41 protein-coding genes and 1 pseudogene are annotated in these 41,500 nt (G+C 65.2%); 12 read left to right on the top strand and 30 right to left on the bottom strand.

Going from position 1 to position 41,500, the window contains the following annotated elements:
* The coding region (locus HMPREF2924_RS36890; RefSeq protein ID WP_049262500.1) for an acyl-CoA thioesterase at positions 1–173 on the bottom strand (173 nt) is incomplete at its 3' end.
* A gap of 160 nt (positions 174–333) precedes the next feature.
* Between HMPREF2924_RS36890 and HMPREF2924_RS04400 the strand changes: the two genes are divergently transcribed.
* A complete protein-coding gene (locus HMPREF2924_RS04400; protein ID WP_003136472.1) occupies positions 334–1,089 on the top strand; it encodes a hypothetical protein in 756 nt (251 codons plus the stop codon).
* A 47-nt stretch (positions 1,090–1,136) separates the two neighbouring features.
* On the opposite strand, the gene HMPREF2924_RS04395 is transcribed toward HMPREF2924_RS04400, so the two are convergent.
* The 3 genes from HMPREF2924_RS04395 to HMPREF2924_RS04385 all read right to left on the bottom strand — a co-directional run bounded on the left by HMPREF2924_RS04395 (position 1,137) and on the right by HMPREF2924_RS04385 (position 4,753).
* Positions 1,137–1,895, bottom strand: a complete 759-nt coding sequence (locus tag HMPREF2924_RS04395) for an SDR family NAD(P)-dependent oxidoreductase (protein ID WP_003097046.1) — start codon at positions 1,893–1,895, stop codon at positions 1,137–1,139.
* 94 nt (positions 1,896–1,989) lie between these two features.
* Entirely contained in the window at positions 1,990–3,357 is a 1,368-nt protein-coding gene (locus HMPREF2924_RS04390; RefSeq protein ID WP_003136474.1) for a glutamine synthetase family protein, read from the bottom strand.
* A 1-nt stretch (position 3,358) separates the two neighbouring features.
* Entirely contained in the window at positions 3,359–4,753 is a 1,395-nt protein-coding gene (locus HMPREF2924_RS04385; protein ID WP_003109132.1) for an aspartate aminotransferase family protein, read from the bottom strand.
* A gap of 115 nt (positions 4,754–4,868) precedes the next feature.
* Here HMPREF2924_RS04385 and HMPREF2924_RS04380 point away from each other — a divergent pair.
* Positions 4,869–5,650: pseudogene (locus tag HMPREF2924_RS04380) on the top strand (SDR family NAD(P)-dependent oxidoreductase).
* A gap of 64 nt (positions 5,651–5,714) precedes the next feature.
* Positions 5,715–6,395: a GntR family transcriptional regulator gene (locus HMPREF2924_RS04375; protein WP_023094960.1), complete on the top strand. Its 681-nt coding sequence runs from the start codon at positions 5,715–5,717 to the stop codon at positions 6,393–6,395.
* A 16-nt stretch (positions 6,396–6,411) separates the two neighbouring features.
* Here the strand turns inward: HMPREF2924_RS04375 and HMPREF2924_RS04370 are convergent, their stop codons facing one another.
* From HMPREF2924_RS04370 to HMPREF2924_RS04360, 3 genes are all read right to left on the bottom strand, one after another.
* Positions 6,412–6,624: a YgdI/YgdR family lipoprotein gene (locus tag HMPREF2924_RS04370; RefSeq protein WP_003097061.1), complete on the bottom strand. Its 213-nt coding sequence runs from the start codon at positions 6,622–6,624 to the stop codon at positions 6,412–6,414.
* A gap of 217 nt (positions 6,625–6,841) precedes the next feature.
* Positions 6,842–7,243: an SMI1/KNR4 family protein gene (locus tag HMPREF2924_RS04365; RefSeq protein ID WP_070700377.1), complete on the bottom strand. Its 402-nt coding sequence runs from the start codon at positions 7,241–7,243 to the stop codon at positions 6,842–6,844.
* Between the two features lie 196 nt (positions 7,244–7,439).
* A complete protein-coding gene (locus tag HMPREF2924_RS04360) occupies positions 7,440–8,291 on the bottom strand; it encodes a Tim44 domain-containing protein (RefSeq protein WP_003097066.1) in 852 nt (283 codons plus the stop codon).
* Positions 8,292–8,654: 363 nt separating this feature from the next.
* Here HMPREF2924_RS04360 and HMPREF2924_RS04355 point away from each other — a divergent pair, with 363 nt between their 5' ends.
* Positions 8,655–10,412 (top strand): cation:proton antiporter, encoded by a 1,758-nt coding sequence (locus HMPREF2924_RS04355; RefSeq protein WP_009316041.1) that lies wholly within the window; start codon positions 8,655–8,657, stop codon positions 10,410–10,412.
* A 315-nt stretch (positions 10,413–10,727) separates the two neighbouring features.
* The gene (locus HMPREF2924_RS04350) at positions 10,728–12,035 is read left to right on the top strand and encodes an MFS transporter (protein WP_003109136.1); all 1,308 of its coding nucleotides are present in this window, start codon (positions 10,728–10,730) and stop codon (positions 12,033–12,035) included.
* Positions 12,036–12,450: 415 nt separating this feature from the next.
* Here HMPREF2924_RS04350 and tonB1 read toward each other — a convergent pair whose 3' ends face one another.
* Together tonB1 and HMPREF2924_RS04340 are read right to left on the bottom strand one after the other, a co-directional pair.
* Complete coding sequence (gene tonB1, locus HMPREF2924_RS04345) at positions 12,451–13,479, bottom strand: energy transducer TonB1 (protein ID WP_003136512.1); 1,029 nt, start codon at positions 13,477–13,479, stop codon at positions 12,451–12,453.
* Between the two features lie 92 nt (positions 13,480–13,571).
* Positions 13,572–14,540, bottom strand: a complete 969-nt coding sequence (locus HMPREF2924_RS04340) for a CobW family GTP-binding protein (protein ID WP_003122315.1) — start codon at positions 14,538–14,540, stop codon at positions 13,572–13,574.
* 102 nt (positions 14,541–14,642) lie between these two features.
* Here HMPREF2924_RS04340 and HMPREF2924_RS04335 point away from each other — a divergent pair, with 102 nt between their 5' ends.
* A complete protein-coding gene (locus HMPREF2924_RS04335) occupies positions 14,643–15,011 on the top strand; it encodes a hypothetical protein (RefSeq protein WP_003097081.1) in 369 nt (122 codons plus the stop codon).
* A gap of 152 nt (positions 15,012–15,163) precedes the next feature.
* Here HMPREF2924_RS04335 and HMPREF2924_RS04330 read toward each other — a convergent pair whose 3' ends face one another.
* From HMPREF2924_RS04330 to dksA, 3 genes are read right to left on the bottom strand one after another with little or no spacing between them, the layout of a single operon-like run.
* Complete coding sequence (locus HMPREF2924_RS04330; protein WP_003136514.1) at positions 15,164–15,805, bottom strand: DUF1826 domain-containing protein; 642 nt, start codon at positions 15,803–15,805, stop codon at positions 15,164–15,166.
* A complete protein-coding gene (gene zigA, locus HMPREF2924_RS04325; protein WP_003097084.1) occupies positions 15,802–17,004 on the bottom strand; it encodes a zinc metallochaperone GTPase ZigA in 1,203 nt (400 codons plus the stop codon). Before zigA ends, HMPREF2924_RS04330 begins: the two co-directional genes overlap by 4 nt.
* 14 nt (positions 17,005–17,018) lie before the next feature.
* Complete coding sequence (gene dksA, locus HMPREF2924_RS04320) at positions 17,019–17,423, bottom strand: RNA polymerase-binding protein DksA (RefSeq protein ID WP_003097086.1); 405 nt, start codon at positions 17,421–17,423, stop codon at positions 17,019–17,021.
* A gap of 112 nt (positions 17,424–17,535) precedes the next feature.
* On the opposite strand from dksA, the gene HMPREF2924_RS04315 reads away from it, so the two are divergent.
* Complete coding sequence (locus HMPREF2924_RS04315; RefSeq protein ID WP_003097088.1) at positions 17,536–17,952, top strand: hypothetical protein; 417 nt, start codon at positions 17,536–17,538, stop codon at positions 17,950–17,952.
* Here the strand turns inward: HMPREF2924_RS04315 and HMPREF2924_RS04310 are convergent.
* Positions 17,930–19,123 carry an N-acetylmuramoyl-L-alanine amidase gene (locus HMPREF2924_RS04310; RefSeq protein ID WP_003097089.1) on the bottom strand — a complete coding sequence of 398 codons (1,194 nt, stop codon included), beginning with the start codon at positions 19,121–19,123 and terminating at the stop codon, positions 17,930–17,932. The genes HMPREF2924_RS04315 and HMPREF2924_RS04310 overlap by 23 nt on opposite strands.
* A gap of 99 nt (positions 19,124–19,222) precedes the next feature.
* Between HMPREF2924_RS04310 and folE2 the strand changes: the two genes are divergently transcribed.
* From folE2 to HMPREF2924_RS04295, 3 genes are read left to right on the top strand one after another with little or no spacing between them, the layout of a single operon-like run.
* Positions 19,223–20,119: a GTP cyclohydrolase FolE2 gene (gene folE2 / locus HMPREF2924_RS04305; RefSeq protein WP_003136519.1), complete on the top strand. Its 897-nt coding sequence runs from the start codon at positions 19,223–19,225 to the stop codon at positions 20,117–20,119.
* Positions 20,116–20,676 (top strand): gamma carbonic anhydrase family protein, encoded by a 561-nt coding sequence (locus HMPREF2924_RS04300; protein WP_003099663.1) that lies wholly within the window; start codon positions 20,116–20,118, stop codon positions 20,674–20,676. The genes folE2 and HMPREF2924_RS04300 overlap by 4 nt, the downstream gene beginning before the upstream one ends.
* 2 nt (positions 20,677–20,678) lie before the next feature.
* Positions 20,679–22,016 carry a dihydroorotase gene (locus HMPREF2924_RS04295; protein ID WP_003097095.1) on the top strand — a complete coding sequence of 446 codons (1,338 nt, stop codon included), beginning with the start codon at positions 20,679–20,681 and terminating at the stop codon, positions 22,014–22,016.
* Positions 22,017–22,060: 44 nt separating this feature from the next.
* Here the strand turns inward: HMPREF2924_RS04295 and HMPREF2924_RS04290 are convergent, their stop codons facing one another.
* The 5 genes from HMPREF2924_RS04290 to cfaB all read right to left on the bottom strand — a co-directional run bounded on the left by HMPREF2924_RS04290 (position 22,061) and on the right by cfaB (position 28,193).
* Positions 22,061–23,305, bottom strand: coding sequence for a serine hydrolase domain-containing protein (locus HMPREF2924_RS04290; RefSeq protein WP_003136520.1), 1,245 nt, complete (start codon positions 23,303–23,305; stop codon positions 22,061–22,063).
* An 86-nt stretch (positions 23,306–23,391) separates the two neighbouring features.
* A complete protein-coding gene (locus tag HMPREF2924_RS04285; RefSeq protein ID WP_003097100.1) occupies positions 23,392–23,790 on the bottom strand; it encodes a DUF1850 domain-containing protein in 399 nt (132 codons plus the stop codon).
* Positions 23,787–25,811, bottom strand: coding sequence for a TRAP transporter permease (locus HMPREF2924_RS04280; protein WP_003097101.1), 2,025 nt, complete (start codon positions 25,809–25,811; stop codon positions 23,787–23,789). Before HMPREF2924_RS04280 ends, HMPREF2924_RS04285 begins: the two co-directional genes overlap by 4 nt.
* A gap of 74 nt (positions 25,812–25,885) precedes the next feature.
* Positions 25,886–26,845 carry a TAXI family TRAP transporter solute-binding subunit gene (locus HMPREF2924_RS04275; RefSeq protein ID WP_003097103.1) on the bottom strand — a complete coding sequence of 320 codons (960 nt, stop codon included), beginning with the start codon at positions 26,843–26,845 and terminating at the stop codon, positions 25,886–25,888.
* A gap of 163 nt (positions 26,846–27,008) precedes the next feature.
* Positions 27,009–28,193 (bottom strand): C17 cyclopropane fatty acid synthase CfaB, encoded by a 1,185-nt coding sequence (gene cfaB, locus HMPREF2924_RS04270; RefSeq protein ID WP_003109143.1) that lies wholly within the window; start codon positions 28,191–28,193, stop codon positions 27,009–27,011.
* Between the two features lie 237 nt (positions 28,194–28,430).
* Between cfaB and HMPREF2924_RS04265 the strand changes: the two genes are divergently transcribed.
* Both HMPREF2924_RS04265 and HMPREF2924_RS04260 read left to right on the top strand, forming a co-directional pair.
* On the top strand, positions 28,431–29,054 hold the full coding sequence (locus tag HMPREF2924_RS04265) for an HAD-IB family phosphatase (protein WP_003097106.1): 624 nt from the start codon (positions 28,431–28,433) through the stop codon (positions 29,052–29,054).
* 359 nt (positions 29,055–29,413) lie between these two features.
* Positions 29,414–30,619, top strand: a complete 1,206-nt coding sequence (locus tag HMPREF2924_RS04260; RefSeq protein ID WP_023094961.1) for an MFS transporter — start codon at positions 29,414–29,416, stop codon at positions 30,617–30,619.
* Between the two features lie 63 nt (positions 30,620–30,682).
* Here the strand turns inward: HMPREF2924_RS04260 and glmS are convergent, their stop codons facing one another.
* The 12 genes from glmS to HMPREF2924_RS04200 form a co-directional block, all read right to left on the bottom strand.
* Entirely contained in the window at positions 30,683–32,518 is a 1,836-nt protein-coding gene (gene glmS / locus HMPREF2924_RS04255) for a glutamine--fructose-6-phosphate transaminase (isomerizing) (RefSeq protein ID WP_003097120.1), read from the bottom strand.
* A 15-nt stretch (positions 32,519–32,533) separates the two neighbouring features.
* Entirely contained in the window at positions 32,534–33,307 is a 774-nt protein-coding gene (locus HMPREF2924_RS04250; RefSeq protein ID WP_003097123.1) for a DeoR/GlpR family DNA-binding transcription regulator, read from the bottom strand.
* 67 nt (positions 33,308–33,374) lie between these two features.
* Positions 33,375–33,884, bottom strand: a complete 510-nt coding sequence (locus tag HMPREF2924_RS04245; protein ID WP_003109146.1) for a M23 family metallopeptidase — start codon at positions 33,882–33,884, stop codon at positions 33,375–33,377.
* A 13-nt stretch (positions 33,885–33,897) separates the two neighbouring features.
* Positions 33,898–35,262, bottom strand: coding sequence for a bifunctional UDP-N-acetylglucosamine diphosphorylase/glucosamine-1-phosphate N-acetyltransferase GlmU (glmU, locus tag HMPREF2924_RS04240; RefSeq protein WP_003114651.1), 1,365 nt, complete (start codon positions 35,260–35,262; stop codon positions 33,898–33,900).
* 120 nt (positions 35,263–35,382) lie between these two features.
* A complete protein-coding gene (locus tag HMPREF2924_RS04235; RefSeq protein ID WP_003097128.1) occupies positions 35,383–35,808 on the bottom strand; it encodes a F0F1 ATP synthase subunit epsilon in 426 nt (141 codons plus the stop codon).
* Positions 35,809–35,849: 41 nt separating this feature from the next.
* Entirely contained in the window at positions 35,850–37,226 is a 1,377-nt protein-coding gene (atpD, locus tag HMPREF2924_RS04230; RefSeq protein ID WP_003097130.1) for a F0F1 ATP synthase subunit beta, read from the bottom strand.
* A 30-nt stretch (positions 37,227–37,256) separates the two neighbouring features.
* Complete coding sequence (gene atpG, locus HMPREF2924_RS04225; protein ID WP_003097132.1) at positions 37,257–38,117, bottom strand: F0F1 ATP synthase subunit gamma; 861 nt, start codon at positions 38,115–38,117, stop codon at positions 37,257–37,259.
* A 50-nt stretch (positions 38,118–38,167) separates the two neighbouring features.
* Positions 38,168–39,712 (bottom strand): F0F1 ATP synthase subunit alpha, encoded by a 1,545-nt coding sequence (gene atpA, locus HMPREF2924_RS04220; RefSeq protein ID WP_003097134.1) that lies wholly within the window; start codon positions 39,710–39,712, stop codon positions 38,168–38,170.
* An 18-nt stretch (positions 39,713–39,730) separates the two neighbouring features.
* On the bottom strand, positions 39,731–40,267 hold the full coding sequence (locus HMPREF2924_RS04215; protein ID WP_003097135.1) for a F0F1 ATP synthase subunit delta: 537 nt from the start codon (positions 40,265–40,267) through the stop codon (positions 39,731–39,733).
* A gap of 11 nt (positions 40,268–40,278) precedes the next feature.
* The gene (locus HMPREF2924_RS04210) at positions 40,279–40,749 is read right to left on the bottom strand and encodes a F0F1 ATP synthase subunit B (protein ID WP_003100235.1); all 471 of its coding nucleotides are present in this window, start codon (positions 40,747–40,749) and stop codon (positions 40,279–40,281) included.
* Positions 40,750–40,806: 57 nt separating this feature from the next.
* On the bottom strand, positions 40,807–41,064 hold the full coding sequence (gene atpE / locus HMPREF2924_RS04205) for a F0F1 ATP synthase subunit C (RefSeq protein ID WP_003097235.1): 258 nt from the start codon (positions 41,062–41,064) through the stop codon (positions 40,807–40,809).
* Positions 41,065–41,113: 49 nt separating this feature from the next.
* Positions 41,114–41,500, bottom strand: a 387-nt coding sequence (locus tag HMPREF2924_RS04200) for a F0F1 ATP synthase subunit A (protein WP_141765522.1), incomplete at its 5' end; no start/stop codon positions are given.

Genomic DNA, 41,500 nt, shown 5'->3' with positions numbered 1-41,500 from the left:
ACCTGATCCACCGACAGGGTCACCACGTAGCGACCGGCATAGCGACTGGCGCATGCATAGGCGACTTCGTCGAGATACTTCAGGAGGGTACCGCCATGGACATTGCCGGAGAAATTGGCCATGTCCGGGGTCATCAGCACGGTCATCGACAGTTGGTTGTTTCCGGGTTGCATAGCGCTTTTTCTCTCATCAGGACGGGCGGGGGACACCATAGACGCAAACGAAGACGGCAGCGGCCACAAATTTTCAATCGTCATGATCGAAATCGCGCCGGGTCGTGCAGACATCCGCGGGCTTTTCTAGACTGGCCCTTTTCCACCGGGAATCGCGCCAATGCCTGCCGCCATTCGCATCCTTCTCCTGGCCCTGGCCCTGGCCCTGGCCGTGCTTGCCGGCATCGGTGCCGCTGCCATCCAGGCCGAGGATACGCCCTGCGCCACCGCCGCGGAATGCAACACGCGCGGCACCCAGGCTTATCGACAGGGGAGTTATCCACAGGCGCTGGAAGCCTTCGCCTGGCAATTGCGCCTGGCCGAGCGCCAGGAACAGGGCGGAGCCGACTCGGAACAGGCGCTGAACAATCTCGCGCTGACCAGCCTCAAGGCCGGGCAACCGGGACACGCCCGCGCCTGGATGAACCTGGCGCTGGATCGCGGCTACAGCGGCAAGGCCACGCGCTACAACCTGGAACAGGTTGCCCTGAAAGTCGACTATCCGTCCCTCCAGGGCCTCGCCGGGCACTACCTGCGCTACGCCGGGCAGGCCGAATGGGAAAGCCTGCAGATCGAACCGGTGAAGGGCGGCTACCAGGCGAGCTTCGCCCTGATGCGCATCGGCAATCCGGAGAAACTGATGGAATATGGGCCCGCGGCGGTCGGCGAGTTGTCCGGTCGGCTGGAGGGGCAAGGCGCCCTCTACCGGCTGCGCAGCGAAGGCCTGGGCGCCGGCTGCAGCCTGCTGGTATGGCAGGAAGGCATCGACCTGCGAGTGGTGGAGAGCCTTGGCGGGGACTGCCAGGGTTACGGCGGCATGGGCATCGCCGCCGCCGGTAACTGGGTGAAGATATCCAGTCAGGCCAGGGACGACTGAAACTTTTCCACAGGCCGCTCCAGCGGAGCGACCCGTGGAAAATCCACTCAGCGGCCAGCGGACAGGCCGAAGTCCACCGCCAGGTCGGCGCCCGTGATCGCTTCGGCCTGAGGGCCGCAGAGATACCAGACCAGCTCGGCGACTTCTTCCGGGCGGATGAAACGCGCCGCCTTGCCCTGTGGATAGTCCTTCAGCAGCGCGCGCTTGTAGCCATCCGGATTGCCCATCCCATAGCGTTCGGCCTGGTAGTCGAGCATCGGCGTGGCGATATCCGCCGGCGACACGGCGTTGACCCGCACGCCCTGCTCGGCCAGTTCAAGCGCCAGGGTCTTGCTCAGCATGGTCAGCGCCGCCTTGCTCGCGCAATACGCCGCCGAACCCCGGTAGGCCTGGCGTCCGGAGTCACTGGAGATGTTGACGATGCTGCCCTGGTTTTCCTTCAGGTAGGGAATCGCCGCCTGGCACATGTAGAAGGAGGCCTTGAGGTTGACTCCCAGGACCAGGTCGAAATCCTCCTCGGTGAAGTTTTCCACAGGCCCCTCGCGCCAGACGCCCGCGGCGTTCACCAGGGCGTCGAGGCGTCCGGTGCGGGCGAGAATCTTCGACATCAGGGTATGGCAGTTATCCGCGCTGCGCAGGTCGGCGACCCCGCTGGCGTCCAACGGCACCTGCGCGTTCAGCGCGTGCAGGCCCTCCTTATCCACATCCGTGGCGGCGATCCGCCAATGACTCTGGGCGAAACGCTTGGCGATTGCCCGGCCCAAGCCGCCGGCTGCACCAGTGATAAGAACGACGGGCGTGCTCATCTGCTTTTCCTTACTCCTGTGCCGCGTGGAAAACACCGACGGCCAATCGGCCGCCCGCTTCAATGACTGACCGACAACGCCGGCAGCCGTTCATTCAGGCCTGGTTGAGATACCAGCGCCAGTCCTGCTCGCCGACCTCGCCCATGAAGGCACGGTATTCGGCCTGCTTGATCGCCAGGTAGATCTTCAGGAAATCCTCGCCGAGCGCCTCGCGCGCCCAGGCCGAGCCCTCCAGCGCGCGCAGCGCGGTCAGCCAGTCACTCGGCAACGCCTGGGTGGCTTGAGCGTAGCCGTTGCCAGTGATCGGCGCACCGGGGTCGAGTCGCTCGCGAATACCCAGGCGCACCGCCGCGAGCAACGCCGCCGCCGCCAGGTAGGGATTGGCGTCGGCGCCGCAGATGCGGTGCTCGATGTGCCGGCTGGACGGCGGGCCGCCGGGAACCCGCAGCGACACGGTGCGGTTGTTGATTCCCCAGGTCGGCGCCAGCGGCGCGTAGCTGTTCGCCTGGAAGCGGCGGAACGAGTTGGCGTTCGGACAGAACAGCGCCAAAGACTCCAGCAGGCACGCCTTCATTCCACCGATGGCCTGGCGCAGCAGCGGGGTCCCGGCCGGGTCCTCGCTGGCGAACAGATTGTTGCCAGCGGCGTCGGCCAGGCTGACGTGCAGGTGCAGGCCGCTGCCGGAAAGATCGGCGAACGGCTTGGCCATGAAGCAGGCCTGCAACCCATGGCGATTCGCCACGCCCTTGACCAGGCGCTTGTAGCGCACGCCTTCGTCGATCGCCTGGAGCGTGTCGAAGCGATGCTGCAGGGTAATTTCCACCTGCCCCGGCGCGTACTCCGAAATCGCCGTGCGCGCCGGCAGGCCCTGGGCCTCGCAGGCGGCATACAAGTCATCGAGGAATGGCTGCAACTGCTCCAGCTCGTAGACGCCATAGACCTGGGTCGCCCGCGGCCGCTGGCCATTCATCTGCAACGCCGGCAACGGCCGGCCATCGCTGTCGCGTTCGCGGTCGAGCAGGTAGAACTCCAGTTCCACCGCCATCACCGGGTGGAAACCCTCCGCCTGCAGGCTGTGGATAACCCGCTGCAACACATGTCGGGGATCGCCCGCCGCGGCCGGTAGCCCGAGCTCGGGATGCATGCTGACCTGCACCTGGCCGGTCGGTGACTGCCGCCAGGGTTGCAGGGTCAGGCTGCCGGGCAGCGGGAAGGTCCAGCAATCGGCATCGCCGACGTCCCAGACCAGGCCGGTCTCCTCGACGTCATCGCCATTGATGGTCAGGCCGAGGATGGTGCTCGGCAGCGGCCGCCCGCTTTCGTAGACAGCCAGCAGCTCGTCGCGATGCAGCAGCTTGCCGCGCGGCACGCCGTTAGCGTCGATCAGGAACAGCTCGATGCTGCGCACCTCGGGGTGTGCGGCGAGGAACTCGCGGGCTTCCCGCGGATCGGCGAAATGCATCTCAGGCCTCCCGCGCGCCGGGTATGGCGAGCAGCTCGCCGAGCGCCTCGTCGAGGCTGGAGAGCAGGCGGTCGACGTCTTCTTCGCGAGTGTCCGGGCAGCACAGGGTCATGTTGTGGAACGGCGTGATGAGGATGCCGCGGTTGATCAGATACAGGTGCAAGGCCATCTGCAGGCTGTCGTGGAACGCCGCCTCGGCGGCCGCGCCGTCGCGTGGGGATTGCGGGCAGAACTGGAACTCGCTGCGCGCACCGAGCTCGGTCACCGACCAGGCCAGGCCGTGCTTGTGGATAATCCTGCGGAAGCCCTCGGCCAGACGCGCCGCCAGGGGCAGCATGTGGGCGTAGGCGGCATCGGTCATCACTTCTTCCAGGTTGGCGCGCATACAGCGCATCGCCAGGGCGTTGGCCGACAGCGTGGTACCCATGCCGCTGTGGCCGTGGCCTTCGCTCTGCTCGCTGGCGCGTGTCCTGGCCAGTTGCATGGCGCTGGCCATCGCCGCGCTGCAACCATACACCGAGCACGGTACGCCGCCGGCGATCGGCTTGCCGAGGGTGATGAAGTCCGGCTCGAGTTTCCAGGCGCGGGTACAGCCGCCTGGTCCGGTGGAGATGGTGTGGGTCTCGTCGATGATCAGCAGCGTGCCGTGACGACGGGTCAGCTCACGCAGCTTCTGGTGGAAGCCGGGTTGCGGCAGGACCATGCCGATGTTGGTCATCGCCGGCTCGCAGAGCACGGCGGCCACGTCTTCGCTGGCCAGCGCCCGCTCCAAGGCCTGGAGGTCGTTGAACGGCACCGCGCGGCTGAACTGGGTGAGGTCGTGGGCCTGGCCGAGCAGGCCGGAGCGATGCACGGTGCGGCCGTCGCGGCAGCGAACCAGGGCGTCGTCGACCGTGCCGTGGTAGCAGCCGTCGAATACCAACACCACCTTGCGACCGGTGATCGCGCGCGCCCAGCGCAGGACGAAGCGGTTGGCGTCGGTGGCGGTGGTCGCTACCTGCCAGAACGGCAGGCCGAAGCGCTGCGCCAGCAGCTCGCCGGCGACGATGGCATCCTCCCCCGGAAGCATGGTGGTCAGGCCGTTCGCGCCCTGCTCGGCGAGTGCCCGGGCGATCGGCGCCGGAGAATGACCGAACATGCTGCCGGTGTCGCCCAGGCAGAAGTCCACGTAGACGTGGCCATCCACATCATGGAAACGCGCGCCGTGGGCACGCTCCACGAACAGCGGACAGGGTGTCGACCAATCGCTCATCCAGTGCATCGGCACGCCGTCGAACAACGCACGCCGGGCTCGCTCGGCGAGCGCGACGGACTGTGGATTTTGCGCAAGGAAACGTTGCTGCTCGCGGGCCATGAAGGTTTCCACGGCGGCTTCGGCGATGCCACTGGCGGTCATTTCGAACACCTCGTTTTTTATTTCGCACAACTTTCATTTGTGATCACAAAAAAGTCAATACAGTAGTTGAAAGCACTGATAATCTGTTTTTCCATGTCAATTTTGTGATCACAAAATGAACGATTTTCCGAAGTGGACAGGCCAGGTCGCGCTCATCAGCGGCGCCGGCAGCGAACTCGGCATCGGTTTCGCCATTGCCCGGCGGCTGGCCCGCGAAGGCGTGCGCCTGCTGATCACCGCCAGCAGCGAGCGGATTAGGCAACGAGCGGAGGAACTGAGCGCATGTGGTCACGACGTGCGCGCCGCGAGCGCCGACCTGACCGACGAAGCCCAGGTGCAGGGTCTGCTGGACTGGGCCGAAGCCCAGTGGGGACGGGTCGACATCCTGGTGAACATGCCGGCATGGCCCAGTTGAACAGCGCGGAACCCTTCAGCGCAGTGGAAGCGACCTCGCTGCGGGATTGGCAACTGTCCCTGTCGCGCAACCTGACCAGTGCTTTCCTGCTCACCCGCGGCCTGCTGCCGGGCATGCGCGAGCGCGGCTACGGGCGGATCGTCAACGTCGCCTCCACCACCGGAACCCGCGGCAGCAACCCGGGCGAAGCCGCGTATAGCGCGGCCAAGGCCGGTCTGGTCGGCTGGAGCATGGGCCTGGCGCTGGAGGTGGCGAAGAGCGGCATCACGGTGAACAGCGTCGCGCCGGGCTGGATCGCCACCGCCTCGAGCACCGCCGAAGAACGCCAGGCCGCCCTGGCCAGCCCCAGCGGACGTGCCGGCCGGCCCGCAGAGGTGGCCGCCGCGGTGGCCTTCCTCGCCTCGCCCGAAGCCAGCTTCGTCAACGGCGAACTGCTGGTGGTGGACGGCGGCAACTGCCTGATCGAAAACAAACGGAGCTGAACATGCGCAACTGCAACCTGACGCTTTCCCAGCTTCCGGCGCCACCGGCGACCCGGAGCTGACCATGGCCGAGAATCTCCAGGAACGACTCTACCAACGACTGCGGGAAGACTTGCTGGCCGGACGTTTCCAGCCCGGCGAGCGACTGAAGATCCGCGACCTGGCGAACCAGTGGGGCACCAGCCCGATGCCGGTTCGCGCCGCCCTGCAACGGCTGGTGGCGGAAGGGGCGCTGGAGGGCGAGGCACAACGCTCGCTCAGGGTGCCGCTGATGACCCGCGAGCGTTTCCTGCAGATCCTCCAGGTGCGCCTGTCCCTCGAAGGGCTGGCGGCCGAAAGCGCCAGCGGCCGGCTGGACGAGCAGGCACTGGAAGGACTCGAAGGTTGTCTGCGGCGAATGGAGGACGCCTTGCGCCGACGCGAGGTACAGGCCTACCTGGAAGCCAACAGCGAATTCCACCTGACGCTCTACCGCGCCTGCGGCAACCCGGTGCTGCTGCGTCTCATCGAGACGCTCTGGCTACAGGTCGGGCCGTTCTTCAACCGGCTGTTCACCGAGGCCGACCTCTCCCTACGCCTGAACGATTTCCACGAGGACGCCCTGGACGCGCTACGCCGCGGCGACGGCCCGGCCGCGCGCGCGGCGATCGAACAGGACCTGGCCTACTTCGGCCAGTACCTGCTGAACCTCCTGGAGCTGGAGGCCCGGCCACGAAAGCGACACCGTACCGGCGAGCACGCCTGACGGGAGATAAGCGCCGCTACTGCGGGCGAATGGTGCGCACATTGTCCTTCTTGATCAGGATGGTGTCGCCATTCAGCTGTTCGAACTCGTAGTAGTCATTGTATTTGTCGTAATCCGACTGATCCTTGACCAGGACCTCGCTGCCATCTTGCAAAGTGACCACCGCCTGGTTGGCGCAACCCGCCAGGCTGGTCAGCAGCAATGCAGCGAACAGAGCTTTGAACTTCATAGAATCTCCACACGGGGCAGCGCACTTGCCTACATCCGGAGCGACAAGTGCGGAATTGCCCTTGTGACCGTGGCAATCGAGGGAAATTCCTTAGCGCAGCGGCGCTTTGTCGGAGACGAAGCGCCGACGGCGGCGCGCAGGGCCTCCAGGCAGCCTCGCGCGACGTCGGGAAGTCAGCCGAAAAGGCACGTTGCAGAGCCTTTGCGGCGGTTCAGGTTCAACTCTCCAGCCAGACGTCGCGAGCCCAGACCCACACCGAATCCCAGCTTTCATCGGTGAGGTCGCCACCGGCCCAGAGCACCACCTCGCCGTCCTCCACCACGCAGTAGTAGCTGCCGTCGTCCTCGCAAAGCGGGATCAGCTCGCGCGGAACGCCCAGGTCCCAGGCAGTGGCCGCCACTTCGGGCAGGTAGGTGTGCGAGTGCGGATCGGTCACGGTCACCGGCTCCAGGCGGCCGTAGACCACATCGCTGACCAGCAGGAGGAATTCGCGGAATTCGGCGGGAATACCGATCAGCAGCTCTTCCTCGATTTCCACCAGCAGTTCTTCTTCCGGCAGTTCCAGGGGCACCGGAACCGGTTCGTTGAGTTCACGCAGTTTTTCGATGACGTCTTCCACGACAGGCTCTCTCGCAACGGGTGGCGCGCTTTTTATACAGTAGCCGCACCGAGCGCAAGACAAGTGTCGTGGCTGGCCTTCGGCCATGGCGCCGGACGAATGGTCGGTCAACCCGCCAACGGAAATGAAAAACCCCCGCTCCCTGGCGGGAGCGGGGGTTTCGGCGGCCCCCCGAAGGGACCGCAACCACTCGGGATCAGTTCTGCCGGATACCGGCCACCAGCCATGGCTGGTTCTCGCCCTGGGCGCGCTCCATCCGCCAGCTTTCGCTGAAGGCTTCGCCCTGGTCGAAGCGCGAGGTCTTCGACACACCGCTGAAGGTCAGGGTGGCGATGGTCTTGTCGGCCTGGTCGTCGACGCCGTCCAGTTGCACGACCAGATTGTCGATGTAGGTGGACTGGTAGGCGTCGCCGATCTCGGCGCGCTCCTGCTTCAGCCATTGCAACATCTGCGGGGTGACGAACTCGGCGATCTTGTCCATCTCGTTGGCATCCCAATGCTGCTGCAGGGACATGAAGTGTTCGCGAGCGGCACCGACGAAGCGCTCCTCGTTGAACCAGCTCGGCGCGTTGATCACCGGGCTCGGCGCAGCAGTGGCGGCAGCGCCACCGAAGATCGGCGCCTGGGCCGGCATTTCGCGCTGCATCGGCGCGTGCCCGGCCATCGCCGGCTGCCCCTGGTTCTGCTGGCGCCGGCGAGCGGCGATGAAGCGGAAGGCAATGAAGGCCACCAGGGCGATCAACAGGATATCGAGCATCTGGATGCCTTCGAAGCCGTCGCCCATGAACATGGAGGCGAGCAGGCCGCCGGCGGCGATACCGGCCAGCGGGCCGAGCCAGCGCGAAGCACCGCTGGCGGCAGCGGCGGGACGGGCGGCGTTGGGGGCGGCAGCAGTGGCGTTCGGCGCAGTGGCCGGCTGCGCCTGGCGGGTCTGGTGGCTGGGTGCCGAGCCGAGGCTCTTGCCGCCGCCAAAGCGCTTGGCATTGGCATCCAGGCTGACGGTCAGCGCCAGGCAGAAGGCGAGGGCGATGCTGAGAACACGCTGCATTGTAGTCTTTCTCTCTTGGGGGAATCGACGCGCGTCATGTTGCGGCGGTACGGGCGGCAGGACCAGCCGGATTTTGTTTCGGGCTATTGCTCCGCGGCCGCCGTTTTTTCGCCCGCCGCGTCTGGCTCGCGGGTCGGCGCCAGGGTACACCGTCGTTGACGAGGATGACAGGCGCTATCCCGGATCGGCGGACGAACGCCCGCCCGGCGGCTGGAAAGGCGCAGCGCAAAGCCTTGCAGAAAGGTCTGTTACAGTTTTTTTCAGTACCCCGATCAAGCACTTGCCAGTGCTAGTCTGCGGCTCTGCGAGGCTTCCCGGTCGCGCGTTTGCCGACCCATTCCCACTCGAGCGAGGACCGCCGCCATGCATGCCGTCGATTTCATCCAGGACCTCGCCGTGATCATGCTGGTGGCCGGCGTGGTCACCATTCTCTTCCACCGCCTGCGCCAACCGGTGGTCCTCGGCTACATCGTCGCCGGCTTCATCATCGGCCCGCACACCCCGCCCTTCGGGCTGATCCACGACGAAGACACGATCAAGACCCTGGCCGAACTCGGGGTGATCTTCCTGATGTTCTGCCTCGGCCTGGAATTCAGCCTGCGCAAGCTCTTCCAGGTCGGCGCCACGGCGTTCATCGCGGCGTTCCTGGAAATCGTCCTGATGATCTGGATCGGCTTCGAGATCGGTCGCTTCTTCGAGTGGAGCACCATGGACTCGCTGTTCCTCGGCGCGATCCTGGCGATCTCCTCCACCACCATCATCGTCAAGGCGCTCGGCGACCTGAAGATGAAGAACGAGCGCTTCGCCCAACTGATCTTCGGCGTGCTGATCGTCGAGGACATCCTCGGCATCGGCATCATCGCCCTGCTGTCGGGAATCGCCGTGAGCGGTTCGGTGGAAACCGGCGAGGTGTTCTCCACGGTCGGCAAGCTCAGCCTGTTCATGATCGTCGCGCTGGTCGTCGGCATCCTCCTGGTGCCGCGCCTGCTGGCCTACGTGGCGAAGTTCGAGAGCAACGAGATGCTGCTGGTCACCGTGCTCGGCCTGTGCTTCGGCTTCTGCCTGCTGGTGGTGAAGCTGGAGTACAGCATGGTGCTCGGCGCCTTCCTGATCGGCGCGATCATGGCCGAGTCGCGTCAGTTGGTGCAGATCGAACGGCTGATCGAGCCGGTCCGTGACATGTTCAGTGCGATCTTCTTCGTCGCCATCGGCCTGCTGATCGATCCGAAGATCCTCGTCGAGTACGCCTGGCCGATCGCCCTGATCACCGTCGCGGTGGTGCTCGGCAAGATGTTTTCCTGCGGCATGGGCGCGTTCATCGCCGGCAACGATGGACGCACCTCGCTGCGGGTCGGCATGGGCCTGTCGCAGATCGGCGAGTTCTCCTTCATCATCGCCGCCCTGGGCATGACCCTGAAAGTCACCAGCGACTTCCTCTACCCGGTGGCGGTAGCGGTCTCGGCCATCACCACCCTGCTCACCCCGTACCTGATCCGCGCCGCCGATCCGCTCTCGCAGCACCTGGCCAACGCCATGCCGCAGCGCATGGCGAGGATCTTCGGCCACTACGGCGACTGGCTGCGCAGCATCCAGCCGCAGGGCGACCGTGCGGTGCTGGCGGCGATGATCCGGCGCATCCTGCTGCAAGTCGGGGTGAACCTGGCGCTGGTGATCGCGATCTTCCTCGCCGGCGGCTATTTCGCCGATACGCTTTCCGCCTGGATGAGCCAGTGGGTCGCCTACGATGGACTGCACAAGGCATTGATCTGGGGCGGCGCGCTGCTGGTCTCGCTGGCCTTCCTGATCGCCGCGTACCGCAAGCTCAAGGCTCTGTCGATGCTGCTGGCCGAACTCGGGGTCAAGCCGGAGAAAGCCGGACGCCATACGGCGCGGGTACGCCGGGTGATCTCCGAGGTGATCCCGCTGCTGTCGCTGGCCGGCATGATGGTGCTGCTGGCTGCGCTCAGCTCGAGCATCCTGCCGCCGGGCGAGTTGCTGGTCGTAGTGGTCCTGGTCGCCGGCCTGGTGATCGCAGTGCTCTGGCGCTGGCTGATCCGCGTGCATTCGCGGATGCAGATCGCCCTGATGGAAACCCTCGACCAGGAAAAGGGCAGCCACTGAGAGCCAAGCGATCCCGGCCTGCCGTCGAATCGGCGGATAACCACGCTGCGGTTATTCGCCCTCGCCTGCACCTGATGTCGCTATCGGACCCTTTGCCCTGAAGGATCGGCGGATTTCCGCTTATCCACTCTCCCGGTCGGCGGACTCCCGCTCGGCCAAGACCACCCCGCTCCTCTTCCAACCCAGTCCCCACGCGGCTTTCCCGCGTTGGCACGCCGCCTGCTATCGAGCCATCCAATACGTCGCCCTCGCGATGTGCCGGTGTGCTGCGCCCTGATCAGCACATCCAAGACAACAACGAAAAGAGGAAACACGATGGAAAGCGCCAACGCCATTTCCGCGTCTGCCCAGCCCCGCACCACTTCGCAACGCATCAAGTCGATCTTCAGCGGTTCCGTCGGCAACCTGGTCGAGTGGTACGATTGGTACGTCTACGCCGCCTTCTCGCTGTACTTCGCCAAGGCATTCTTCCCCCAGGGCGACATGACCGCCCAACTGCTGAACACCGCAGCTATCTTCGCCGTGGGCTTCCTGATGCGCCCGATCGGCGGCTGGCTGATGGGTATCTATGCCGACCGCAAGGGCCGCAAGGCGGCGTTGCTGGCCTCGGTGCTGCTGATGTGCTTCGGCTCGCTGATCATCGCCCTGACCCCCAGCTACGAAACCATCGGCGTCGCCGCGCCGATCCTGCTGGTGGTCGCGCGCCTGCTCCAGGGCCTGTCGGTCGGCGGCGAATACGGCACCTCCGCCACCTACCTGAGCGAGATGGCGAACAAGGAACAGCGCGGGTTCTTCTCCAGCTTCCAGTACGTGACCCTGATTTCCGGCCAGCTCATCGCCCTGGCGGTGCTGATCGTCCTGCAACAGACCCTGACCGTAGAACAACTGGAAAGCTGGGGCTGGCGCGTCCCCTTCTTCATCGGCGCGCTGTGCGCAGTGGTGGCGATGTTCCTGCGTCGCGGCATGGAAGAGACCGAGTCCTTCTCGAAGAAGAAGGAAGAGCCGAAGGAAAGCCTGCTGCGCACCCTGCTGCGCCACCCGAAGGAAGTGCTGACCGTGGTCGGCCTGACCATGGGCGGCACCCTGGCCTTCTACACCTACACCACCTACATGCAGAAGTACCTGGTGAACACGGTAGGCATGAGCAAGACCGATTCGACCATGATCTCGGCTGCCACCCTGTTCCTCTTCATGCTGCTGCAGCCCATCGTCGGCGCCCTCTCCGACAAGATCGGCCGGCGGCCGATCCTGATCGCCTTCGGCGTACTCGGCACCATCTTCACCTACCCGATCCTCAGCACCCTGCACAGCGTCGACAGCTGGTGGGGCGCGTTCTTCCTGATCATGGCGGCGCTGGTGATCGTCAGCGGCTACACCTCGATCAACGCGGTAGTGAAGGCCGAACTGTTCCCCACCGAGATCCGCGCCCTGGGCGTCGGCCTGCCGTATGCCCTGACCGTGTCGATCTTCGGCGGCACCGCCGAATACGTTGCCTTGTGGTTCAAGAGCGTCGGCCTGGAGAGCGGCTTCTACTGGTACGTCACCGCCTGCATCGCCTGCTCGCTGCTGGTCTATGTGTTCATGAAGGACACCCAGAAGCACTCGAAGATCACGACCGATTGATTGAGCCTCGTGCTCATGGCCCCGACACACTCCGGGCCTTTTTATCCACAGGACGGCGATCTTCGGGTCGCCGTCCTGCTTTTTGGCGCGGCAACCGATTTCCCCACACCCGCCGGCTGTTGGTCCACGGCACGGCATCCCGACCGGAACCCTAGGGCGCGCAACGCCGGCGGAGTAATCCGCCGGTGCCCCTGCGTTCCACGGCGGATAACCGCAAGCGGTTATTCACCCTGCGGCTCGTCATTCCGGCGGGGCTGGAACCTTGGCGCGTAAACGCCGATCTCCTCGCGTTCCCACGGCGGAACAGCGCAAGGGGCCTGCCGTCCCCAGGCAGCGAGGCCCCGTCTGCGAGACCTACCGGGAATAAAAAAACCGCGCTCGAAGGCGCGGCTCTTTTCGTTGTCGGCGAACCGCCTCAGCGGCGCTTCTCGATCTTGAAGAAGAACATCTTGGTCGCCTGGCGGGCGACGATCTTGCCACCGCTGACACGCGGCTCGAAACGCCACTTGGCCATGGCCTGGCGCACTTCGCGGTCGAACATGCGCGACGGCACCGACTCCAGCACCTGGATGTCGTCGATGCGGCCATCGCTGGTGATGGTGAACAGCACCTTCACCCGGCCTTCGATACCCCGCGCCTGGGCCATCCGCGGATAGACCGGAGGATCCATGCGCAGCGGCTTGATGTCGCTGTCGTTGAGGCTGCCGCTGGGCAGGCCGGCCGGGCCTTGCGAGCCGCTGGGCGCAGTCTGCGCGCCGGGCGTGCTCTGCCCGACGGTAGGCGCGGGCGGCGGCGCGGCGCTGGACGGGCTGGGCTGGCTGGATGCTTCCGTGCTCGGCTCGGGTTCCGGCTTGGGTTTGGGTTCCGGCTTCGGCTTGGCCTTGGGAATGGCGTTTTCCACCGGTTTGGGCTTGGGTTTCGGCTTGGGCTTGGGTTTTTCCACCGGCTTCGGCTTCGGCGGCTCCGGCTTGGGTTCCTCGATCTTCGGCGGCGTCGGTTCCGGCGCGGCAGCCGGCGGCTGCGGGGTCGGCTCGGCCTTCTTCTCGAGCTGGACGAAATTCACCTGCATGGTCTTCGGCAGTTCGCCGTGGCCAAGGTTGAGTTCGGCCGGGGTCGGCATCACCCACACCAGCGCACCGATGATCGCCACATGCATCGCCACCGCCGCGCCGGAAGACAGCCACCAGCGCGACTTGGGCGGCTCGCCGGGGACGTCGTCGGGATCGCTGCCATGGGCGTAGGGGATCAGCACTTCCTCGACCGCCACTTCCTCGTCGCGGCGCGCACCGGAGCAGTCCACCACGCGCAGGTTGGGTTCTCCGCGCTGGGCATTCACGCATGGCAGGGACTCGCTTTCGTCTCCCTGGGCGGGAGCGGTGGGGTGGTCTTCGGCGAGCGCGGCCAGCGAAAAACGGTCAGGCGACCGTGAAGGCTGTGGCGACATGAGGGCGACCTGCGGAGAAGTGAAAGGTAAGGAAGTAGAGTCTTCTGATAATTATTATCATTCAGTCGCGTCCTCAGGGCAACCTTGGCGGATCATTCCGCGACCATCCGACACGCCAGGAACGCCTCTTCGAGCGCCTCTTCATCCGCGCCTGCGGCGAGGATCAGTTCCAGCCGATTATCCCGCCGCCACGAGGACTTGCCCCAGTTATCCACAAACGGCGCGGCATTCGCTGCATACCAACCGTCCGCGCAATGCAGCACCGCCTTGGCCCGCCGCAGTCCGGACAAACGGCTCAGCCAGGCGTCCACTGCGACCCGATCGAAACGCACCGACGGCGCCAGCCGCCAGCCGATGGCCAACTGGCCGTCCTGCTCGCGCACGGCGCGCAGCGGTCGCTCGGCGGGCAGCACCGTTCCCAACTGAGCAGGCGCGTCCGGCAGGGCCGCCCAGGTCGTCGCGCTACCTTCCCCGGCAACGCTGGTCGGCAGATCGCGCAATGCCAGGTGGCCGCGCACGCTCCAGCGCAACGGCAGGACCGGCAGGCGCGCGCGCACGGCGCAGCGCTGCGTCGCGTCGAGCGCTTCGGATTTGTTCAGCAGCAACATGCCGGCCGCTTCCAGCGCCTGTTCCTGTGCCTCCGGCAGCGGTTGGCCGGAGGCCAGCGCGGCGGCATCCAGCACCACTACCAGGGGTTGCAGGGCCAGGACGCCGGACCAGGGAGGAGCCTGCAGCTGCTTCCACAGCGCCAGCGGATGTCCCAACCCGGAGGGTTCGATGAACAGCCGGTCCGGTCGTGCCCGACGCAACAAGCGACCGAGCCCCACCTGGAACGGCACGCCATTGACGCAGCAGAGGCACCCGCCCGCCACCTCGCCGATGGCCACGCCGTCGACGTCCGTGGCCAGCAGCGCGGCATCCAGGCCGATCTCGCCGAACTCGTTGACCAGCACCGCCCAGCGCTCGCCCGCCGGCTTCTGCGCCAGCAGCGAGCGGATCAGGCTGGTCTTGCCGGCCCCCAGGGGGCCGCCGATCAGGTGTGTGGGTATCTCTCGAAGCATCTGCGCAACCGGAATGTGAAAGCCTGTGGATCAATGCGGTCCTTGCCTGCGGGGAGCCAGGCCCCGTGCTAGAGTCGCGCCCGTCTGCAATGGAGTCCTCGCATGCGCCCGTTCCTGTTCTTCCTGTCCTGCCTGCCGGGCCTGGCCCTGGCCGAAGCCTGCATCGTCCATAGCCAGGCGAAGAATCTCGATGTGAAGGTCTGCCAGCAGAACCGCAGCATCCCGGCCAAGCTGTTCCGCGAAGGCTTCTGCCAGCCACAACTGCAGGGCCAGAAGGTCGAGGTGGCGTTCGCCGAGGAGTGTCCGACGGGCGCCTTCGGTGTCTGCCGCGACGCCAGGGTACCCAATGCGCCCTATCGGCAGGACATCTTCTACTACGGCATCGCGACCGACGCACGCTACCTGGAGCCGTTCTGCGCCAGCCAGAGCCAAGGCCGCTGGGAAGAGCCTAGCGCCGCGAAAAAGCCCTGAGCGCGTCATCAGCCTGTCACAGCGTCCGGGCTAAATGGGAGTCGGGTACCTCAGCACCCTTCGTCCCCATCCCCAAGGTAGGACGACTTTTTGGTGATAGGCCATCTGCGGATGGCCTTTTTTTATTCCTCGAAAGACACTTGTCCACAGGCTCAGGCAAGCCAGTCCAGGGTCAACAGCAGGCGCGCCAGCCCGGGCTCCGCTCGCGGCGAGCGATGCACCAGTCCGGCACCTTCGTTACCCTCCCAGCGTTCGCCCTTGAGCAGCGCCACGTCGCCTGTGGACAAGCTATGGATAAGCTGTTCATCGACAACTTCCGCCTGTGCTCCACCAAGCAGCCGACGGTCCAGGCCGGACTCGTCCAGCCATTCGCTGGCAGCGCCCTGGTAGGTGGTGACCAGCCGCAGCGGCACGTGGTCGACATGGAAACGCGGGCACATCGGTTTATCCAGAACGCGCAGGCGCAGGCCGATACGCCGCGCCCCGGTCAGGCAAAAGAAGGCCTCGACCAGCCAGCCCAGGTCGTCGAGGAAATCGGCTTGTCCCGGCAGTTGCCGCGCGTCGAGCAGGCCGTCCAAGGCGGGTAGCCGTTCCTCTTCCATCTCCAGCGTCTGGCTCAGCGCCAGTCCCGGCCGGTTGCGTACCAGGGCGGCGGCGAAGTCGCGCAGCGCCGGGTTCAGCCGGCGTGTCCAGACCGCCAGGTTGACCCCGTCGCGAAGCACCTCGGCCAGCACCTGGGGGTCTTCGCCGAACGCCTGGCGCGGCAACAGACTTTCCTGTGGCAGTGCGCTCATGCGGCGTGCCCCCAGTCCTCGAAGGGGTCGTCCAGGCCCTGCCAGCCCGGAATGCCCAGGTTCATCTCGGCATCATCCAGCAGGCAAGCATCGAGGGCTGCGCGCAGGGCCGTGAAGTCCAGGTTCTGGCCGATGAAAACCAGCTCCTGGCGACAGTCGCCGACGCCTTCCTCCCAGTGCCGCATGATCGCCCGCAGGCCCTCTTCGTCCTGTGGCCACTGTCCGGTCGGCACGAAGCGCCACCAGCGGCCCGCCAGGCCGTAGCGCATCAGGCCGCCGGCCTGCGACCAGCTGCCAGCCTCGCGGGGCCGGCTGGCGAGCCAGAAGAAGCCCTTGGAGCGCAGCAGCCGCCCCTGCTTCAGCGGATTGTGCAGGAAGGCGTGGAAGCGCGCGGGGTGGAACGGACGGCGCGCCCGGTAGGCCATGGAGGCGATGCCATATTCCTCGGTTTCCGGCAGGTGCTCGCCGCGCAGTTCCTTCAGCCAGCCCGGCGCGGACGCCGCGCGATCGAAATCGAAGCGACCGGTATCGAGGATCTTCGCCAGCGGCACCTGACCCATCACCATCGGCAGGATCTCCGCCTCGGCATTGAGCTGGCGCAGGATCGCCAGCAGTTCCTCGCGCTGCTCGCTGGAGATCAGGTCGATCTTGCTGACCAGGATCACATCGGCGAATTCGACCTGGTCGATCAGCAGGTCGGTGATCGAGCGCTGATCCTCCTCACCGAGGGTTTCGCCACGGCTGGCCAGGCTGGCGGCCTCCTGGTAGTCGCGGAGGAAATTCATCCCGTCGACCACCGTGACCATGGTATCCAGTCGCGCCACGTCGGACAGGCTGCGGTCCAGCTCGTCGCGGAAGGTGAAGGTCTCGGCCACCGGCATCGGCTCGGAAATCCCGGTGGACTCGATCAGCAGGTAGTCGAAGCGGCCTTCCCGGGCGAGACGGCCGACCTCTTCCAGCAGGTCTTCGCGCAGGGTGCAGCAGATACAGCCGTTGCTCATCTCCACCAGGCGCTCTTCAGCGCGGTTCAGGCTGACATCGCGCTGGACTTCGCTGCCATCGATATTGATTTCACTCATATCGTTGACGATCACCGCAACCCGGCGGTTCTCGCGGTTCTTCAGCACATGGTTGAGCAGCGTGCTTTTGCCGGCGCCGAGAAAGCCGGACAGCACGGTGACAGGTAGGCGTTGGTTCACGGTTGGTAACCTCTTCAGTTGTGCCGCACGTGGCGTTCGCGCTTCTCCTGGCGCTCTTTCGCCTCGATGCAGAGGGTGGCGGTGGGACGCAACAGCAGGCGGCGCAGGCCGATCGGCTCGCCGGTTTCCTGGCACCAGCCGTAGTCGCCGCGGGCCAGGCGCTCCAGCGCTTCGTCGATCTTGTCGAGCAGCTTCTTCTCCCGCTCCAGCAGGCGAAGTTGCCATTGCCGCTGTTCCTCGCGGGAAGCCAGGTCGGCCTCGTCGCTGGGGCGTTCGAGATCGCGCAGCTCGCCGAATTCGCCTTCGATGCGCGCCTGCAGTTCCTGGCGCTGGCGCAGCAGCAGGTCGCGGAAGAAGTCCTGCTGGGCTTCGTCCATGTAGGCAGCGTCGGGCTGGGCAAGCAGTTCCTGTTCGGTCATAGGCTGAACCTGGGAAATTTAAAACGTTATACTATAACAATTAACACCACAATCGATGGCCCGCCAATCGCCTTCCGGCTACCCTGGGCCCATGTCATCCCGGGATCCACCGATGCGCCGCGTCCTCCGCCTTTACTGCCTGGCCCTCCTGCTGCTCGCTCCGGCGGCACAGGCGCAGGGCTTTCTTCCCGGCACCCGCCCGGCGGAATGCGCCTACCTGCGCACCGTTCTGGCCTGCATGGATCGGCTGGGCAACCACTACAGCGTCGCCACCGGCGGCAACGACACCTGGCTGCGCGGCTACGACGCGGCAAGCGGACGACGCTGGGCCCAGACCAATACGCGCTACGGGCGCCTGACCTTCTTCAGCGGCATCGCCAGCGACGGGGAAATCTGGGTCGGCCTCAGCCGCAACATCGGCTGGACCAGCGTCAGCCGCCTGAGCAGTTCATCGGGCCAGCGCCAACGCCTGACCTGCGGGCGGGTCAGCGGCTGCAGCGAAGGCCCTAGCCGGGAGGCTGCGCGCTGAGCGCCGCCAGGTAGCTGCCGGCGGGAGGGCGTTGCCGGAAGTAGCCCTGCACGCCAGCGAAGATCGCCTCGGCCAGGCGCTGGCGATGGCGTTCGTCCATCAACCGGCGACAATCGCCGCGATTCGAGATGAAGCCGGTCTCCACCAGGATCGAAGGGATGTCCGGCGACTTGAGCACGGCGAAGCCGGCCTGCTCGACACGCTTCTGGTGCAGCGCGGTGACGTCCGACAACTGGCCGAGAACGCTGTGGCCGAGGTCCAGGCTGCTGGCGATGGTCGAACTCAGGGCCATGTCGAGGATCACCCCGGCGAGTACCTTGTCGCGGCCCTGTAGCGGCAGGTTGCCGCTGTTGCCGATCAGGTCGGCGCCGTTCTCGCGATCGGCCATCCAGCGCGCCATGGTCGAGCTGGCGCCATGCTCGGAGAGGGCATATACCGATGCGCCGGAGGCGGTCAGTCGCGGCGCCGCGTCGGCGTGCACCGAGACGAACATGTCGGCGTTGTAGCGCCGAGCCACTTCCGGCCGCTTGCGCAGCGGAACGAACACGTCGCCGTTGCGCACCAGGCGCGCCTTGAAGCCTTTCTCGCGGTCGATCCGCCGCGCCAGCAGGCGGGCGATGGCCAGCGCCACGTCCTTTTCGCGCTCGCCCTTGCTACCGACCGCGCCGGGGTCCTTGCCGCCATGGCCGGCATCGACCACCACGAGGATGTCGCGGCCCGTCGAGGGTAGCGGGCGGGCCAGCGCCAGCATCGGCTCGGGGGGAGCCGCCAGCGCCTGTGGATAAAGGTCCAGGACCAGGCGATGGCCCTTTCCTGCCTGCGGTTCCAGGGCGAAGCTGCGCGGCCTGACCGCCTGGCGCAGGTCGAGGACGATGCGCGTCCCGCCGCCACCCAGTTGGCCGCTGCGGATGGCGCGCACGGGGCCGTCCAGCGGCAGCTCGGAGAGCGTTGCGAGCAATTGCGCGTCGGGCAGGTCGAGGATCAACCGCTCGGGGGCCTGCAGGGAAAAGGTTCGATAACGCGGCGGGCCGTCCAGTTCCAGCACCAGGCGCCAGCTTTCCGAGGAATTCCAGGCCCGGGCCTGGCGGATTCGTACATTGGCGCTGGCGGCCAGGAACGGCTGGAGGGCCAGGCCGGCGAGCAGGCTTTGCAGGAGGCGACGGCGCTTCATCGACGAAATACCCGATTGCAAGGGTCGGCATTAGCTAATACGTTATATTATAACATTCAAGCCATTTCCAGGCCTTGCCTGCCCTTCTTCGAGTTCTCCATGAATGCCTTGACGCTTCCCGATATTGCCCGCCAGACCACCACCGCCGATCTTCCCCTGGACTGGGTCGGCATGCAGGGCATCGCCCTCCCCGTGCAGATCGGCGGGCAGAGGGTCGCCGCCGAAGCCGATGCCGGTGTCAGCCTGGACGACCCGCAGGCCCGCGGCATCCATATGTCGCGCCTCTACCTGGCGCTGGCCGAACTGGAACAGGGCGAGCTAGACCTTTCCCGCCTGCGCGCCGTCCTGCAACGCTTCCTCGACAGCCACGCCGGCCTGTCGCGTCGCGCCTACCTGCGCCTGCGCCTCGCGCCGCTGCTGCGGCGTCCGGCGCTGGTCAGCCCGCTGAGCGGCTGGAAACGTTATCCACTGGTGCTGGACACGCGCCTGGAAGGCGATGACTTCCAGGCCGAAGCCCATCTCGAGCTGACCTACTCCTCGACCTGCCCCTGTTCGGCGGCACTGGCCCGGCAATTGATCCAGGAGCGCTTCGACCAGGACTTCGCCGGACAGCCGCTCGATCATGCCAGCGTGCTCGCCTGGCTCGGCAGTAGCGCCGGCATCGTCGCCACCCCGCACAGCCAGCGCAGCAGCGCGCACCTGCGCATCGGCCTGGCGGAAGACTGCATCGGACTGCCCCTGGAAGAGCTGGCGGATCTCGGCGAAAGCGCCCTCGGCACCGCGGTGCAGACTGCGGTGAAACGCGCCGACGAGCAGGCCTTCGCCCTCGCCAACGGACAGAACCTGATGTTCTGCGAAGACGCGGTGCGTCGGCTGCACCGCGCCCTGCAGGGTTATCCACAGGCGAGCCGGTTCTCCGTACGGGTCGTCCATGCGGAAAGCCTGCATGCCCACGACGCCGTCGCCGAAAGCCACTGGCAGCGAGGTGCCGCATGATCCGCAAGAATCCCTCCGGCGACCTGCCGGTGATCGACGAATCGGCCTATGTGGACAAGACCGCGATCATCTGCGGCAAGGTGATCATCCAGGCCAACGTCTTCGTCGGTCCCTACGCGGTGATCCGTGCCGACGAAGTCGACGCCGACGGCGGCATGCAACCGATCGTGATCGGCGCCAACTCGAACATCCAGGACGGCGTGGTGATCCATTCCAAGTCGGGTGCCGCGGTGACCATCGGCGAGCACAGCTCCATCGCCCACCGCTCCATCGTCCACGGTCCTTGCGAAGTCGGCGACCGGGTCTTCATCGGCTTCAACAGCGTGCTGTTCAACTGCCGGGTCGGCGATGGCTGCGTGGTCCGCCACAACGCGGTGGTCGACGGCTGCGACCTGCCAGCGGGTTTCTACGTACCGTCCACCGAGCGCATCGGTCCGCGCACCGACCTGGCGAGCATGCCGCGGGTCAGCGTTTCGGCCAGCGAGTTCTCGGAAGACGTGGCGCGCACCAACGTCGACCTGGTACGCGGCTACAAGTCGCTGCAGAACGAGTTCTGAACATGCAAAGCCTGCTGATCCGCAATGCCCGGATGGTCAACGAGGGACAGGTACGCGAAGGCGATCTGCTGGTCCGCCACGGTCGCATCGAACGCATCGCCGGCTGCCTGGAAAACTGCGGCGCCAGCCGGGAGATCGATGCCGCCGGACGCTACCTGCTGCCGGGAATGATCGACGACCAGGTACACTTCCGCGAGCCGGGTTATCCACAGAAGGGCTCGATCGCCAGCGAATCCCGCGCCGCCGTGGCGGGCGGCATCACCAGTTTCATGGACATGCCCAATACCCGCCCGGCGACGCTGAGCCTCGAAGCGCTGGCGGAAAAGAAGCGCCTCGCCGCCGCCCATAGCGTGGCCAACTACGGTTTCCACTTCGGCGTCAGCCGCGACAACCTCGACACCGTGGCCGCCCTCGATCCACGCGAGGTCGCCGCGGTGAAGGTGTTCATGGGCGCCTCCACCGGCGACATGCTGGTGGACGACCTGCCGACCCTGGAGCGCCTGTTCGCCAGCGTTCCGACCCTGCTGCTGAGCCATTGCGAAGACACGCCGCGGATCGAAGCCAACCTGGCGCGCTGGCGACAACGCTTCGGCGAACGTATTCCGGCAGCCGCCCACCCGCGCATTCGCGACGCCGAGGCTTGCTACCGTTCCACCGCCCTGGCGGTGGAACTGGCGCAACGACATGGCACGCTGCTGCATGTCCTGCACTTATCCACAGCGCGCGAATTGGCCCTGTTCGAGGACAAGCCGCTGTGCCAGAAACGCATCACCGCGGAAGTCTGCGTCCACCACCTGCTGTTCGACGACAGCGACTACGCCCGCCTCGGCCATCTGCTCAAGTGCAACCCGGCGATCAAGAGCCGCGAGGACCGCGACGCCCTGCGCAGGGCGCTGGCCGGCAACCGCCTGGACGTGATCGGCACCGACCACGCGCCGCACGCCTGGGCCGAGAAGCAGCAGGCTTATCCACAGGCGCCGGCCGGCCTGCCACTGGTCCAGCATGCGTTGCCGGCACTCCTGGAGCTGGTCCGCGAAGGCTGGCTGTCGCTGGCCACCCTGGTGGCGAAGACCAGCCACCGGGTCGCCGAACTGTTCGCCATCGCCGATCGCGGTTTCCTCCGCGAAGGCTACTGGGCCGACCTGGTGCTGGTCAGCGAACTGGAGCACCCGGCGCTGGCCAGCGCCATGCCGCTGCTGTCGCGCTGCAACTGGACGCCGTTCCGCCACCGGGCATTCCACCATCGGATCGATACCACCATCGTCTCCGGGCAACTCGCCTGGCACGCGGGACGCCTGTCCGACGATTGCCAGGGACTGCCCCTGCGGTTTTCCCGCTGAAGTCTTGTCCACAGCCTGCTGTGGATATCCGTTCGCCCACGACCCTAGCGCAGGGCTTTCACCGCCGCGCCAAGGAAGGCATAGGTCTCCTCCTCGCGATCGTCCATCTCCGGCTTCGGCCAGGCGCTCCAGACCACCGCCACGATCTTCTCCTTGCGGTTGATGTAGAGGTACTGGCCGAAGATGCCCTGGGCTTCGAAGGCCCCGCCGTCATGCTCGGGCAGGGCCTTGGCGCCCACCGGGAAGGTCCACCACTGGTAGCCGTAGCCGAGCGCGTATTCGCCATCGTAGAGCTTGCCCGGGGCCAGGTGGGAAGAAGCCTCGACGCGACTGGCACGATCGACCCAACCTTCGGGAAGGATGCGTTCACCATCGATCACCCCGTCCTCGAGGACGAACTGGCCGAAGCGGCCATAGTCGCGCAGGGTCGCGCTCAAGCCGCTGCTGCCAATCTCTTGCCCGGCCGGCGATTCCAGTTGCCAGAAGCCGTCGCTCTCCATGCCCATCCGCGCCCAGATCCGCTCGGACAGGTAGTCGCTCACCGGAATGCGGGTCGCCGCGTGCAGCAGCTCGCTCTGCAGGTGCGACTCTCCGGTGCTGTAGGTGAAGTGGGTACCGGCCGGGTACTGCCGCGGCAGGCTCGCCAGCAGCCGCAGGATGCCACCGGGACGTTCGGCGAGCTGGGCGTCGAACATCTGCCGGCGGTCGGACTTCGGATCGCGATAGGTCTCGTTCCAGCGGACCCCGGAACTCATCTGCAGGACCTGCTCCACCGTCACCCCCTGGTAGGCGGAGCCGGCCAGGCTCGGCAGGTACTTGTCCACAGGCTGGTCGAGAGCCAGCAGGCCCTGCTGCACGGCGGCGCCCACCAGGGTCGAGGAGATCGACTTGACCACCGAGAACGAGGTCCAGCGCGTGCGTTCGTCGTTGCCCAGGCCGTAGCGCTCCAGGGCGATCTTGCCATCCTTGAGGACCAGCACGCCGCCAACGCGGTTGCGCCGCATGAAATCGTCGACGCCGTATTCCTCGCCGCCGATCCGGTAGCGCGGCGCGATGGCCGCACCCGCCGGCAGCGGACGGACCTTGGTCCCCTTGTGGATAACCCGGGTCGGATAGACCTTGTCCATGTTCCGGTAGGTGTCCGGCTGGTATTCCGGGATCAGTTCATAGAGATCGGCGGCACGGCCGATCCGCGGGTTTTCCACAGCCGCGTCGGCGCCGGCCGAGCCGCTTGCCGAGACGAACAGCGCCAGCAGGGCCGGCCGGAAGACGGATATACAGCTACGCATGGACGTTTTCCTTATGACCGGAAGCAGCTCCGGCTTCGTCGGTTTTATGGATGTGGACTGGCGTCGCAGGCTTATCCACAGGACGTTCAGTCGCTCGGGTCCCGTATCGGACACGCCCAGAGTTCGACCGCCGGGCGCTCAGGGTCCGGTGGACCGATCCAGCGCGCCAGCGCATCGCAGCGCCCCTGACGGCAGATCCGGTAGTCGCCGGCCTCCGGTGTGCGCCCCAGTCGCAACGGTTGCAGCGGCGGCACCCCACGGCGGTAATGCCAGGCGCCGTCACGCAGCACGGCGCCCTCGGGGATCTCCATCCCCGCCCCGCTGCCCCGCACCCGGGCCTCTTCCAGCAGCAGGCCGCGCTCGCTCAGGCGATAGTCTTCTTCCCAGAGCACCTTCTCGACCGTGTGTTGCCAGGCCAGGGTGAACGACTGCAGCGGCAGCGTCGCCCAGACGCTGCCGGCCATGCCCAGGCACAGCGCGATCACGCCACCGCCTCGCGCGCACGCTGGCGCCAGAGGTGCCAGCCGATCACCAGCGCGCCGAGGACGAAGCCCAGCTCGTCGCTGATCGGCAAGGCCAGGACCAGGCTGGCTCCCGCGGCGAACGCCACCAGGCGCTCCCACCAGGCCAGCGGCCCCTGCAGGTAGCCGATGGAAGCCATGCCCCACAGGCCGATGGCCAGCACCGCCTTGCAGGTGACATAGAGCGTCGCCCCCCAACCGCCTTCCTGCAGCATCAGCGCCGGGGAATACACCGCCATGAACGGCACCACGAAACCCGCCAGGGCGATGCGCACCGCCCAGAAGCTGATCTTCAATCCCCTTTCCTTGGCGATCGGCGCCGCCGCGAAGCAGGCCAGCGCCACCGGAGGGGTGAGGTCGGCGAGGATGCCGAAGTAGAAGACGAACATGTGCGAGACGATCAGCGGCACCCCCAGTTCCAGCAGCGCCGGCGCGGCGATGGAGCTGGTGATGATGTAGTTGGGGATGGTCGGGATGCCCATTCCCAGGACCAGGCAGGTGACCATGGTCAGGACCAGCGACAGCAGCAGGTTCTCCCGTCCCAGGTCGAGCACGTAGCTGGCGAAGGTGGTGGCGATGCCGGTCAGCGAAATCACCCCGATGATGACTCCCACCAGGGTGCAGGCGATGCCCACCGGAATCGCATGTCGCGCACCTTCTGCGAGGGCGCGGACGCAGATGCGCAGGGTTTCCCGGCCGCCACGGACGAACCAGCAGGCCAGGGCCAGGGCCGCGATCACAACGAAGATCACTCCGATGCCGAGGCGGAAGAACCCCGCGCAGAGCAGCCCCAGCGCCACCCAGAAGGCGATGCGCAGGCCGAGCGAGGACACCCGCAGGATGATCGCCGAACCAAGGATGACGATGGCGGTCAGCGCCAGACCAATGGTTCCGGAGAACAGCGGCGTGCGCCCGGAGAACAGCAGCGCGATCAGCACCAGCAACGGAATCAGCAGGAACCAGCGCTCGCGGACGGCACCCCAGGCGCTCGGACACTGCTCGCGCGGCAGGCCCTTGAGGTCGGCCCGGCGGGCCTCGAGATGGACCATCCAGTACACCGAGCCGAAATACAGCAAGGCCGGGATCAGCGCCGCCTTGGCGATCTCCACGTAGGGGACGTTGATGGTCTCGGCCATGATGAACGCCACCGCCCCCATCACCGGCGGCATCAGTTGGCTGCCCATGCTCGCGGTCGCCTCGACGCCGCCGGCGAACGCCGGCTTGTAGCCGAAACGCTTCATCAGCGGGATGGTGAACTGTCCGGTGGTGACCACGTTGGCCACGCCGGAGCCGGTGATGGTGCCCATCAGCGCCGAGGAGAATACCGAGACCTTGGCCGGCCCGCCGACCCGGTGGCCGAACAGGCCCATGGCGAAATCGGTGAACAGGCGGATCATGCCGGCCTGCTCGAGGAAGGCGCCGAACAGGATGAACAGATAGATGTAGGTTGCCGACACGTAGGTCGGCGTGCCGTAGAGACCTTCGGTACCGAACGACAGCTGGTTGACGATCTGGTCGAAGCCGTAGCCGCGGTGGGCCAGGTCGCCCGGCAGGTGTTCGCCGAACAGGCCATAGGCAAGAAACAGCGCGCAGATGATCGGCAAGGCGATGCCCATCACCCGTCGCGCCGCCTCGAAGACCAGGACGATCAGCACCACGCCGACGACCATGTCGGCCTGGGTCAGCTCTCCGGAGCGCTGGATCAGGTCGGCCTCGAAAACCCACTGGTAGACCGCCGTGCCCAGGCCGGCCATGCCCAGCAACCAGGCCAACGGCTGCCAGGGGCGACGTATGCCGAAGGCGGGATAGCTGATGTACACCACCAGCAACAGCAGTCCGACGTGCATTGCCCGCAGGACCTGGGTGGAAATCAGGGGAAAGGCCGCGGTGACGACCTGGAACACGGAAAAGGCCAGGGCCACGGCGAACAGCGCGCGCGGCCAGTTTTCCGCCTCGAGGTGCAGCCCGTTCTGATGATCGCTCATGCATCGACTCCCTACAGCCGGAAACGCGGGGAACCCGGTCCGCCGCACGGACCGGGGCTACGGAGAAACGGGCCTCACTCGGGCAGTACGCCCTTCTCCTTGTAGAAGCGCTCGGCGCCGGGATGCAGCGGAATCGGCAGGTTCTTCGCCGCCTTGTCCAGGGCGATGTCCTTGGCGGCAGCATGGGCGGTGACCAGGCGCGGCAGGTTGTCGAACATCAGCTTGGTCATCTGGTAGGCCAGCTCGTCGCTGACCCCGGAGTGGCTGACCAGGATATTGTCGATCGCCACCGTCGGCACGTCCTGCTCCTGGCCGTCGTAGGTGCCGGCGGGAATGCTCGCGGCGTGGTAGGCCGGGCTGTCGATCTTCGCCACCACGTCCGCCGGGATCGCGACGAAGGTGATCGGCATGGTCGAGGCCAGGTCGCGGATGGCCGCCATGCCCAAGCCGGAGGATTGCAGCGTAGCGTCGAGCTGGCGGTTCTTGATCAGCTCCACCGACTCGGCGTAGGGCAGGTACTCCACCTTGCCCATGTCCTCGTAGCTCAGGCCGGCGGCCTTGAAGATCGCCCGGGCGTTCAGCTCGGTACCGCTCTTGGGCGCGCCCACCGAAATGCGTTTGCCTTTCAGGTCGGCCAGGGTCTTGATGCCCGAGGCTTGGCTGGCCACTACCTGGATATAGTTCGGATAGGTATTGCCGATAGCCCGCAGCTTTTTCAACGGCGCCTTGAAGCCGGCGTCGGCGACCCCGTTCCAGGCGTCGGCGACCGAGTCGCCCAGCGCCAGCGCCAGTTCTCCACGCCCGGCCTGCAGCAGGTTGAGGTTCTCGACCGAGGCCTTGGTGGCCTGCACCGAGGTTTTCGCGCCCTGGATATCGTGCCCGTAGATCTGCGAGAGGCCGACCCCTATGGGGTAATAGACCCCGCTGGTGCCGCCGGTGAGGATATTGATGAAGGTCGGCGCGGCGAAGACCGCGGTACTGAAGGTCACCGTTGCGGCAAGCGTGAAAAGACCGAAGCGTCTGCTCAGCGACATGGGAAGTCTCCTGTTCTTATCGTTGTTGTCGCGCTGTCGCGGAAGCGTCCCGGCTTCCCTCGACCGCGCAGGACTTCGTGCAGACTAGACCGCCCCGCCACGCAGGACAATCCGCAAGGACCGATTGCGCGACCGGCTCCGCAAGGGAGCCGGTCGCCGGCGTTCAGGCGTACAGGTCGCGCCGCGACCAGGGCAGCTCGTGGGAGCCATCCTCGTGGGGGCGAATGGCGAGGATCTGGTGCAGGTTGATCCAGCCGCGCTTGAAGCCGTAGGCACATCCGGCCAGGTACAGCCGCCAGATCCGCAGGGTTTCCTCGGGCACCAGGCGAGCCGCCTCCTTCAGCCTGGCTTCCAGGTTGGCGCTCCAAAAGTCCAGGGTCCGGGCGTAGTGCAGACGCAGGCTTTCCACGTCGACTACTTCCAGCCCGGCTTCGCTCATCCGCGCCACCGCCAGCGACAGGTGCGGCAGCTCGCCGTGGGGAAACACGTAGCGATCGATGAAGTCGCCGGCCCCCTTGCCCACCGGGCGGCCGTCGGTGTAGCGCGAGGTGATGCCGTGGTTCATCACCAGGCCGCCGGGACGCACCGCATCGTACAGTTGCTGGAAGTACAGCCCCAGGTTGGCGTGCCCGACGTGCTCGAACATGCCGACGCTGACCACCTTGTCGAAGCGACCATCGCGCGGCAGGTCGCGGTAGTCCAGCAGCTTGAGGGTGACCCGGTCCTCCAGGCCTTCGGCCTTGACCCGCTTCCGCCCGAGCGCCAGCTGCTCCTTGCTCAATGTGATGCCAGTGACCTCGACGCCGAACTCGCGAGCGGCCAGGCGCGCCAGGCCCCCCCAGCCGCAACCGACATCGAGCAGCTTCTCGCCCGGCTGCAAACGCAGCTTGCGGCACAGGTGACGGAGCTTGGCCAGTTGCGCGGTGGCGAGGTCTTCCTTGCCGGTCTCGAAATAAGCGCAGGAATAGACCATTTCCGGATCCAGCCAGAGCTGGTAGAAATCGTTGGACAGGTCGTAGTGGTAATGGATGGCTTCGGCGTCGGTGTCCTTGTCGTGGCTTTCGCGAACCGGCGGCGCGCCGCCATCGGGTTCGCCGAGCGCTTCGCTGAGGGCATCGCCGATACCGATGACCTGGCTGATCGGTCCTTCGATGTCGAGACGCTTCTCGACGTAGGCCTTGCCCAGCGCATCGAGGCTGGGATGGGTGATCTCGGTTAGCAGCGAGGGATCGCGAATGACCATGGTTACCTGTGGATCCGGCCCCAGATCGAACGCCTGAGCATCGCCGATGCGGATCCGCAACGGCAGTTGCAGGGACAGCAACTCAGAGGGGAGCTGTGCAATCATGCCAAACCTCCTGGTCACAAGACGGAATCACTATAGTCCAGTACCTTGATAGAGTTTTGCTATCGGCTACTTAGCCTCCTATCTATCGATGCAAAACCCCTGAACACTCGGATTCAGGTTAGCAGCCAGTCTGCCTATGAATAATTGACAGTTTTGATATACAAACTTTCCCTTGCTGCAATAACGGAACGACGCATAGTCCGTGTCAAAGGAAAGGAAGCGATATAAGGAACGCCGATGAACGAGACCGTGTCCCTCGAAACACGCGAAGTACGCTTTCTCTCCGTGTTCGACTTCGACGGTACGCTGACATACCGAGACAGCTTCGTGCCCTTCCTGCGCTTCGCCTTCGGCAACCGAGTGTTCGTCCGCCGCATGCTGCGCATGGCAGGACCCAGCCTGGCCTATCTCTGCCGGCGTATCGGCCGCGACGACCTGAAGGCGCGCCTGATCGCCACCTTCCTCACCGATGTGCCCGTACATGTGCTGGAAGAGCGGGCGCTGGCCTACCAGAACCGCTTCTGGGAAACACTGATGCGTCCCCACGCATTGACCGCGGTGGCCGACCAGGTCAGCAGCGGCAGCACCGTGACCATCTGTTCCGCCTCCCCTTCGCTGCTACTCAGGCCGTTCGCCGAGAAGCTCGGGGTGCACCTGATCGCCACCGAGCTGGAAGTGGTAGACGGCGTACTGACCGGCAGGATCGTCGGCCGCAACTGCCGGCGCGACGAGAAAGTCTGCCGCCTGGAGCGGCACTACGGTCCGCTGACCCAATACTCCCTACGCGCCTGGGGCGACTCGCGCGGCGATACGGAACTGCTGGCGGCGGCGCTGGAGCGCTTCTGGAAACCGTTCCGCTGACCTGTTGCCGGGTATGGTCTGGTTCGAGTATCAATCCAAAGTGGGAACCAAACCGGGGCGAATGTCGCGATATCCGGCAGGAGAGCAGAATTCGGCTAACGTTCCGATAGGGTAGTTTCTCCTGCGCTCCCAAGCCCGGGCGGTTCCGCTTGCGGCGATACTCCGAAGCCTTCTTCGATGAAATCGTGCACTGGCGCCCGGAATCTCGCTTCGTTCCCTTCTTTTCTCCCCGCCGTTCCCGCACCAGCCACACAACCATCCCCTCCATAGCCCGAGCGGTTCATCCCTGGCCCTGGCGCCGGCTCCGCGAGCCGGCGCCCCCTTGGCGTTCGTCCGCTCATTCAGCCAAAGAGAACATCATGAACCAGAAGATTTCCCCGCCTTCACAGAAGATCGACGGCCTGTTCCTGCTGGCCCTGTCGATGGCCGTGTTCTTCGTCGGCGTGACCGAATTCATGCTGTCCTCCATGCTCGGGCCGCTGGCGCAGGCGTTCCACACCACCACCAGCGGCGCCGCCTGGCTGATCTCCAGCTACGCGTTCTCCTATGCGATCGCCGCGCCGTTGCTGGGCTACTTCTCCGACCGCATGCAACGCAGGAAGCTGCTGCTGCTCGCCCTGATCCTCTTCGCGGTCGATACTCTGGCCATCGTCATCGCCCCGACCCTGGAAATTGCCGTCGTCCTGCGGGTAATCGGGGGCATCGCCTCGGCAATCATCATCCCGACCACCTTCGCCCTGGTCGCGGAGGTGGTGGCCCCGCAAAGACAGGCCGGTGCCATGGGCCAGGTGATGCTCGGCATGACCCTCGGCATTGCCGCCGGCCCGGCACTGGCCGGCCTCCTCTCGGACTTCTTCGGCTGGGCGGCGCCCTTCCTGATGGTCTCGTGCGGTTGCGTGCTGGTCTTCCTGATGGCGCGCCAGCGCCTTCCCGTGCAAGCCGTGGCACCGCGCGCCGAGGGCCACGCGCTGGGCTGGTGCAAGCAATGGAGCATCCTCAGGCCACTGATCGCCAAGGGTGCCTGGAACGGCACCGGGGTCGCCGGCCTGCTTCTCTCGGGAGAGGTGCTGCGCCAGCGCTACGGCTTCAGCACCGCGCAGATAGGCATCAGCATCGCCGCCTTCGGCGTGGGGCTGGCCGTGGGCAACCTCGCCGCAGGTTACCTGCGACGCTATCTGAAGCGCGACGAAGACATGCTCCTGCTGGTGCTGGCGCTCCTGGTGCTATCGATGTCGACCTTCATGCTCCTGCCGCTACCGTTGCCCGTGGCGCTCTTCTGCCTGGGCGCCTGGGGCGCCGCGCTGGGCCTGGGCGCGCCGGCGGGCACAGTGGTACTCGCCTTGCGCTCCGGGCCGGACAAGGGCATGGTGCTGTCGTTCGCCGAGACGTTCAACAACATCGCCATTCTCGCCAGCGTGCCCCTGGCTGTGCGACTGCTGGAGCTGAAGGGGCCGCCCGCCACCCTGTGGGTATTGGGCATCGGCCTGGGGATCGGCGCCTGGTTCACCGTGCTGGACTGGTTCGCCAGCCGCAGGAGCGACGAGGCGCTGCCGTTGCGCGATTGACGGCGAGCGCCGCGATCACCGGGGCCGCATGCCTGCCCCGGCTTCTCGGGTACGCGGCCGGCGTTACTCGACGGTGACCGACTTGGCCAGGTTGCGCGGCTGGTCGACGTCGGTGCCCTTGAGCACGGCGACATGGTACGAGAGCAATTGCAACGGGATGGTGTAAAGGATCGGCGAGAGCACGTCGCCGATGTGCGGCATGCCCACCACATGGGTGCCCTCGCCGGCCTCGATGCCCGCGCCTTCGTCGGCGAACACCACCAGTTCGCCGCCGCGGGCGCGGACTTCCTGCAGGTTCGACTTGAGCTTCTCCACCAGCTCGTTGTTCGGCGCCACGGTAACCACCGGCATGTCGCTGTCCACCAGCGCCAGCGGGCCATGCTTGAGTTCGCCGGCCGGGTAGGCTTCGGCATGGATATAGGAAATTTCCTTGAGCTTCAGCGCGCCTTCCAGGGCCACCGGGAACTGCGCGCCACGGCCGAGGAACAGGGTGTGGTGCTTCTCGGCGAACAGCTCGGAAACCTTCTCCACCGTACGGTTCATCGCCAGCGCCTCGCCCAGCCGGGTCGGCAGGCGACGCAGTTCGTCCACCAGCTCGGCTTCGACGCCATCGGCCAGGCGCTTCTGCACCTGGCCGATGCCCAGGGTCAGCAGCAGCAGGGCGACCAACTGGGTGGTGAAGGCCTTGGTCGAGGCCACGCCGATTTCCGGGCCGGCCTGGGTCAGCAGGGTCAGGTCGGATTCGCGCACCAGCGAACTGGTGGCAACGTTGCAGATCGCCACGCTGGAGAGGAAGCCCAGCTCCTTGGCGTTGCGCAGGGCAGCCAGGGTGTCGGCGGTCTCACCGGACTGGGAGATGGTGACGAACAGGCAATCCGGCTGCACCGCGACCTTGCGGTAGCGGAACTCGCTGGCGACCTCCACCTGGCAGGGAATCCCGGTCAGGCTTTCCAGCCAGTAACGGGCGACCATGCCGGCGTGGTAGCTGGTACCGCAGGCGACGATCTGCACGTTGCGAACCTTGGCGAACAGCTCCGCCGCCTGCGGGCCGAAGCTTTCCACCATTACCTGGTTCTGCCCGAGGCGGCCTTCCAGGGTGCGCTGCACGACGCTGGGCTGCTCGTGGATTTCCTTGAGCATGAAGTGCCGGTACTCGCCCTTGTCGGCGGCTTCGGCGCCTTCGTGGTACTGCACGGTCTCGCGCTGCACGTCGTTGCCCTGGACATCCCACAGGCGCACGCTGTCGCGACGGATCTCGGCGATATCGCCTTCTTCCAGGTAGATGAAGCGGTCGGTCACCTGGCGCAGCGCCAGTTGGTCGGAAGCGAGGAAGTTCTCGCCAAGCCCGAGGCCGATCACCAGCGGGCTGCCGCTGCGGGCGGCGACGATGCGGTCCGGCTGCGCCGCGCTGATCACTGCCAGGCCATAGGCCCCGTGCAATTCCTTGACCGCGTCCTTCAGCGCCAGGGTCAGGTCGCCGATGGACTGCAGCTTGTGATGCAGCAGGTGGACGATGACCTCGGTGTCGGTCTGCGAGGTGAACACGTAGCCCAGCCCCTTGAGCCGCTCACGGAGAGGTTCGTGGTTCTCGATGATGCCGTTGTGCACCACCGCCAGTTCGTCGCTGGAGAAATGCGGGTGGGCGTTGCCTTCGGTTGGCGCCCCGTGGGTCGCCCAGCGGGTATGGGCGATGCCCAGGCGGCCGAGCAGCGGCGTACCGGCCAGGCCTTCCTCCAGGCTGGCGACCTTGCCGACCCGGCGGCAGCGCTGCAGCCTGCCTTCGTTATCGAAGACCGCCACGCCGGCGCTGTCGTAGCCGCGATACTCGAGGCGCTTGAGGCCTTCGATGAGGATGGGGGTGATGTTGCGCTCGGCGATCGCACCTACGATTCCACACATGGGGTCTTTCTCCTTTCAGGGCTCGACCGGGGCGCAGATCAGCGTGACGCCCCGGGCGGTTATCTGTTCGCGCGCGGAAGGTTCCAGGCGCTCGTCGGTAATCAGGGTATGGATGCTGCTCCAGGGCAATTCCTGGTTGGGAATGCGCCGACCGACCTTGTCGGCCTCGGCCATGACGATCACCTCGCGGGCGACCTCGGCCATCACCCGGCTCAGGCCCAGCAATTCGTTGAACGTGGTCGTCCCGCGTTCGAGATCGATGCCGTCGGCACCGATGAATAGTTGGTCGAAGTCATAGGAACGCAGCACCTGCTCGGCAACCTGCCCCTGGAACGACTCGGAATGCGGATCCCAGGTCCCCCCGGTCATCAGCAGCACCGGCTCGTGCTCCAGTTCGCGCAGGGCGTTGACCACGTTCAGCGAGTTGGTCATCACCACCAGGCCCGGCTTGTGCCCAAGCTCGGGGATCATCGCCGCGGTGGTGCTGCCACTGTCGATGATGATCCGCGCATGCTCGCGGATGCGCGCCGCGGCGGCGCGACCGATAGCCTGCTTGTAGGGCGAGACGGGCTGTGCGGCTTCGCCGATCAGTTCCTGGGGCATCGGCACCGCACCGCCGTAGCGACGCAACAGCAGGCCGTGGCTTTCCATGGCGGCGAGGTCCTTGCGGATGGTCACTTCCGAGGTGGAAAAGCGCTTGGCGAGTGCGTCCACGCTGACCTCGCCCTGCTCGGAAAGCAGCGCGAGGATGGCATGGCGACGTTGCGGCGTATTACGTTTCGAGATCACTTAAGTTTCGTTTCGAAAGAAAAGTGTGCGAATCAAAACTTATCCGGCGATTTCCGTCAATGACTTTTCATCGGCTCGGCAGCACCGTATTGGGATCGAGGTAGAACATTTTCTTCCAACCCTGGGTGCTGGCGTCGGCCAGCCAGGGATAGGGCAGCAAGGTGATGATCGCGTAGTGCAGGTGGGCCGGCTTGCCGCGCGCGTTGCCGGTGGTTCCGACCGCACCCAGGCGGGAACCGGCGAGGACCGGCTGGCCCGGATAGGTGTCGAGGCTATCGAGATGGGCGTAGTAATGCAGGCGCCACTTGGGCGCCAGCACCAGGACGACCTTGCCGCCGAGGGCGATCTCCCCGCGATAGAGCACCAGGCCGTAGCTGGCGGAGCGTACGGGGGTGCCGCTGCGGGCGAAGATGTCGATGCCCTTGTGCACTCCGGAGCGCCCCCAGGGCTCGAACCAGAAGGTTCGCGGATTCCAGTCGCGGGCACTGGCGCCTTCGACGGGTATCCGCGGCCATTCGGGCAGCACCGCCCAGGCTATGAGCAGCCCCAGCACGATCCATTTCGCAGGCTTCGGCATCCGTGCCGCTCCGTTACTTCTTGATTTTTTCCGGGCGCTTCCAGTTTTCCAGGTTCTTCTGCCGGGCGCGGCCGAAGGCCAGGTTCTTCGCCGGAACCTCATGGGTGATGGTGGAGCCAGCCGCGGTCGTCGCGCCATCGCCGATCTTCAGCGGCGCCACCAGCGAGTTGTTCGAGCCGATGAACACATCGTCGCCCAGCTCAGTGCGGAACTTGTTCGCGCCATCGTAGTTGCAGGTGATGGTGCCGGCGCCGATGTTGCAGTTGGCGCCCAGCTCGGCATCGCCCAGGTAGCTCAGGTGGCCGGCCTTGCTGCCCTCGCCCAGGCGGGCATTCTTCAGTTCGACGAAGTTGCCGACATGGGCCCGAGCGCCGAGCACGCTGCCCGGACGCAGGCGGGCGAACGGACCGGCATCGCTACCCTCGCCCAGCTCCGCGCCTTCCAGGTGGCTGTTGGCCTTGATCACCGCGCCACGCCGCAGGACGCTGTCGCGAATCACGCAGTTCGGTCCGATGCGCACGTCGTCCTCGATCACCACGCGGCCTTCCAGCACCACGTTGACGTCGATCAGCACGTCGCGGCCGACCGAGATTTCGCCACGGACATCCAGGCGCTGCGGATCGAGCAGGGTCACACCCTGGCGCATCAGCTCCTCCGCGCGCAGGCGCTGGTAGTGACGCTCCAGCTGGGCCTGTTGCATGCGGTCATTGACGCCCTGCACTTCCATCGCGTCCAGCGGTTGGGCGCTGGCCACCACCAGGCCGTCGCCGACCGCCATGGCGATCACGTCGGTCAGGTAGTACTCGCCCTGGGCGTTGTCGTTGGACAGGCGGCCGAGCCAGTCGGCAAGGCGCTTGCCCGGCACCGCGAGGATGCCGGTGTTGATCTCGCCGATCTGGCGCTGCGCCGGGGTCGCGTCCTTGTGCTCGACGATGGCCTGCACCGCGCCCTGGTCGTCACGGACGATGCGGCCGTAGCCGGTGGGGTCGAGCATGTCGACGGTGAGCAACGACAACTGGTCCGGGGTGACTTGCGCCAGCAGGCGCTGCAAGGTGTCCAGCTGGATCAGCGGCACGTCGCCGTAGAGGATCAGCACCTGGTCTGCACTGAGGAACGGCAGGGCCTGGGCCACCGCATGGCCCGTACCGAGCTGTTCGGCCTGGAGCACGAAATTCAGGTCGTCGGCGGCCATCCGCTCACGCACCAGATCCGCGCCGTGGCCGATCACCACGTGGATCCGTTCCGGCTGCAACTGGCGCGCGCAGTCGATGACGTGGCCGAGCATCGGCTTGCCGGCAATGGGATGGAGGACCTTGGGCAGGGCCGAACGCATGCGGGTGCCCTGGCCGGCGGCGAGAATCACGATTTCAAGGGACATGGACTGGACTACCGTTCCTGGTGGTCACAGGCAAAACCTGTGAGTGAAGATGCAAAACGAAAAAAGGGTAGCCCACAGGCTACCCTTTTCCCTGACACCGCTAGAAGTACCGGCTGGAAATCAGCCGCCGAACTTCTTGCGCAGTTGCTGGACGGTGCGCAGCTGGGCTGCGGCTTCGGCCAGACGCGCGGCAGCGGCGCTGTAGTCGAACTCGGCGCCCTTGCCCTGCAGCGCCTTTTCGGCAGCCTTCAGGGCTTCCTGGGCGGCCGCTTCGTCGAGGTCGCCGGCACGAACCACGGTGTCGGCGAGGACCTTGACCATGTTCGGCTGGACTTCGAGGAAACCGCCGGAGATGTAGTACACCTCCTGCTCGCCGCCCTGCTTGACCAGGCGGATGGGGCCCGGTTTCAGGTCGGTGATCAGCGGCGCGTGGCCCGGGGCGATACCCAGGTCACCCAGAGCGCCGTGCGCGATAACCATCTCGACCAGGCCGGAGAAGATCTCCGCCTCGGCGCTGACGATGTCGCAATGGACTGTTATGGCCATACGCTTGCCTCACATGAGCGCCCGTCGCCGGGCGCACAGGATTACAGTTTTTTGGCTTTCTCGACCGCTTCTTCGATACCGCCGACCATGTAGAACGCCTGCTCCGGCAGGTGATCGTAGTCGCCGTTGAGAATGCCCTTGAAGCCAGCGATGGTGTCCTTCAGGGAAACGTACTTGCCCGGCGAGCCGGTGAAGACTTCCGCTACGAAGAACGGCTGGGACAGGAAGCGCTGGATCTTACGAGCGCGCGCCACCAGCAGCTTGTCGGCTTCGGACAGTTCGTCCATGCCCAGGATCGCGATGATGTCCTTCAGCTCCTTGTAGCGCTGCAGAACATACTGGACGCCGCGAGCGGTGTCGTAGTGATCCTGGCCGATCACCAGCGGATCGAGCTGGCGAGAGGTGGAGTCCAACGGGTCGACCGCAGGGTAGATACCCAGCGAGGCGATGTCACGGGACAGTACGACGGTCGCGTCCAGGTGGGCGAAGGTGGTCGCCGGGGACGGGTCGGTGAGGTCGTCCGCGGGAACGTATACGGCCTGGATCGAGGTGATCGAGCCTTTCTTGGTGGAGGTGATGCGCTCCTGCAGAACGCCCATCTCTTCGGCCAGGGTCGGCTGATAACCCACCGCGGACGGCATACGGCCCAGCAGTGCGGACACTTCGGTACCGGCGAGGGTGTAACGGTAGATGTTGTCGATGAACAACAGAACGTCACGGCCTTCGTCACGGAACTTCTCGGCCATGGTCAGGCCGGTCAGTGCGACGCGCAGACGGTTGCCCGGCGGCTCGTTCATCTGGCCGTATACCAGGGCTACCTTGTCCAGTACGTTGGAGTCCTTCATCTCGTGGTAGAAGTCGTTACCCTCACGAGTACGCTCGCCCACACCCGCGAACACGGAATAACCGCTGTGCTCGATGGCGATGTTACGGATCAGTTCCATCATGTTGACGGTCTTGCCCACGCCGGCGCCGCCGAACAGGCCTACCTTGCCGCCCTTGGCGAACGGGCAGACCAGGTCGATCACCTTGATGCCGGTTTCCAGCAGCTCGTTGCCGCCAGCCTGGTCGGCATAGGACGGAGCTTCGCGGTGGATGCCCCAGCGCTCTTCTTCGCCGATGGGACCGGCTTCGTCGATCGGGTTGCCCAGTACGTCCATGATCCGGCCCAGGGTCGCTTTACCGACCGGCACGGAGATGGCAGCACCAGTGCTGTCCACGTTCAGGCCACGCTTGAGGCCTTCGGTGGAACCCATCGCAATGGAACGAACCACGCCGTCGCCCAGCTGCTGCTGGACTTCCAGGGTGGTTTCAACGCCCTGAACCTTCAGGGCTTCATAGATGCTCGGCACGGCATCGCGCGGGAATTCCACGTCGATCACGGCGCCGATGATTTGAACGATACGTCCGCTACTCATGTCTGGTTCCTCTGAATTTTGAACCTGTTCTTACACCGCGGCAGCGCCGCCGACGATTTCCGAGATTTCCTGGGTGATCGCCGCCTGACGCGCCTTGTTGTAGATCAGCTGCAAATCGCTGATCAGCTCGCCGGCGTTGTCGGTAGCGTTCTTCATTGCAATCATCCGGGCCGCCTGCTCACAGGCGTTGTTCTCAACCACGGCCTGGTACACCTGGGATTCCACGTAACGCACCAGCAGCCCGTCGAGGAGCGACTTGGCGTCGGGTTCGTAGAGATAGTCCCAGTGGTGCTTCAGCTCCTGATCGTCATCGGCCACCAGCGGAATCAGCTGTTCCACGGTCGGCTTCTGGGTCATGGTGTTGACGAACTTGTTGGAGACCACGAACAGGCGATCGATACGGCCTTCGAGGTATGCGTCGAGCATCACCTTGACACTGCCGATCAGGTCGTTGATCGAAGGCTCTTCGCCGAGGTGGCTGATAGCTGCCACGACGTTGCCGCCGAAACTGCGGAAGAACGAAGCGCCCTTGCTACCGATCACGCAAAGGTCGATTTCCGCCCCTTGCTCGCGGTAGCCGCTCATGTCCTTGACGAGGGACTTGAACAGGTTGATGTTCAGACCGCCGCACAGACCACGGTCACTGCTCACCACGATGTAGCCGACGCGCTTGACTTCACGCTCGACCATGAACGGGTGACGGTATTCCGGGTTGGCGTTGGCCAGATGGCCGATCACCTGGCGAATACGCTCCGCGTAGGGACGGCCGGCCGCCATGCGCATTTGTGCCTTGCGCATCTTGCTCACCGCCACTTTTTCCATGGCATTGGTGATCTTTTGCGTGCTTTTGATGCTCGCAATCTTGCTGCGAATCTCTTTTGCGCCTGCCATTTGACACCTATCGGGTTAGCAGGCGGGAGCCTCGCGGCTCCCGCTGCGGCTTACCAGGTTTGGGTGGCCTTGAACTTCTCGATGCCGGCCTTGATGCCCGCGTCGATTTCGTCGTTGAAGTCACCTTTCTCGTTGATCTTCGCCAGCAGAGCGGCATGCTCGCGCTGGAAGTAGGAGATCAACGCCTGCTCGAAGCTACCGACCTTGGCGATTTCGACGTCCTGCAGGAAGCCACGCTCGGCGGCATACAGGGACAGCGACATCTCGGCGATCGACATCGGCGCGTACTGCTTCTGCTTCATCAGCTCGGTAACGCGCTGACCATGCTCCAGCTGCTTGCGGGTCGCTTCGTCCAGGTCCGAGGCGAACTGGGCGAAGGCCGCCAGTTCACGGTACTGGGCCAGAGCGGTACGAATGCCGCCGGACAGCTTCTTGATGATCTTGGTCTGGGCCGCGCCACCTACGCGGGATACCGAGATACCGGCGTTGACGGCCGGACGGATACCCGAGTTGAACATGGCGGATTCCAGGAAGATCTGGCCGTCGGTGATCGAGATCACGTTGGTCGGAACGAACGCGGAAACGTCGCCGGCCTGGGTCTCGATGATCGGCAGCGCGGTCAGCGAGCCGGTCTTGCCGGTCACGGCGCCGTTGGTGAACTTCTCGACATACTCTTCGGAAACGCGGGAAGCGCGCTCCAGCAGACGGCTGTGGAGATAGAACACGTCGCCCGGGTAGGCTTCGCGGCCCGGCGGACGGCGCAGCAGCAGGGAGATCTGGCGATAAGCCACGGCCTGCTTGGACAGGTCGTCGTAGACGATCAGGGCGTCTTCACCGCGATCACGGAAGTATTCGCCCATGGTGCAACCGGAGTACGGCGCCAGGTATTGCAGGGCGGCGGACTCGGAAGCGCTGGCGGCGACCACGATGGTGTTGGCCAGGGCGCCGTTCTCTTCCAGCTTGCGTACGACGTTGGCGATAGTGGACTGCTTCTGGCCGATGGCCACGTAGACGCACTTAATGCCGCTGTCTTTCTGGTTGATGATGGCGTCGACCGCGAGGGCGGTCTTGCCGATCTGGCGGTCGCCGATGATCAGCTCGCGCTGGCCACGGCCTACCGGGATCATGGCGTCGACCGACTTGTAGCCGGTCTGTACCGGCTGGTCTACCGACTTACGCCAGATCACGCCCGGAGCGACCTTCTCGACCGCGTCGGTGGCCTTGGCGTCGATCGGGCCCTTGCCGTCGATCGGATTGCCCAGTGCATCGACTACGCGACCCAGCAGTTCCGGACCGACCGGAACCTCCAGGATGCGCCCGGTGCACTTGGCGTTCATGCCTTCGGCGAGGCCCTGGTATTCACCCAGGACCACGGCACCCACGGAATCCTGCTCCAGGTTCAGCGCCATACCGTAGACGCCGCCCGGGAACTCGATCATCTCGCCGTACATGACGTCGGCCAGACCGTAGATGCGCACGATACCGTCGGACACGCTGACGATGGTGCCTTCGTTTCGTGCTTGGGAGGCGACGTCGAGTTTCTCGATGCGCCCCTTGATGATTTCACTAATTTCGGAAGGATTGAGTTGCTGCATGCCGCTGCCCCTTCAAACTCAAGATTTCAACGCTTCGGCCAGTTTCGCGAGCTTGCCGCGCACCGAGCCATCGATTACCAAGTCACCGGCGCGAATGATCACGCCGCCGATCAGGCTCGCGTCTTCCGACGCATGTAGCCGCACTTCGCGACTGAGCCGGGCGCTGAGAGCCTTGGCGAGTTTGTCCTGCTGTTCTTTGCTCAAGGTGAAGGCACTGGTGACTTCTACCTCGACCGACTTTTCCTGCTCGGCCTTCAACTGCTCGTACATCTCAGCGATGGTCGGCAGCAGTTCGAGCCGCTTGTTCTCAGCCACAGTCCGGACGAAGTTCTGGGCTGGTGCATTCAGCTTGTCGCCGCACACATCGATCAGGCTCTGGGCCTTGGCCGAAGAGGTCAGCTGAGGCTCTTTGAGCAGCTGGCGCACGGTGTCGTCCTGCGACACTGCGGCCAGCACACCCAGCGCAGCCGACCAATCGGCCAGTTGCTGATGAGCCTGGGCGTACTCGAAAGCCGCCTTTGCGTAGGGACGAGCCAACGTGGTCAGTTCTGCCATAGCGCCCTCGCTTAGATCTCGGCTGCCAGTTTGGAAACCAGCTGCTCGTGCGCGTTTGCGTCGATCGAAGCACCCAGGATCTTCTCTGCGCCGGTGACGGCCAGGGCACCCACTTGGGCACGCAGGGCGTCCTTGACGCTGTTCAGTTCCTGTTCGATTTCCGCTTGGGCCTGGGCCTTCAGGCGTTCGCCTTCGGTACGGGCCTGGTCGCGGGCTTCATCGACGATCTGGTTAGCGCGTTTCTTCGCCTGTTCGACGATTTCGGCTGCCTGAGCCTTGGCTTCGCGCAGTTGCTGGCCCGCTTTCTCATGAGCCAGCTCCAGATCACGAGCCGCGCGGTTGGCAGCGTCCAGGCCGTCAGCGATCTTCTTCTGACGCTCTTGCAGAGCCGCGATGACCGGAGGCCACACGAACTTCATGCAGAACAGCACAAAGATGAAGAACGCAACGGACTGGCCAATCAGGGTTGCATTAATGTTCACGCCAACACCTCGCTCGTTCGTTGTCCGTCAAACACTCAAATCGAATGATTCGAGTGATTAGCCGGCGATTTGACCAACGAAGGGATTCGCGAAGGTGAAGAACAGGGCGATACCCACACCGATCATGGTCACGGCGTCCAGCAGGCCGGCGACGATGAACATTTTCACCTGCAGCATCGGAACCATTTCAGGCTGACGAGCTGCGCCTTCCAGGAACTTGCCACCCAGCAGACCGAAACCGATGGCGGTACCCAGGGCACCCAGGCCAATCAGCAGAGCAACGGCGATAGCAGTCAGTCCAACTACAGTTTCCATTTTTCCTCCCGACTTTTTGTCGTGTTGGTTAAAGGTTGAAGCGAATCGATTAATGGTTGTCTTCGTGCGCCATCGACAGGTAGACGATGGTCAGCATCATGAAGATGAAGGCCTGCAGGGTGATGATCAGGATGTGGAACACAGCCCACGCCCAGTTCAGGGCTACGCCCAGGGCACTCAGCAGGAACATTCCGCTACCGAACATGACGGCGATCAGAATGAAGATCAGTTCGCCGGCATACATGTTGCCGAACAGACGCAGCGCCAGCGAAACCGGCTTGGCGATCAGGGTCACGAACTCGAGCAGGAAGTTCACCGGAATCAGCAGGATCTGAACGACGATGTTCTTGCTGCTGAAGGGGTGCAGGGTCAGTTCACCAAGGAAGCCGCCGATGCCCTTGACCTTGATGCTGTAGAAGATGATCAGGGCGAACAC

The sequence above is a fragment of the Pseudomonas sp. HMSC063H08 genome, assembly GCF_001813645.1.
Lineage (GTDB): Bacteria > Pseudomonadota > Gammaproteobacteria > Pseudomonadales > Pseudomonadaceae > Pseudomonas > Pseudomonas aeruginosa.
This window is presented reverse-complemented; position numbering and strand designations above follow the sequence as displayed.

Excerpts from the sequence above, each read along its gene's own strand:
- HMPREF2924_RS04400 (WP_003136472.1), top strand. The coding sequence starts at position 334 with ATGCCTGCCGCCATTCGCATCCTTCTCCTGGCCCTGGCCCTGGCCCTG.
- HMPREF2924_RS04395 (WP_003097046.1), bottom strand. The coding sequence starts at position 1,895 with ATGAGCACGCCCGTCGTTCTTATCACTGGTGCAGCCGGCGGCTTGGGC.
- HMPREF2924_RS04390 (WP_003136474.1), bottom strand. The coding sequence starts at position 3,357 with ATGCATTTCGCCGATCCGCGGGAAGCCCGCGAGTTCCTCGCCGCACAC.
- HMPREF2924_RS04385 (WP_003109132.1), bottom strand. The coding sequence starts at position 4,753 with ATGACCGCCAGTGGCATCGCCGAAGCCGCCGTGGAAACCTTCATGGCC.
- HMPREF2924_RS04375 (WP_023094960.1), top strand. The coding sequence starts at position 5,715 with ATGGCCGAGAATCTCCAGGAACGACTCTACCAACGACTGCGGGAAGAC.
- HMPREF2924_RS04370 (WP_003097061.1), bottom strand. The coding sequence starts at position 6,624 with ATGAAGTTCAAAGCTCTGTTCGCTGCATTGCTGCTGACCAGCCTGGCG.
- HMPREF2924_RS04360 (WP_003097066.1), bottom strand. The coding sequence starts at position 8,291 with ATGCAGCGTGTTCTCAGCATCGCCCTCGCCTTCTGCCTGGCGCTGACC.
- HMPREF2924_RS04355 (WP_009316041.1), top strand. The coding sequence starts at position 8,655 with ATGCATGCCGTCGATTTCATCCAGGACCTCGCCGTGATCATGCTGGTG.
- HMPREF2924_RS04350 (WP_003109136.1), top strand. The coding sequence starts at position 10,728 with ATGGAAAGCGCCAACGCCATTTCCGCGTCTGCCCAGCCCCGCACCACT.
- tonB1 (WP_003136512.1), bottom strand. The coding sequence starts at position 13,479 with ATGTCGCCACAGCCTTCACGGTCGCCTGACCGTTTTTCGCTGGCCGCG.
- HMPREF2924_RS04340 (WP_003122315.1), bottom strand. The coding sequence starts at position 14,540 with ATGCTTCGAGAGATACCCACACACCTGATCGGCGGCCCCCTGGGGGCC.
- HMPREF2924_RS04335 (WP_003097081.1), top strand. The coding sequence starts at position 14,643 with ATGCGCCCGTTCCTGTTCTTCCTGTCCTGCCTGCCGGGCCTGGCCCTG.
- HMPREF2924_RS04330 (WP_003136514.1), bottom strand. The coding sequence starts at position 15,805 with ATGAGCGCACTGCCACAGGAAAGTCTGTTGCCGCGCCAGGCGTTCGGC.
- dksA (WP_003097086.1), bottom strand. The coding sequence starts at position 17,423 with ATGACCGAACAGGAACTGCTTGCCCAGCCCGACGCTGCCTACATGGAC.
- HMPREF2924_RS04315 (WP_003097088.1), top strand. The coding sequence starts at position 17,536 with ATGCGCCGCGTCCTCCGCCTTTACTGCCTGGCCCTCCTGCTGCTCGCT.
- HMPREF2924_RS04310 (WP_003097089.1), bottom strand. The coding sequence starts at position 19,123 with ATGAAGCGCCGTCGCCTCCTGCAAAGCCTGCTCGCCGGCCTGGCCCTC.
- folE2 (WP_003136519.1), top strand. The coding sequence starts at position 19,223 with ATGAATGCCTTGACGCTTCCCGATATTGCCCGCCAGACCACCACCGCC.
- HMPREF2924_RS04300 (WP_003099663.1), top strand. The coding sequence starts at position 20,116 with ATGATCCGCAAGAATCCCTCCGGCGACCTGCCGGTGATCGACGAATCG.
- HMPREF2924_RS04295 (WP_003097095.1), top strand. The coding sequence starts at position 20,679 with ATGCAAAGCCTGCTGATCCGCAATGCCCGGATGGTCAACGAGGGACAG.
- HMPREF2924_RS04290 (WP_003136520.1), bottom strand. The coding sequence starts at position 23,305 with ATGCGTAGCTGTATATCCGTCTTCCGGCCGGCCCTGCTGGCGCTGTTC.
- HMPREF2924_RS04280 (WP_003097101.1), bottom strand. The coding sequence starts at position 25,811 with ATGAGCGATCATCAGAACGGGCTGCACCTCGAGGCGGAAAACTGGCCG.
- HMPREF2924_RS04275 (WP_003097103.1), bottom strand. The coding sequence starts at position 26,845 with ATGTCGCTGAGCAGACGCTTCGGTCTTTTCACGCTTGCCGCAACGGTG.
- cfaB (WP_003109143.1), bottom strand. The coding sequence starts at position 28,193 with ATGATTGCACAGCTCCCCTCTGAGTTGCTGTCCCTGCAACTGCCGTTG.
- HMPREF2924_RS04265 (WP_003097106.1), top strand. The coding sequence starts at position 28,431 with ATGAACGAGACCGTGTCCCTCGAAACACGCGAAGTACGCTTTCTCTCC.
- HMPREF2924_RS04260 (WP_023094961.1), top strand. The coding sequence starts at position 29,414 with ATGAACCAGAAGATTTCCCCGCCTTCACAGAAGATCGACGGCCTGTTC.
- glmS (WP_003097120.1), bottom strand. The coding sequence starts at position 32,518 with ATGTGTGGAATCGTAGGTGCGATCGCCGAGCGCAACATCACCCCCATC.
- HMPREF2924_RS04245 (WP_003109146.1), bottom strand. The coding sequence starts at position 33,884 with ATGCCGAAGCCTGCGAAATGGATCGTGCTGGGGCTGCTCATAGCCTGG.
- glmU (WP_003114651.1), bottom strand. The coding sequence starts at position 35,262 with ATGTCCCTTGAAATCGTGATTCTCGCCGCCGGCCAGGGCACCCGCATG.
- HMPREF2924_RS04235 (WP_003097128.1), bottom strand. The coding sequence starts at position 35,808 with ATGGCCATAACAGTCCATTGCGACATCGTCAGCGCCGAGGCGGAGATC.
- atpD (WP_003097130.1), bottom strand. The coding sequence starts at position 37,226 with ATGAGTAGCGGACGTATCGTTCAAATCATCGGCGCCGTGATCGACGTG.
- atpG (WP_003097132.1), bottom strand. The coding sequence starts at position 38,117 with ATGGCAGGCGCAAAAGAGATTCGCAGCAAGATTGCGAGCATCAAAAGC.
- atpA (WP_003097134.1), bottom strand. The coding sequence starts at position 39,712 with ATGCAGCAACTCAATCCTTCCGAAATTAGTGAAATCATCAAGGGGCGC.
- HMPREF2924_RS04215 (WP_003097135.1), bottom strand. The coding sequence starts at position 40,267 with ATGGCAGAACTGACCACGTTGGCTCGTCCCTACGCAAAGGCGGCTTTC.
- atpE (WP_003097235.1), bottom strand. The coding sequence starts at position 41,064 with ATGGAAACTGTAGTTGGACTGACTGCTATCGCCGTTGCTCTGCTGATT.